The organism is Alteromonas sp. IB21 (genome assembly GCF_016405965.1).
Taxonomy (GTDB): Bacteria; Pseudomonadota; Gammaproteobacteria; order Enterobacterales; family Alteromonadaceae; genus Alteromonas.
Genome location: NZ_JAEFCD010000001.1, coordinates 1 through 45,714 on the forward strand (window position 1 = coordinate 1; position 45,714 = coordinate 45,714).

General features: G+C 43.9%; 35 protein-coding genes and 1 tRNA gene. 20 read left to right on the plus strand and 16 right to left on the minus strand.

Annotated features, from left to right (window positions below):
• The first annotated feature begins 67 nt into the window (after nucleotides 1-67).
• On the plus strand, nucleotides 68-355 hold the full coding sequence (locus tag JC525_RS00005) for a DUF2937 family protein (RefSeq protein WP_233094786.1): 288 nt from the start codon (nucleotides 68-70) through the stop codon (nucleotides 353-355).
• Between the two features lie 225 nt (nucleotides 356-580).
• The gene (locus JC525_RS00010; protein WP_198812736.1) at nucleotides 581-862 is read left to right on the plus strand and encodes a hypothetical protein; all 282 of its coding nucleotides are present in this window, start codon (nucleotides 581-583) and stop codon (nucleotides 860-862) included.
• A gap of 60 nt (nucleotides 863-922) precedes the next feature.
• Here JC525_RS00010 and JC525_RS00015 read toward each other — a convergent pair whose 3' ends face one another.
• A complete protein-coding gene (locus tag JC525_RS00015; RefSeq protein WP_198812738.1) occupies nucleotides 923-2,254 on the minus strand; it encodes a GNAT family N-acetyltransferase/peptidase C39 family protein in 1,332 nt (443 codons plus the stop codon).
• The gene (locus tag JC525_RS00020) at nucleotides 2,251-3,738 is read right to left on the minus strand and encodes a RimK family protein (RefSeq protein ID WP_198812740.1); all 1,488 of its coding nucleotides are present in this window, start codon (nucleotides 3,736-3,738) and stop codon (nucleotides 2,251-2,253) included. The genes JC525_RS00015 and JC525_RS00020 overlap by 4 nt, the downstream gene beginning before the upstream one ends.
• A 251-nt stretch (nucleotides 3,739-3,989) precedes the next feature.
• Here JC525_RS00020 and JC525_RS00025 point away from each other — a divergent pair, with 251 nt between their 5' ends.
• Nucleotides 3,990-4,958 (plus strand): calcium/sodium antiporter, encoded by a 969-nt coding sequence (locus JC525_RS00025; RefSeq protein ID WP_198812748.1) that lies wholly within the window; start codon nucleotides 3,990-3,992, stop codon nucleotides 4,956-4,958.
• A gap of 112 nt (nucleotides 4,959-5,070) precedes the next feature.
• On the opposite strand, the gene JC525_RS00030 is transcribed toward JC525_RS00025, so the two are convergent.
• Nucleotides 5,071-5,559: a hypothetical protein gene (locus JC525_RS00030; protein WP_198812750.1), complete on the minus strand. Its 489-nt coding sequence runs from the start codon at nucleotides 5,557-5,559 to the stop codon at nucleotides 5,071-5,073.
• A 388-nt stretch (nucleotides 5,560-5,947) separates the two neighbouring features.
• Between JC525_RS00030 and asnS the strand changes: the two genes are divergently transcribed.
• Nucleotides 5,948-7,345 (plus strand): asparagine--tRNA ligase, encoded by a 1,398-nt coding sequence (asnS, locus tag JC525_RS00035; protein WP_198812758.1) that lies wholly within the window; start codon nucleotides 5,948-5,950, stop codon nucleotides 7,343-7,345.
• 111 nt (nucleotides 7,346-7,456) lie between these two features.
• Here asnS and JC525_RS00040 read toward each other — a convergent pair whose 3' ends face one another.
• On the minus strand, nucleotides 7,457-8,413 hold the full coding sequence (locus JC525_RS00040; RefSeq protein WP_233094787.1) for a phage scaffolding protein: 957 nt from the start codon (nucleotides 8,411-8,413) through the stop codon (nucleotides 7,457-7,459).
• A 220-nt stretch (nucleotides 8,414-8,633) separates the two neighbouring features.
• Between JC525_RS00040 and JC525_RS00045 the strand changes: the two genes are divergently transcribed.
• From JC525_RS00045 to JC525_RS00075, 7 genes are all read left to right on the plus strand, one after another.
• Entirely contained in the window at nucleotides 8,634-9,776 is a 1,143-nt protein-coding gene (locus JC525_RS00045; RefSeq protein WP_198813856.1) for a paraquat-inducible protein A, read from the plus strand.
• A complete protein-coding gene (gene pqiB / locus JC525_RS00050; protein WP_198812762.1) occupies nucleotides 9,773-11,425 on the plus strand; it encodes an intermembrane transport protein PqiB in 1,653 nt (550 codons plus the stop codon). Before JC525_RS00045 ends, pqiB begins: the two co-directional genes overlap by 4 nt.
• Before the next feature lie 195 nt (nucleotides 11,426-11,620).
• Nucleotides 11,621-12,220, plus strand: a complete 600-nt coding sequence (locus JC525_RS00055) for a PqiC family protein (protein WP_198812764.1) — start codon at nucleotides 11,621-11,623, stop codon at nucleotides 12,218-12,220.
• Between the two features lie 26 nt (nucleotides 12,221-12,246).
• A complete protein-coding gene (locus JC525_RS00060) occupies nucleotides 12,247-13,374 on the plus strand; it encodes a GGDEF domain-containing protein (protein ID WP_198812766.1) in 1,128 nt (375 codons plus the stop codon).
• Between the two features lie 121 nt (nucleotides 13,375-13,495).
• Complete coding sequence (locus JC525_RS00065) at nucleotides 13,496-14,644, plus strand: efflux RND transporter periplasmic adaptor subunit (protein ID WP_198812768.1); 1,149 nt, start codon at nucleotides 13,496-13,498, stop codon at nucleotides 14,642-14,644.
• 9 nt (nucleotides 14,645-14,653) lie between these two features.
• On the plus strand, nucleotides 14,654-17,824 hold the full coding sequence (locus tag JC525_RS00070; RefSeq protein WP_198812770.1) for an efflux RND transporter permease subunit: 3,171 nt from the start codon (nucleotides 14,654-14,656) through the stop codon (nucleotides 17,822-17,824).
• A gap of 89 nt (nucleotides 17,825-17,913) precedes the next feature.
• Nucleotides 17,914-18,402 carry a GNAT family N-acetyltransferase gene (locus JC525_RS00075; RefSeq protein ID WP_198812772.1) on the plus strand — a complete coding sequence of 163 codons (489 nt, stop codon included), beginning with the start codon at nucleotides 17,914-17,916 and terminating at the stop codon, nucleotides 18,400-18,402.
• Between the two features lie 187 nt (nucleotides 18,403-18,589).
• Here the strand turns inward: JC525_RS00075 and JC525_RS00080 are convergent, their stop codons facing one another.
• Together JC525_RS00080 and JC525_RS00085 are read right to left on the minus strand one after the other, a co-directional pair.
• Entirely contained in the window at nucleotides 18,590-20,689 is a 2,100-nt protein-coding gene (locus JC525_RS00080) for a TonB-dependent receptor (RefSeq protein WP_198812774.1), read from the minus strand.
• Between the two features lie 499 nt (nucleotides 20,690-21,188).
• Nucleotides 21,189-21,803, minus strand: a complete 615-nt coding sequence (locus JC525_RS00085) for a TetR/AcrR family transcriptional regulator (RefSeq protein ID WP_198812776.1) — start codon at nucleotides 21,801-21,803, stop codon at nucleotides 21,189-21,191.
• A gap of 138 nt (nucleotides 21,804-21,941) precedes the next feature.
• Between JC525_RS00085 and JC525_RS00090 the strand changes: the two genes are divergently transcribed.
• Nucleotides 21,942-23,081: an efflux RND transporter periplasmic adaptor subunit gene (locus tag JC525_RS00090; protein WP_233094788.1), complete on the plus strand. Its 1,140-nt coding sequence runs from the start codon at nucleotides 21,942-21,944 to the stop codon at nucleotides 23,079-23,081.
• A gap of 3 nt (nucleotides 23,082-23,084) precedes the next feature.
• The gene (locus JC525_RS00095) at nucleotides 23,085-26,126 is read left to right on the plus strand and encodes an efflux RND transporter permease subunit (RefSeq protein WP_198812778.1); all 3,042 of its coding nucleotides are present in this window, start codon (nucleotides 23,085-23,087) and stop codon (nucleotides 26,124-26,126) included.
• A 103-nt stretch (nucleotides 26,127-26,229) separates the two neighbouring features.
• Here the strand turns inward: JC525_RS00095 and JC525_RS00100 are convergent, their stop codons facing one another.
• Together JC525_RS00100 and JC525_RS00105 are read right to left on the minus strand one after the other, a co-directional pair.
• Complete coding sequence (locus JC525_RS00100; protein WP_198812780.1) at nucleotides 26,230-26,649, minus strand: CBS domain-containing protein; 420 nt, start codon at nucleotides 26,647-26,649, stop codon at nucleotides 26,230-26,232.
• A gap of 113 nt (nucleotides 26,650-26,762) precedes the next feature.
• On the minus strand, nucleotides 26,763-27,260 hold the full coding sequence (locus tag JC525_RS00105; RefSeq protein WP_198812782.1) for a M48 metallopeptidase family protein: 498 nt from the start codon (nucleotides 27,258-27,260) through the stop codon (nucleotides 26,763-26,765).
• A gap of 203 nt (nucleotides 27,261-27,463) precedes the next feature.
• Between JC525_RS00105 and JC525_RS00110 the strand changes: the two genes are divergently transcribed.
• The 3 genes from JC525_RS00110 to JC525_RS00120 are packed head-to-tail and all read left to right on the plus strand — an operon-like array spanning nucleotide 27,464 to nucleotide 30,756.
• Entirely contained in the window at nucleotides 27,464-28,708 is a 1,245-nt protein-coding gene (locus JC525_RS00110) for a hypothetical protein (RefSeq protein WP_198812784.1), read from the plus strand.
• Between the two features lie 10 nt (nucleotides 28,709-28,718).
• Entirely contained in the window at nucleotides 28,719-29,162 is a 444-nt protein-coding gene (locus JC525_RS00115) for a hypothetical protein (RefSeq protein ID WP_198812786.1), read from the plus strand.
• Complete coding sequence (locus JC525_RS00120; protein WP_198812794.1) at nucleotides 29,155-30,756, plus strand: sensor domain-containing diguanylate cyclase; 1,602 nt, start codon at nucleotides 29,155-29,157, stop codon at nucleotides 30,754-30,756. Before JC525_RS00115 ends, JC525_RS00120 begins: the two co-directional genes overlap by 8 nt.
• Before the next feature lie 17 nt (nucleotides 30,757-30,773).
• On the opposite strand, the gene JC525_RS00125 is transcribed toward JC525_RS00120, so the two are convergent.
• Nucleotides 30,774-31,346, minus strand: coding sequence for a cytochrome b (locus tag JC525_RS00125; protein ID WP_198812796.1), 573 nt, complete (start codon nucleotides 31,344-31,346; stop codon nucleotides 30,774-30,776).
• A gap of 486 nt (nucleotides 31,347-31,832) precedes the next feature.
• Between JC525_RS00125 and asd the strand changes: the two genes are divergently transcribed.
• Entirely contained in the window at nucleotides 31,833-32,957 is a 1,125-nt protein-coding gene (gene asd / locus JC525_RS00130) for an aspartate-semialdehyde dehydrogenase (protein WP_198812798.1), read from the plus strand.
• A gap of 128 nt (nucleotides 32,958-33,085) precedes the next feature.
• On the opposite strand, the gene JC525_RS00135 is transcribed toward asd, so the two are convergent.
• A complete protein-coding gene (locus tag JC525_RS00135) occupies nucleotides 33,086-33,442 on the minus strand; it encodes a VOC family protein (protein ID WP_198812800.1) in 357 nt (118 codons plus the stop codon).
• Between the two features lie 135 nt (nucleotides 33,443-33,577).
• On the opposite strand from JC525_RS00135, the gene JC525_RS00140 reads away from it, so the two are divergent.
• Nucleotides 33,578-36,088, plus strand: coding sequence for a response regulator (locus JC525_RS00140; protein ID WP_233094789.1), 2,511 nt, complete (start codon nucleotides 33,578-33,580; stop codon nucleotides 36,086-36,088).
• Nucleotides 36,089-36,097: 9 nt separating this feature from the next.
• Here JC525_RS00140 and JC525_RS00145 read toward each other — a convergent pair whose 3' ends face one another.
• The gene (locus JC525_RS00145) at nucleotides 36,098-37,318 is read right to left on the minus strand and encodes an OprO/OprP family phosphate-selective porin (RefSeq protein ID WP_233094790.1); all 1,221 of its coding nucleotides are present in this window, start codon (nucleotides 37,316-37,318) and stop codon (nucleotides 36,098-36,100) included.
• Nucleotides 37,319-37,413: 95 nt separating this feature from the next.
• Entirely contained in the window at nucleotides 37,414-38,448 is a 1,035-nt protein-coding gene (locus JC525_RS00150) for a 2-dehydropantoate 2-reductase (RefSeq protein WP_198812807.1), read from the minus strand.
• A 218-nt stretch (nucleotides 38,449-38,666) separates the two neighbouring features.
• On the opposite strand from JC525_RS00150, the gene JC525_RS00155 reads away from it, so the two are divergent.
• On the plus strand, nucleotides 38,667-39,716 hold the full coding sequence (locus tag JC525_RS00155; protein ID WP_233094792.1) for a patatin-like phospholipase family protein: 1,050 nt from the start codon (nucleotides 38,667-38,669) through the stop codon (nucleotides 39,714-39,716).
• Nucleotides 39,717-39,821: 105 nt separating this feature from the next.
• Here JC525_RS00155 and JC525_RS00160 read toward each other — a convergent pair whose 3' ends face one another.
• The gene (locus JC525_RS00160) at nucleotides 39,822-42,335 is read right to left on the minus strand and encodes a TonB-dependent receptor (protein WP_198812809.1); all 2,514 of its coding nucleotides are present in this window, start codon (nucleotides 42,333-42,335) and stop codon (nucleotides 39,822-39,824) included.
• A 453-nt stretch (nucleotides 42,336-42,788) separates the two neighbouring features.
• On the opposite strand from JC525_RS00160, the gene JC525_RS00165 reads away from it, so the two are divergent.
• Entirely contained in the window at nucleotides 42,789-43,223 is a 435-nt protein-coding gene (locus tag JC525_RS00165) for a hypothetical protein (RefSeq protein WP_198812814.1), read from the plus strand.
• A gap of 308 nt (nucleotides 43,224-43,531) precedes the next feature.
• Here the strand turns inward: JC525_RS00165 and JC525_RS00170 are convergent, their stop codons facing one another.
• The 3 genes from JC525_RS00170 to nadA all read right to left on the minus strand — a co-directional run bounded on the left by JC525_RS00170 (nucleotide 43,532) and on the right by nadA (nucleotide 45,415).
• Nucleotides 43,532-43,981: a hypothetical protein gene (locus JC525_RS00170; RefSeq protein WP_198812816.1), complete on the minus strand. Its 450-nt coding sequence runs from the start codon at nucleotides 43,979-43,981 to the stop codon at nucleotides 43,532-43,534.
• A gap of 167 nt (nucleotides 43,982-44,148) precedes the next feature.
• Nucleotides 44,149-44,238, minus strand: a tRNA-Ser gene (locus JC525_RS00175).
• A 121-nt stretch (nucleotides 44,239-44,359) separates the two neighbouring features.
• Nucleotides 44,360-45,415, minus strand: coding sequence for a quinolinate synthase NadA (gene nadA, locus JC525_RS00180; RefSeq protein WP_198812817.1), 1,056 nt, complete (start codon nucleotides 45,413-45,415; stop codon nucleotides 44,360-44,362).
• Nucleotides 45,416-45,714 lie beyond the last annotated feature (299 nt).

A 45,714-nucleotide genomic window follows, 5' to 3' on the forward strand; every position in this document is an offset into this window, starting at 1 on the left:
GCGGACTTAGAAAAAGCTGCTTAACTGGGTTGTGTGAATTTGCTTGACCACGTCAGAAAACGCCTCAATGAAAGCGTCTCGCTTCGCGCAGATCACTACCCTTGAACAAGGTATGAGAAAGTTAGAGCACGGACACTATTTTGAACAGCTCGTGTTTATGGCTTCTCCCTCTCAGTATGGAACACTTAATCGCGTTTTAGACAACTTCAGACCATCAGTACCATTAACCCCATCATCTATTGTATTTAGCTTAGTTACCGCTATTTTTATAAATTTACTGATTTGGACACCGCATTTTTGCTATTGCCAAGTTAGGAAAGTAAGAAACAAGCCGAAACGCTATTCTTATAAATAGTATGCACTGTTAATTCCCTAACGCTCCCCGCACAAAGACTTTCGTTTAACACCAAGGCGAATCCTACGCTTCAAAGTTTTTATTGAACATGGCATCAATAATGCAAACTTCCATATAAGAGCAAGAAGTGAAGATTTGCATAGTTGTTTTATTTAAAGCAGCGAACTAAAACTTCATTTATATATCAGTAACTTGCTTGAAAAAATGGTAAAAGGAGAAGTGATTATGCCAACAGATGCTCAATTGTTAATCGGAAAAGTGTTGCAAATTAAAGACAAAATTACAGCCAAACGTCATTGTATTCCAAGCGACTTAAAAGCGGAATGGAATACGTTGGACGCACAAACCGCATGTTTTGAAAGTGGGGCGCTTTATAGAAGTGCAGTGAAAGGTCAGGAGATGAATAAGCACATCGACTATTCAGGTTCAGTAAAAGAACTTTCTCAACTCGTGAATAAGCTTAAAACGCTAAACAACAAGGTAAATGTTACGCAGGTTCACCACTAAGGCCTCTTGACACCTTTGCTATCTTAAGACCTTAGCTAAAACGTAACTTTCGTAATAGGTTTATTTCTTCAATTTAAGGAGGACCAATGTTCTTACTTTACGCGTGCCATAACTGGCAAGTCTTAAAAAATCATCGCGAGCAACCGGAATGTGCTGATACTCAACGGGCTGACCTTCGCTTGCGTCAGGATCATGAAGGTAGTAGCAGTGAGCGTCACAGCTCGTAACTGCTACCCAATGGGGCACTTTCTTTTTATCGAAAGCATATGTGCTAATAAGGCACAAAACAGCACCACCAGATTTTAAAGTTTGGTCAATGATACCGATGCGCCAGTCTGAAATGTCTACAGAGATCCCTTTCACAGCAGCGTCTGCCATAAATTGGGCCTCAACATTTTCTACAATCGCCTTTTTATTAGTATCACGCACGCCGTCTACGAAAAGCGGCACATTTTGATTGATAACAACGTCTGCCCTGTACCCTTCGTTCACTGCCGCAAGTGCCAATCCAACTGGATGGCATCCACCGTGTCCCGACATCATGAAAATTGTTGTCGCCGTTCGCCATAACGACAGTTCTTTTTCCTGTGTCATTTCAAAGTTATTGTCGAGCGCGCACATTGCCATCATTAGTGCTGATGGGCCACAGGTAAAATCCGTAGTTTGCTGATACCAAGGATAAACCTCAGGTTTAACCGATTTACTTGGAACCAATACCTTTTGCATGCGTAATGCGTCAGTGTGATCATCGTAATAATCGGTATACATACCAAATTGGCTAAACCCCAGCTTTTTGTAGAGCGCAATAGCACCAGCGTTACCAACCGCCACTTCCAGGCGCATAAATCGCTTTCCCCGCAAAAGCGCCCGCTCCCCCAAGCTGTTTATTAATTTCTCAGCGATACCCAGTCCTCTCGCCTCTGGAAGCACTGCAATAGAATATAAACGGGTAAGTTGCGTACCACGGCGAAGCAAAAGTAATCCATAGCCGACGATGCTCTGCTCACGACTATCGCTTCCGTGCAGACCTTCTATTGTATTGTGAGTAGTTTGCCCACGTTTTCCGTACTTACTTTCGTCCAGGCCGCTCACCGTAGAAGGACAATCGCGTACGGCTACAATAAGCTCGGCATGTGTTGCCTCTATATAAAATTTAAATCGGCTTTTACTGAGCCTGTCAGTAGTGAAACAGGTTTTCTCAATATGCTGAAGAGAAGGAAGATCTTGCAAGGTGGCAACCCGTAGCTCAATACTTGGCTGTGTTGAGGGCGAGTACGAAATTTCTTGCCCAGCGGTCGATTCATCTTTAGGCAAATTTTCCATCGTCGGATTTTCGCTATTCATTTTATGCACACTGCTCGTTTTACTCACTGCTTCAGCCGATGGAATCATCGCCCTCTTTGCTCCAATCTGTCGGCAAACTCCTGCATAATTAATTCGTACAGCTCTTTGCCTAGATATTTATCTTCAACCCCAGAGTCAATACTTGGGTTGTCGTTCACTTCAATAACATAAACGGCGTTGCCGGTTTGTTTTATGTCTACACCGTACAGACCATCGCCTACTGCCTTTGCTGCTTTAATTGCGGCCTGTAAGACCGGCTTAGGCACTTCAAACGTAGGCATGGTGGCGAACCCACCCGATGAGAATCGATCACCCTGATGGTTATAAATTTGCCAGTGATTACGTACCATAAAATACTGACATGCATAAATCGGTTTGCCGCCTAGCACGCCAATACGCCAATCGAATTCAGTAAAAATATACTCTTGAACCAGCACTAAGGCCGATTCAGCCAACATTTGTTCTAAACGAGTTTTTAACGCTTCTTTATTTTCAGCTTTGTGAACGCCACGCGAAAACGAGCTTTCCGGCAGCTTTAATACCAGCGGTAATCCAAAGTCAGTAATTAATTTATCGCACACTTCATCCGTGGCGCTTGATACGAAGGTCGCTTTTGGCGCTGGTACTTTTTGATAAGCAAACGCATCCTGCAAGTACACCTTATTACAGCAGCGCAAAATTGACTGCGTGTCGTCCATTACCACAATTCCTTCACGCTCGGCGGCTCGAGCCAATCGGTATGTGTGGTGGTCAATCGCTGTGGTTTCACGAATGAACAGTGCGTCGTATTGCCCTAATTCTTCTTGCGACAAGCGGCTTACCACATCTGCGCGAAAGCCCACTTTTTCAGCCGCTTTAACGAAATTTTTAATAGCACGTTCATCACTGGGCGGCGTGCTTTCTTCTGGGTTAACCAAAATCGCCATGTCCCAGCGAGTTCGCTTGCTGGTTTTACCCGCTTTCCATTGAATTTTCGTATGTGCTTCTAGCTGTTCAATAAAACGAGCCTGTTGCTTTGCATCGAGATCTTTAAACGCTTTTGCCTGTACGCTAGCAAACCCTTCTATCTGAACTTTCCCATTGTTTTTAGGGGACATTTTGGTATTAGTTACGGTTGGGCTTAAAACCAAAACGGGGTACGGATATTTTTCAAACGCTTGCCGCGCTAAACGCTTAAAGCGCTGATCTTTCACTTCGCCGAATAGTACTAATAAAGGCTCGTCAGCAATTTCGGTATTTTCTTGCACGACAGAAAGCGAAAAGACAATACGGTCAATACTTTTCTCTTCTGCCATACGTAAATCGTTAATCGTGTTTACAGCGGGCAAAACAGAGTGATTACGAGCTTGAGCTAAAAGCGAACAGTAGTACCCTTCGCTTAAATAGCGCGTGGTATCGCATATGTTGATCACCCGTGTCTTGGGCTCGTTCAGTTTAGGGAATTCAGCAAGGTAATCCTGAAAAGTAAGCACGGTTAAAGCTGTGTTACGAAAAGGAGTAACATCATCAGTAACAATCAAGGTATTGTGCATGTATATCGCTTCTAAAAAGTGTGTGGTTAGTTACAATTAGCTTAGTGTTTGCTTAAATTACAAACACGGTGAAAGTGGCGCTGAGTTTACGCTCAACTTATTTTTTTCAAAGCACAATTAGCACGGCTTTTTTTCATCGTTAAGACAACAAAAACTTATGTGCTAATAAATCTATCGAAACAGCTTTTATTTATTAATTTTGCCTATACATAGAAGTGGGCAAAAAGACACAAATGGTTTAAGGAGTACATATGCTATTAGCCAGCTTGGCTATTTTAATCGGGTTACCGGTTTTACTGTGGAGCGCAGGGAAGTTCGTAGGTGGAGCAGCATCTGTCGCTAACCATTTTGGTTTATCTCCTCTTCTTATTGGTATGTTAATTATTGGATTCGGCACATCGGCTCCGGAAATCATTGTGTCAATCTTTGCCGCCATCCAAGGTAACTCTGGCATTGCGTTAGGTAACGCCTACGGCTCCAACACTGCAAATATTTTGTTGATTCTAGGTTTGACCGCACTCATCAGCCCAATTGCAGTAAAGTCTGAAATCATCAAGAAAGAACTGCCTGTGTTGTTAGGCATTACTTTCTTTGCAGTTTGGCAAATATGGGATCTTAACGTCTCTAAAGACGATGCGTTTTCACTGCTAGGTTTGTTCGTCTTGCTGATTTCATGGAGTATCTACCACGGTATGAAGGGAGATAAAGACGCCCTTGCCGATGAATATGATGAAGAAATTAACAGTAACGAAGGCACGGTTAAAACTCACATAATGTGGTTAATTGCAGGTTTGCTTTTACTTGTGGCAAGTTCTCGTATGCTGGTTTGGGGAGCAGTAGAAGTCGCCACCTTCTTTGGTGTAAGCGACACTATCATAGGTTTGACCGTTATCGCTATCGGTACCTCTTTACCTGAATTGGCTTCATCCTTGATGGCGGTTAAAAAGGGTGAGCACGACCTCGCCATAGGTAACGTGATTGGCTCAAACATGTTTAATACATTAGCGGTGGTTGGTATTGCAGGGACAATTCAGCCCATGGCGGTAGCATCAGACTTCTTGTATCGCGACGCCATGGTGATGTTTGCTTCTTCCGTAGCGCTATTTATTTTCTGTATTGGCATTAAAGGCCAAGGACGCTTAAACCGCTTAGAAGGTGGCGCATTTGTGCTGGCTTATGCAGCCTATACGTATTGGCTTATACAGGCTGCGTTTATTTAACCGTGTTGCATGATTAGGCAATTGGTAAGCGTTTGATAATAGACGACGGCTTGGCCCTTTGGGTCAGGCCGTTTCTGTTTTTATCATTCGATGGACGAAAGTATGTCAGTCTTTACAGCCCTAACGTTGTAGCAAGCGTAATTAAGCTGATAGCGGCGATGCCAAACAAGATAAAAAGATTAACCCCAAAGCTGTCTGAGCGGCGACGGTTTCTTCTTGCGCGCATAATGATGCTTATCAAGGTAACGACCAAACATATCTGCAGCATAATGGTCATGGCTGAAAGGTGAGTTTCAGACCAGGTTGTATCGCCCTCTATTCCCCAATATTGCTGCACGCCACTGATGAAATCAGGTCGGGCATAGTGGAACAGCACCAGCACGACAACCATGCCTACCCAACCAACTATGTTCAGCGTTAGCATCACCTTGTAAAATGGTGTTTGGGAACGAGGTGTAGAACGACGCTCGGCAAGCTCTTCGTAAGTCATCTTACTTTTTTCATTTTCAATATCATTGGAACGATTAGCATCGCGTTGAGAACCGCTTGGTTCTTGTACTCGCTGGGGCACTGACGTGTTTGAATCATTTTTATTTCCCATTTGTCACTCTGTTCTCTGGCATCCCGCTTTTTGTTGGGTATACTAGCGTGCTATTGGATTGTAATTCATTGCTTATTTATCTATCACCATAGCATATTGCGGTCGATATAAAGCATGTCGCGATTGGTAAGCTATTCAACTTTCGACAGGTATTTCGCGAAAGTATTTTGCATCGCTGAAGACTGTTCAAAATTCGCGAGCGTTTTTTTGGCAGATTAGCAGCGCTACAGATTATAAGTTTTTATCGGCATCACAATCCAAAACATTGACTAATAAACCAATTTATATGCATTTCATCATTTAAGCGTAAATGAGTGAATGCACAAGGTTGTTGGGCACGGCTCAATAGCAAGAAACTGCATAAAATCAGTAAGACGGAGAAATTAACATGACGCATGCGCCCGTAGTTGACGTACTTAAAGGTAAGTACGCCGTTGGCGAATCGGTAACCGTAAAGGGTTGGGTAAGAACACGCCGTGACTCTAAAGCGGGGTTATCTTTTATTGCACTACACGACGGTAGTTGCTTTGATCCTGTTCAAGTTATTGCGCTTAATTCTCTGTCAAATTACGCCGATATACAGCGCCTAACAGCAGGTTGCTCTTTGTCGGTAACCGGCACAGTGAAAGAGTCGCAAGGTCAAGGCCAGGCACTAGAAATTGATGCTACCGAGGTGGAAATTGTCGGTTTGGTGGAAAACCCTGACACCTACCCAATGGCAGCAAAACGCCACAGCATTGAGTATCTTCGTGAGTATGCTCATCTTCGCCCCCGCACTAACGTGATTGGTGCGGTAACGCGCGTTCGCAACTGTTTATCTCAGGCTATTCACCGCTTTTTCCACGAGAGAGGCTACTTTTGGATCTCTACGCCAATTTTAACGGCTAGCGACACAGAAGGTGCGGGTGAAATGTTCCGCGTATCGACTCTTGATATGATGAACCTTCCGCTAGATGACAAAGGTAACGTTGATTATTCAGAAGATTTCTTCGGTAAAGAAACCTACCTAACGGTATCAGGTCAGCTTAACGTTGAAACATACTGTACTGCTATGTCTAAGGTATACACCTTCGGACCTACATTCCGCGCTGAAAACTCAAATACCTCTCGTCACCTCGCTGAGTTCTGGATGATTGAGCCTGAAGTGGCATTTGCTGAACTAAAAGATGTCGCGCAGCTTGCTGAAGACATGCTGAAATATGTGTGTAAAGCGGTGCTAGAAGAGCTGCCTGATGACATGGCGTTCTTTGCGCAGCGCATTAAGAAAGATGCCATTGAGCGTTTAGAGAAGTTGGTAAGCTCTGACTTTGTTCGCATGGACTACACTGACGCTATCGAAATTCTGCAAAACTGTGGTAAAGAATTCGAATTCCCTGTTGAATGGGGCATCGATTTATCTTCTGAACATGAGCGTTACCTTGCCGAAGAGCATGTTGGCGCACCAATCATCATGCAGAACTATCCGAAGGATATTAAAGCCTTCTACATGCGCATTAACGATGACGGTAAAACCGTTGCAGCAATGGACGTGCTAGCGCCAGGCATCGGTGAAATCATTGGTGGTTCACAGCGTGAAGAGCGCCTAGACGTTTTCGATGCACGCCTTGACGAAATGGGCCTATCGAAAGAAGACTACGCTTGGTATCGCGACCTTCGCCGCTACGGCACTGTACCTCACTCTGGTTTCGGCCTTGGTTTTGAACGCCTTGTGGCATACGTAACCGGCATGCAAAACGTACGTGACGTTATTCCATTCCCACGTACACCGGGCAACGCTAGCTTCTAAGTCAGTCTAAAACGTTAAGCTAATACGATCTCGTGAATATAAAAGCCTGCTCACACGCACAGTTAGCAGGCTTTTTTAATGCTAAAACAGCATAAAAATAGAATTTTTGTGTTACGGAGTAATAGTTACTCCAACAGCAGCCGAACGACATGGCTCTACCGAATAAATGTAACCGTCCTCTGCCTCAGTAGATTGTACTATTTGCAAAATCTCATAGTCATTGAGTTCAATCACCCGAGTTCCTTCAGGATGAGCGCACCGTGAACGAGAATCAGCCTCAAATTCATAGATAAAACTGGCCAGCGCTTGGCGCTGTGTTTTTTTGTAGTTAATACTTTTTTCTTTTGCATCATTTAACAGCGTCGTTAAGTCTTTTTCTAATTCAGAGACTTCTTCTGTCTGTTTTTCTATTAACTGTGTTTCATTACTTTCAAGCTGCTGTTTAGTCGTATCCTCAACGGTAATGAGAGGGTTGGCGCTTTCACTATTGAATTCAGAGAGTAATCCCACCTGCCCTGCTACAACGCCAAGTTGCAGTGCCACGCCTAGCGTCCAAACAAAGCGCGCTACGGCGGTAGATAAAACAAAACGATAGCCGGGTTTGTGCCATAGCCTTTGTACACCAAAAGGTTTTAGCAGCAATAAGAAAAACAAGTAAACAAAAATTAACAGCATGCCGCCAACGAGCGCCATCAACGTGGTAACAAAGAACCAACTGGGCACCATTAGTATAAGGGCGAAATTGTGGCTATAGGGTAATGCGCTTGCAGAAACGCCGGTTATGCTGTTAACCAGACCGCTAGCGGAGGCGAGCGCAAAGTTCCCGATGATTGCATAAATGAACAAGATCAGCGCTTTTCCAGGTAAGCTGTTCCAAAGCACCATGAACCTTGGCCACGTCTCGCTAACAATACCTGCAAGGGCAAAACCAAACATAATGGCTTCAAACAGCCTACTTTCGATACTCAAAAGCAGTTGCAACACAAGCATGCTGGTTGCCAGAAAATAGCAACGCTGGGCGAAAGTGATGCTCAACCAAAAGCGCGTAAAGCCAATACGCCTTTTCAAAAACAGACGCCTTCCTCGATTTTTTACTTTTTCATACACACTGCGGATTTCGTGTTTTATTTCCATGATTTAATTGTCAATAATTATTGTGATCTTCCAAAAACGACTGGCTTTACTTCCCGACGTGCTCGCAATGCGCTATCCTGTTGATTCTAAAAAATCAACAGGTTATATCTATTGGCCGCTTTTTAGCAAACTAAAAGTAGCGCGCGAAAACCTTATGGCTGAATCTAATACGTTATCTATAGTTTGTGAGCAATGCCATACCCAAGTGCACATACCTGCCCTAGCACACAGGCAACGGGCCGTGTGCCCCGTATGCAATCACACGTTGTTATCTCACCGTAATGGCGCTAGCGAAAACTTGCTAGCCTATACCACCAGCGCCCTTATTTTTTTACTGCTCTCACTGCCGTTTAACTTTCTCACGTTTAAAGCAAGTGGGCAAAAACACAGTATTGACTTACCGACCGGCATTACCGTACTTATTGAACACGATTACTTATCGCTTGCCATTATCACTAGTTTAGCGACACTTCTTTTACCGGGTATGGTGTTAGCAGGAATGCTGCTACTATCTCTCGCTCACGTTCAAAATCGCCGGCCGTTTTATTTACCTAGGTTGCTACAGTTAGTGAAAGCCCTATTGCCTTGGAGTATGGCTGAAATTTTTCTTGTCGGAACATTAGTTAGCCTCATCAAAATTACTGAGCTTGCAGATGTCTCTATAGGACTGTCATTTTATGCATTCATCGGTTTTTCAGCTTTCACAGCACTATGCATATCTCAGTTTGATGCCACCCGCTATGCAATGTGGCTTTCACAAGGCGTGCCACCACAGCCTAAGCCCTTATGTGAAGCACAGGCCAAGGTGAGCATTCAGCGCACGTGGGCTCTATTGCTTACTGCCTGCATTTTATATATCCCTGCCAACCTGCTTCCAATTATGTATACTGAATTTTTTGGACAGGAAACACCTAATACGATCATCGGTGGGGTCATCTCGCTGTGGGAGTCCGGCTCATACCCCGTTGCCATTATTATTCTAATAGCCAGTGTCATCGTACCTGTGGCAAAGATTATTATTCTTGCTTGGCTTAACTTTTCCGTTCAGCGAGAGAAAACCACATCGAAACAATTACGTATACGTTATTACCGCATCACCGAAGCTATAGGTCGCTGGTCGATGATAGACGTTTTTGTTGTGGCAGTGCTGGTGTCTCTTATTCAAATGGGTAACACCATGTCTATTTATCCCGGCCAAGCGGCACTCGCCTTTTGTGCCGTAGTATTTGTAACAATGATAGCCGCGATGACGTTTGACTCTAGGCTAATTTGGCAGCAATGGAAGCAATTATCATGACCGCTAACGATCCGAATATAAACGAAGCAAAGGTGAAACCAACCTCGTCAGTCTCTCGCATTTGGATTATTCCTATTTTGGTTATCATTATTGGCGGCTGGATGGTGTATTACCAGTGGAAGAATCAAGGCCCGCTTATAACGATTGAACTGCAATCTGCTACGGGAATTGAAATAAATAAAACGCCGATAAAAGTGCGTGATTTGGATATTGGTCAGGTAAAAAAGATAACGCTGAAACCTGACTTAAACGGTGTACTTGTGACGGCCAGAATTGATGCCAGTGCGGCTCATCTTCTCAACGAAAATGCGAAATTCTGGGTTGTTGCTCCACGTATTAGTTTTTCAGAAGTATCAGGGCTTAACACCCTATTATCTGGCAGTTACATTGCCATGTCGGCAAACGACAAAGGCAAAGAACAGCTAAAATTTACTGCGCTTGAGCGGCCGCCCGTAACCCCGCCAGGCACGCCTGGCCTTCACGTCATGCTAAAAAGTGACGACGAGTTTGCCTATAAACCCGGCGACCCCATCATTTATAAAGGCTTTAAGGTCGGCGAGTTTGAAGACGCGACCTTCAACATTGAAGAGCGTGTTGTGTATTACGATGCCTTTATTGAAGCGCCTTATCATAAGCTAATTACCAACACGACCCGCTTTTGGGACGTCAGTGGCGTAAAGCTGCTACTTGAATCTAACGGAGTGAGTGTAGAAACAGGAAGCTTAGAAACACTGCTTGCAAACGGGATTACATTTGGCATTCCAGAAGGCGTACCTACAGGCGAGCAGGTGTTGGATAACGCGTTCTTTACCATTTATGGAGACAGCGCCTCTGCCTCAGACGCCCGTTATAAGGTGGCGGCCGAGTACTTGTTACTTATCGACGAAAGTGTTCGCGGTCTTACCGTAGGCGCACCTGTTGAATACCGTGGCATTGAAATTGGTAACGTCACAGCAATAAATTCTTTTCCAGCAGTTGAAGGAAACATTCTTGAGCGCGATTACCCCATTCCTGTTCTCATCAATATTTATCCCGGAAAAGCACGACAGCCCGATACGGAAGAAGGCCTCAGCGCCATTAAGCAAACCATTAGAAATTGGCTTAACAGAGATCTTCGGGCTTCCTTACGCATGGGTAACATACTCACAGGTGGCTTGTATGTGGATTTACAACACGTTCCTGATGCGGGTAGCAGTGGCAAAATTGACGTAATCAATGGCTATGAAGTGATTCCAACCGTGAGCAATGAATTCACACAGCTAACGCAAAAAGCCGACGCAATACTCGACAAAATTAACCAGCTTCCACTCAAAGAAATGGTCGAAAACGTCCAGCTAGCGGTTGAAGACATGCGCCTTGCTGCTGAGTCTGTAGAGACGGCAAGTGATGATTTTGATGTTCTTATCGCTGATATTGATGCAAAAGCGCTAAACAGTAACCTTAACCAAGTACTTGTTAGCCTTGATGGACTACTCAAAAACTACAGTGAAGGTGGCTTCAACCAATCAGAGATTAAAGAGACGGTGGATACGCTCCAAGAAACGATGAGAACTATGCAGCCACTACTATTGAAACTTAATCAATCGCCTAGTAGCTTAATTTTCTCACAGGATAGCGAAGCAGATGTTCAGCCTAAAGCTAAAAATTAGAGATGGGCGTTTTAGCAATTTTGAAACTTTCTACAACTTACTGGGCACGAAAAGTGTTTGAAAATCATACACAGTTACTGATTTTCGCGATACGCGCATATTTTATTTGCGCTATAGTCTAATGTAAAAGCGTGTGAATACAGTGTAAATTATTACAATTACATCCGCCCATCAAGGATGAAGGATTCAAATCGAATGATAGAGCAGTTTATAACGGGCCTGGCAATTTTAAGAAACAAAGCTTTACAAATCAGCGCCTTAATAGTTTTATTTCTATTAATGCAGGCATGCACTTCGGCGCCTACTTCACTTAACTATTATTTACTCCATTCAACCGATAGCATGCCCTTGACGCAAAGTGGTGCTAACCGGACCATTGTTTTAGATAAAATTACCCTTCCTGATTATTTAAAGCATAGAGGGTTAGTGCATCAAACGAGTGACACTAATTTGCACATTTCAACTCGTCATTTGTGGGCTGAGCCAGTGGAAGAAGGGCTGACAAAAGTGCTTGCAAGCGCATTAGCCGATAATCAAATTTCACTCTATCGCGGGGACCAGTATCCCAATGAAGAGTCAATGCACATCACTTTACATATCAGCGATTTTATTAGTACCTACGAGGGCGAGGTTGTATTCTCTGGTCAATATACGATTAGTAGCGCAGCAGAAGACGGTTCTATTCATTCCTTTAAATTTAGCGCGTCGCTAGAAAATGACGGATTTCCATCCAGTATTAAAGCCATGAGAAATACCATAATGCAATTGGCTCAACACGTTGAACAGAATTTTTAGATCCCTACATTTTAGACCCTACAGTTATGTTTAGTGCTTTAAAGCAATATGTATTTAGCGGCGTAAGTCGTCACTACAAAGACGAAACCAATAGACGGATCATGGTTGTCAACTTGTTCGCAGCTGTGGGAATGTCTATTACTTTTCTGCTTGGTTGTCGCGCTTTCTTTGCGGCGGAATATCCGCTTTCAACCACCCTGTTCACTGCCAGCGTTGTATTCGCCATATCCCAGCGATTACAGGTACGTGTTGCGACGGCACGTGCGCGCACTGCGTCCATAACCTTGTTAATTATCTGCCTAATGGTGCTCACGTTACTGTTACTCATAACGGGTGGCAAAGATAATACCGGGCCTTTATGGATATACCTGGTACCTCCTGTCACTATGTTTTTCGCAGGGTTCATCCGTGGATTACTTTCACTTATCGCATTTACGCTAGTGAGCGCGCTACTCTTGTTCGGCTTTGACGAAGCAATACTGTTCACGCAATATACCTATGCGTTTAAAACGCGTTTGCTCTATTCGTTTATGACGGTCTCCTTTTTATCTGCTTTTTACGAATACAGCCGTCAAAAAAGCTACGATACTGCGCTATATTTAAGCGAGCAGTTTGAGCGCCAGGCAAAGCACGATCACCTTACTCAGTTATTAAACAGACGCGGTGCACAGCAGTGTCTCGAACGCGAGTATGCCAGAATTGTGCGTAACAAAAGTAAGTTTTCAATCGCCATCGCCGATATTGACCGTTTTAAAAGTATTAATGACTCGTTGGGTCACGAACAGGGCGATGAGGTACTGGTGCAGATATCCAACGTGTTCACCTCTCGCCTTCGCGCGCAAGACATTATTGCTCGGTGGGGCGGTGAAGAATTTATGTTTATCTTTAATGATACTGATGAGACGGGTGCGGTCGAGGCGCTTGACCAAATTAGAGAAACATTAAATCAAGCGCCCCTCAATATTAACGGTCATGAATTTTATGTAACAAGTAGCTTTGGCGTAAGTGAAGTGACGCCGGATATCGATATATCCTATGCTATTAGACGTGCTGACAAAGCGCTATACCATGCAAAGGATAATGGTAGAGACCAGGTTTGTGCCATTTCGACTATTAGCCCACCTCCCCATTCTGAGCATCGGACTTCGTCTTAACGCTTCACCTCATTTAATCTTTACACTAACTTGACTTACGTTTCGTTACATTTGCGCTGTATTCATGAAACACTTTAGCGATACACTATAAGAAGTATTCGCTTTAAAAGTAGACTTAGCTATGAAATGGATGAAAGTTGCATTGCCTATTGGTGTTTTATTAGTTGGCTATATGGGTATGAAAGGCATCGAAGCCTCAGCGACTGACTCTGCTATCACAGAGGAGGTAGACACCCGCCCCACTGTAACCATTGAGACTTTATCGCCAGAAAATGTGCATGTTCAGTTAACATCCTATGGTGAGATAACGCCGCTTGAAACCACCAACCTTGCAGCTCAAGTATCAGGTGAAGTTCAGCGATGGAACCCCAAGTTCGTGAGCGGCGGATTGGTGAGACGCGGCGAAACACTTTTTGAAATAGAAGCAGATGCCTATGAAGCTGCGCTTTTGATGGCCGAAGCCAATCTTGCTAGCGCGCAGGCCCAGTTAATTCAAGAGCAAGCGCAAGCCGACGTAGCAGCGAAGGAAGCGAAAACGATGCCCAATGCGCGGGTTACTGATCTTTACCTTCGCAAACCTCAAGTAATGAGCGCAAAGGCAGCGCTTAAATCCGCAGAAGCGCAACTTAAAATCGCTAAGCGCGACCTTGAAAATTGTAAGGTGAAAGCGCCGTATGATGCGTTAGTGGTAAGTAGAAATATCAGTACCGGCGACTACGTAACGCAGGGTACACCCGTCGCGGTTATCAACAATATTGAGTACGCAGAAGTCACCTTCCCAATAGCTGGCTTCGACCGCGTTTTCTTAGCTGATAATACCGTAGGCAGCGAAATCGTTATTGAAGTAGACGATATTCAAGGAGCTACTGTTAAGGGCACAATTCACAGAGATACGGGTGTGGTAGACAGTACGACCCGTATGAGTTATTTCGTGGCTCGTATTGAGGATCCATACGCAATTAACTCATCAAAACCCATCATAAAGTTTGGCTCATACAGCACGATTGCATTCGAAGGCAAGACGCTTAGTGATGTATACCGTGTACCTCAAGAGCTCATAACAAATCGCTTACTTTGGACGCTTGATGATGAAGACAGACTTAAATCACAAAAAGTAAAGGTTGTTCGGGAAGAGAACGGTGACTTTCTTATTCAGGGTGATTTTAACGCGAGTAAAGTCGTCATGAGTCTCCCCGAGTACCCACAGAACGGAATGCCGGTGAAGGTGATCGAGACCACTGACGAACTTGTGACGGCTAAGGCAAACTAAGGAGCTGTCATGGAAAATCACAATAACACACAAAGCGGGATCATAGCCTGGTTTGCGAGAAACTCCGTCGCCGCCAACTTACTCATGTTCTTCATCATAGTAATGGGTATTGCCAGCTACTTTACTATTCAGCGTCAGATGTTTCCCAACATCGAAATTAACTACATTACCGTTGAAGCAAACTATCCTGGCGCCTCTCCTCAAGAGATTGAAGAAAGTATTTTCATTAAAGTCGAGGAAGCAGTTAAAGATATCACCGAGATCAAACGAACCGTATCAAGAGCATTTCGCGGTGGCGGTGCGGTTACCTTGGAAATAGATACCAAAGCTGAACTTACCGATGTACTGGATAAGGTAAAACTGCGCGTGGACAGTATTGCCACCTTCCCTGCTGGGATGGAGCCTGTGAATGTGTCGCAAGTAGAGTTTCAACAGCAAGTTATTGAAATGCCTCTTGTAGGTGATTTACCGCTGTCTGAACTGAAGGTGCTGGCAAAAGAAGTCGAAGATGAACTGTTACAGCTAGGTTCTATTTCCTTGGTTGAAGCCAATACACCGGATGATGAAATTGCCATAGAAATTAAACCGGATACGCTCAGAAAATATGGGCTAACAATTAGCGATGTCACTCAGGCGATTAACAGCTACTCAGCGAACATTTCTGCGGGTCAACTCAGAACTAATGCCGGCATCGTATCGGTGCGTGTTGAAAACCAATATTACAGCGGCGACGAGTTTAAACAAATCCCCATAAAGATTGGCGCAGGCGGTGCGAAGGTCACGCTCGGTGATGTTGCTTATATCAACGACGGTTTTGTTGAGGGAGAACGCTACTTCAAATACAACGGCATGAACGCCATTTACATTGCGGTAAAGGCAACGAAAACACAAAATACTATTCCCGTTGCAGAAACCGTTAAAACCTACATTAAACAAAAAAACGAAAACCTTCCTCAGGGTGTCAGTTTAGAAGTTTTGGTAGATATGACCTATTACCTTAACCAGCGTTTGGACATGATGCTGTCAAACCTCGTTCAAGGCTCTATTCTCGTAGCGCTTATGCTTACCCTTTTCCTTCGCTTTAGGTTGGCTGTGTGGGTGATGGTAGGGCTGCCAGTGTGCTTTCTTGGCGCAATGATGTTAATGCCTATCTTCGGTGTAAGTATTAATATTCTGTCGCTATTTGCTTTCATTATGGTGCTGGGTATTGTCGTTGATGATGCCATTGTTATTGGGGAAAGTGCCTACACTGAAATTGAGAGTAAAGGTGGTGGTATCGACAATGTTGTTCGGGGCGCGAAACGCGTGGCAACGCCCGCTACCTTCGGTGTTTTAACAACAATTGCTGTATTTGCTCCGTTTACATTAAGCAGTGGTCCAGAAGGCGCATTTTTCTATAACATTGCCGTCGTTGTTATTCTTTGTCTGGCGTTCAGCTTAATAGAATCTAAGCTAATTTTGCCCGCCCACCTTGCCCATACAAAGTTTTCGCCAGTTAAACAGGATAGTTGGCGAGCCCGCTTCAATAAAGGTTTCTTTGCATTTGTAAATGGCCCTTACAAGCGCACCGTTATCAAAGCCATTGAGTGGCGCTGGGCAGTATTAATGATGTTTATCGCAATGTTAATGCTAAGCATGGGGCTGATTGCTGCTAATTACGTTCGCATGGTTCCAAACCCCAAAGTACCTCACGACTTTCCTAGCGTAAAAATAGAAATGAATGAGAACGTATCTGACTTGGCAACCATCAATGCACTTAAAATTGTAGAGCAAACTATACTGGATGTTGAAGAGCGAATTATTGATGAGTTTGGTCAAGGCATGATCAGAGATAGACTCGCCTTTAACGAAGATAGAACCGAAGGTCGAATTTTAGCGCCTCTGGTAAACGAAGAAGATCGTCCCATCGATACTTTCGAGCTTGCCCGTCGCTGGCGCGAAGCTATTCCTGAAATTAGCGGGATGAAGTCTTTTACCGTCGTTGACGATGTAAACGGTGACGGCGATGACGGAGAGTTTGGTTATTTGCTGTTTGGCCCTGATATCGACACATTAAATGCTGCAGGTCTCAAGTTCATCGAAATGCTGCAACAGCAAGATGGGTTGTTTGATGTAAGTTCTACTATCGACCCACCAAGTAAAGAAGTGCAGATGACGCTACTTCCTGTTGCTTATGATTTAGGCCTCACCCTTTCTAATATTGCATCACAAGTCGGTGCTGGGTTCTATGGCGGTGAAGCACAGCGCGTTATTCGAAACGGCGAAGAAGTAAGAGTCATGGTTCGCTATCCAGAATTAACCCGCGAACGTTTCGCTGATTTGAAGTACTCATTGATCACAACGCCAGGCGGACAAGAGGTTATGCTGGGCGACGTGGTAGCGTTAGAGGAAAAACCTGGGATCAGCTACATTCGCCGCGAGGGCGGATACCGCAGCGTTTATATTTGGGGCAACATCGATGAAGAAAAAGTTGAGCCTAATGAAATAGTTGAAGAAATTAAGGACAAACTTCTTCCTCAGCTTAAAGAGTTATTTCCATCGGTAATGACAGAACTTGGTGGTGATATTGAAGAGCAGCAAGCGCAGCAAAATGAGCAGATACTGTTTTTCTTAGCCGCTATGATCATGGTGTATATATTATTAGCGGTGCCTTTAAAAAGTTATGGCCAGCCGCTCATTATCATGTCGGTAATACCCTTTAGCTTTACTGGTGCAGTTTTTGGTCACTTTGTTTTGGGCTTAGACCTATCTATGATGTCTAACTTCGGCCTGATTGCCGCAGCAGGGGTTGTAATCAATGACTCGCTAGTAATGACTGACTTTGTGAATCAGCGCCGCGCGCAAGGCTATAGCGTAAGAGAAGCGGTTACAGAGGCAGGTACCGCCCGTTTTAGAGCGATTACACTTACCTCTATCACCACGTTCGTTGGGGTATTGCCAATCATGTTTGAGACCAGCTTGCAGGCCGCGTTTGTTGTTCCTATGGCTGCGGCATTGGGTTTTGCCGTTCTGTATGCCACGTTGGTTACGCTAATTTTGGTGCCTTGCTTATACCTGATTCTGCTAGATTTACATGTTCCATATACGTTTATTAAAAGCAAAATTGTGCGCAAGAGGAAGTCTGATGGCAGCGACAATACTGTCTCCCCCCCGCCTCAGCCAAGTAGTTCAATTGACTAGCCTTTTTGGCTGATGATATAAACGAGTACTGTTACGTAAAAATGAGCCTTTGAAGGCTCATTTTTTTCATGTATTGAAAGGAAAATACAATGAGCAATTCCATTTCTATAAGACCTGCAACGCCCAACGACATATCGCAAATTCGCCAATTTATTCTAGAACTCGCTATTTATGAAAAAGCCGAACACGAAGTAGAAGCCTCGGAAGAAGCACTGCTAAAAACATTATTCGGTGAAGGTGCCACCGCTCACTGTGTAATTTGTGAAAACAACGATGCCCCTATTGGCTTCGCCGTATATTTCTTTAACTACTCTACATGGCAAGGGCGAAACGGGCTTTATCTTGAAGACTTGTACGTATCGCCTACCTCTCGAGGCCTCGGCGCGGGAAAATTACTGCTTCAGCATTTGGCTAAAATAGCAGTGGAAAACGATTGCGGTCGATTTGAGTGGAGCGTTTTAGATTGGAACAAGCCTGCAATCGATTTCTATGAGTCGCTTGGCGCGAAACCCAAAAGTGAGTGGCTAGGCTATCGCATGGATGGACAGACACTTATCGACTTTGCCAAACAAGGTTAACATTGCCAATACAATAATTAACTTGCTGACTTGCTGACTTGCTGACTTGCATAGCGTGAAGGACAATCAACAATTGCTGCACGTTTTTTAAGCTCGTTATCGATACTTATTACAATACCCTAAAATAAGAAAGCCATTCGCATACAGGAATGGCTTTCTATAAATACATCAATTGTTGGTGCTTTATTTAGAAAGAACCAATCAACGACAAGCGAGCATTAATTGGCGCACCAACCGTTGCCTGGTGCGTAGAGTGCGCATTAGGGAAGTAGAGCGTATCGGTTAAGTTTTCCACGTTTAACTGAAGACGCGTCTTGTCGCTAAGCGTGTAATATGCTGATGCATCAACGCGAGTATAGCTAGGTAGTACAGGTGAGTCTTCGCCTGTTACAACAAAACTTTCGTCTTGATATGTTGCACCAATACCAAAGCCAAATACGTCATTGACTTCATAAGTTGTCCATACCGACACCGTATTTTCAGGAAGCTCTCGAAGCGCAACACCACTGGCATTTTCGCCATCAAGGTTGCTGTAGTTCGCAGTAATATGCCACTTGTCAGTGATATATCCCTGTAGTTGGATTTCAAAACCTGAAATATCTGAATCCACTTCTATAAAGCGTTCGACGTCGTTCGGGTCGTTGTCGAGTGACGTCTGTTCGTTTTCAAAGATAGCCGCGGTAAAGCTCATGCTGTCATTGAAGTCCCACTTGATACCAATTTCTTGGTTAGTGAACGTGTCTGGGTCAAGCGCATTTGCATCGCCATTAATATTTGCATACTGTTCGCCACTGCGCGGCAGGAATGACTCACTGTAGCTCGCATAAATTGAGATATTTTCTTGAGGCTTGTACACAATACCTGCACGTGGAGACACCTGTTCGTCTTTCCTACTCCGCGTCTCAAGTACGTCAGGGTCCGCGTTAAAGACCTCAATATCAAAACTGTCGAAACGCGCGCCTACCACAAGATCAAGGTTCTTTGATAACGCAATTTCGTCTTGTACATAGAATGAGTACACATCTAAATCTACGCGCGTATCGTCATTGATGTCGCTAAAAGTCGCCGTAGTCGTAACGCCAGCACTTGTAGTTCCTGTCAGGCCACGAAAATCGAGAGGACGAGAAATATCGAACACCTCTTGGTCATTTCTTAAACTGCTATTTCCCGCACGCGTATCAAACACAGGGTTAAAACGGTCTTGGTCTGATTTAGTATTAATCACCTCACCACCAAAAATAACCGTGTGCTCAATGCTACCCGTTGAAAACTCACCGACTAAGTTAGAGGATAAAATAAGGTTTTCACGTTGGGTATTGTCTACATAGCCATCCAATGTGACTTGGTTAGCATCAGCGTCGTAGCCTGCTGCATAAAAGTTTGCATAAACTTTGTCGTAATCACCGTAAAACGCGTTGAAATTACCTTTCAGATTGTCAGAGAAGGTATGTTCAACGTTAGCACGGAACACGTCTGCACCTAAGGTTTGATAATTGTTTTCAGGATCACCAAATACAATGTCTTCAAACGCTTCAACTGGCTCTCCGTTGGCAGTCGGGACACCCCGGTCAATAAAACGCTCGTGATCGATGTATTCATAAGACAGGTCTACGATGGTGTCGTCGCTCACTTCAAAGCGCGCAGTTGGGTTGAAACCGTAGCGATCGCCATAGAAAAAGTCGCGATGGTTATCTAGGCTCTCGTACATGGCGTTAATGCGAAGCGCTGACTTGTCGCCTGTATCAACGTTGGTATCTAACTGAAGGTTATACGCACCAAACGTGTTCGCAGATACATTGTAGTTAACGAATTGCTCACCGGTTTTAGCCTTTTTAGATACGCGGTTTAAAATACCACCTGTACCGCCACGCCCGAATAATAGCGCATTTGGCCCGCGAAGAATTTCAACTTGTTCTATGTTGTAGAGCGCACGGTAATACTGCACATCGTCGCGGTTACCGTCTAAGTAGAAGTCGGCCGTTGAACGCACACCACGAAATACCACAGAATCGCGGTGACCTTCACCTTGAGAGGTATTAACACCTGGCGTGTAATCGATAATTTGACCAACGCTAGTAATACCACGAGCTGTAATTTCTTCAGCCGTCATTATCGACAAGCTTTGCGGCACATCTATGATTGGCGTTGGGCTTTTAATTGAATTTGACTGATTTACTGAAAGGTATTTACCTTCAACCGTTAGTCTCTCAATATCTTCCATATCAGCAGCAAACGCAGCAGGGCTCAAAACTATCGCAGTAGCAATACTCGTAAGTCTAAATTTCACAATTGCTCTCCAAGTGTTCTTCAAAGTGTTGTGTGTTCTTTTTACAACTATGTAAATCTTATTATTTGCTGAGCATTTGTTGCGCTTCCAATTGCGCCTGCAATTGCAAATAATAATAGTTGTCATTTGTGATGAGGATAATATAGAAAATTTTGTGAGATGACGAGCCCCAAACAAGTAAAATTTAAAAACTCTTTATAAATTTTCTTAATTTAGACCGTGGAGCGGAGTGTAGGAGATTACAATTTAAACAAAGACGGTGCCTATATGTCTGTTTCACCGTTTTTGAAGTGTATTCTGAAGTGAAAGTGACAATGAGTAGCCAGTAAGTCTATTCACGCACCTGAAAAATAAAGAAATGAGCCGATTGAAGACGTGTAATAACAGAACACAACACGTAGAAGTCGGCAAATATTGAAAACAACAAATCTACAATGTTACTTATGTGATAAAGGGTACGATAACGTATCTGGTGACAAGGGCCATTACATTAAATTAGTTACAGTCTCGCATAACGGCTAATAATTAAGTCAACAGTACATTTAGCAACGTTTCGCTTTTGCGAGATACTCAAGGAATCTTCTATTTTGAACAGCTGTGGCCAAAAGCACTGGCCCTTCACTAGGCTGTCAATTTCATCAACGACACGGCTTAAGTCATCAAAGTCAATCTTGTTATCTGCTTTCGCTGCTTTTAACCAGCGATGCAACGCCGTCTCTTGCGCTTTTAACTGCGCCACTTCGTCTTTAAGTTTTTCGGGCTCGTAGAAAAAATGCCCAATAGCAACCCGCGCAATATCAAGGTGTTCTTCGGTAACGGTAAATTCAATTTCTTGAAAAATTAGCTCACACAACTGTTCGGATAAATCACGGGCTGGGTCGTACACTACCGTTACGCTTAGCTTGGCGTCCTCAAATTGCTTAGTCACCAAATGCATTACCAAGTCTTCTTTCGTAGCAAAATGATTGTATACCGTGCGCTTAGACACGTTAGCCAATTCAGCTAACTTATCCATGCTGGTTCCGTTGACCCCATACTCTTGAAACGCCTGAGTTGCAGCCTGAATAATCGCTTCGCGCTTTGCATCACTTCGCGTACGTGTGTTGCCCGTCATAACATTGTTCTCATATTAATATGCTTCCATTCTACACCGTACAGTTTACTTTTCAATGAAACCGCACTAAAATGCACTCATCAGTTTACTTTAAGTTGAATTCGTCTACGTCTGCTTTTATGACGTAACGAAGACTTAATGTACACACGTCTATACATTATTTACCCTGACTTTGGATTACACGCACTTATGCCTATAATGCGATTTACTCACCTATTATTTTTAAGCATATTGTCGGTTTCTGCCCTTACGGCTTGTTCTTCTGAAGAGCCAGTAAAGGAGCAATCACAGGCCTCTCCTCGCTATGTTAAGTTAGCCACGGTCAGTAATATTCCTGACTACGATGAATTTACCTTTCCCGCTGTGGTATCGGCGGTAAAAACCGTCGATCTGAGCTTTGAAGTGTCAGGCAGGCTTATACAAACCGACCTTGTGACAGGCAGTGATATCAGGAAAGGAAAGCTGCTGGCGACAATAGACCGAAAGCCTTTTGAACGCCGTGTAGATGAATCAAAGACGCGACTGGATCAAGCCAAACGTGAGCTCGACCGAATTGAAAAAATGTTCGCGCAAAAATTGGTGGCACAAAGTTCGTTAGACTCGGCAAGGACGTCCTATGAACTTGCCGTTATCGACTTTAAAAATGCTGAGCAAGATTTAAGCTACACGCAACTTTACGCGCCTTTCGACGCCAAAGTGTCACAACGACTGGTCGAAAATAATAGTTTTGTCGCAGCAGGTACGCCCATTGCTCGCCTACAAGACGTGTCAAAGATTTACTTCAATATCAATGTGCCTGAGCGATTGTTAACCGCAAACATTGGTCGTGGCATTAAACAAGCTAGCGCTACACTGGCGACCAACCGCAATCGTTGGTACCCCGTTTCCTATGTAGAGCACTCCACGCAACCCGACCCGGTTTCACAAACCTATGAAGTGGTATTCGCCATGGAGCCTCGTGAAGAACTTCCCCTCACACCGGGTGCCCGCGCAGTGGTTAAAGTTAGCTTACAGGGCAGTTTGTATCCCGAGGGCTTAGTAGTGCCTGTACAATCTTTAGTTGGTAATGAGGACTCAGGTTTCGCAGTTTGGGTATATAACGACGAAACAAGTTCTGTTGTTAAGCAAGCCGTCTCGGTTAAACATATAGAAAACGAATTAGCCGTTATTGAAGGCAAAAACGAAGGCAATATCGCGCTGGGCCAACAAGTAGTCGCCGCCGGTGCCACACAAATGCGTGCAGATATGAAAGTGCTTCCTTATCAAGGAGAGAAGTAGTTTATGGATATCGCACGCTATTCAATAGACAAACCGGTAAACATTTGGTTGATGGTCTTCATACTCTTATTAGGCGGCGTACTGGCTATGAGCAAGATTGGCCGCCTAGAAGATCCTGCCTTTACCATTAAACAAGTAAAGGTATACACCAATTACCCGGGGGCAAGTGCTGAAAAAGTAGAGCGTGAAGTGACCGAGCGCTTAGAGATTGCTATTCAGCAAATGCCTCAGCTAAAGGAGGTGACTTCTGTTTCTTCACCTGGTTTGTCTGAAATTACGGTTGAAGTGAAAAGCACGTACGATAGTAACCTGCTGCCACAAATTTGGGATGAATTAAGAAAACGTCTTCGAGACACCGCCAGCTCACTGCCCGCCGGTGCACAAGACCCCATAGTGTTCGACGATTTTGGCGATGTATATGGCCTTTATTACGCGCTAAGTGCGCCGGATTTTGACACGCGAGAACTTCGCGAGTTTGCCCGCATTATACGCCGTGACCTGCTTACTACAGAGGGCGTAGCAAAGGTTAATGTGACAGGCGTTCAAAAAGAACAAATTGTCGCGTACATCAACCCCTACCAACTCGCTGGCTTAGGCATTTCTTTTCCTGATCTTGCCGCTCTTTTCGAGGATAACTTACGACCCTTTAACGGCGGTCGTATTAAGGTAGACGAGAAAAACGTGCGGCTAATTGTAGAGCGCGCCCCTGACAGACTTGAGGAAATATCGAATTTATCTGTGGTTGTTCCGGGCACAAACCGTTCGCTGCGCGTTGCAGACATCGCGACACTAAAACTTGAGCCCGCCGACATTCAACCGGTTCACGTGCGCTATAACGGTGAAGAGGCACTGACTTTATCCGTGTCCGCACTTACCGATGTAAACATTGTTGATGTAGGCGAGCGCGTAAACGCAAAAGTAGAAAAGCTGCTGCAAGAGTTACCTGTCGGTATTACGCTTACCCCTATCTACGACCAAGCGTCTGTTGTTGACGATTCGGTTACAGGTTTTATTAATAACCTGGTTATGTCTGTGGCGGTTGTTACCCTTACCTTGTGTTTATTTATGGGCTGGCGCTCTGGCGTTGTAGTGGGTGCCGTGCTGCTGGTTACCGTACTTGGCACTATTCTCATCATGTGGCTAATGAATATTCAGCTACAACGCATATCCCTTGGCGCTATGGTTATTGCTATGGGGATGTTAGTAGACAACGCTATTGTAGTAGCCGAAGGCATGATGCTTCGCATGGCCACAGGCTCTACAGCTAAAGAATCTGCTAGCTTTATTGTCAAGCGAACCCAATGGCCACTTCTTGGCGCAACTGTTATCGGTATTGCCGCGTTTTCGGGCATTGGTCTTTCCAACGATGCTACCGGTGAATTCCTGTATTCCTTGTTCGCCGTGGTACTGGTATCCCTAATGATTAGTTGGGTACTTGCGGTGACGTTAGTGCCTGTACTTGGTTCATACTTCTACCGTAAAGGCATCAATCAGACTAACAACAATGAACCCTCGGCCATGCAAAAATGGTTCAAAGGTACTTTGCTAAGTGCACTGCGGCTACGTTGGATAACCATTGGTGCGTTGTTTGTTATTACTATTGTGGCCTATGGAAGCTTTGGCATGGTTAAGCAAGGTTTCTTCCCGCCGTCTAATGCTCCACTCTTTTTTGTGCATTATTGGGGCCCTCAAGACCGTGATATTCGCGCCACTGAAGTCATAGCCAAAGAAGCAGAAAAACGTATTTTGGAAATGGAAAATGTGACGGCTGTCACCACCTTTATTGGCCAAGGTGCAGATCGATTTACTCTGACGTATGCCCCTAAAAGCGCTAATGAAAACTATGCGTTTTTTATGGTTCGCGCTAATGAACTGAAAAATATTCCGGCTATTCAAGAGAAACTTAAAAACAAACTAACCGACTTAGATTTCGATGCTAACTTCTACATGGAGCGTATGCAATTTGGTCCGGGCTCAGGGGCAAAGCTGGAAGCAAGGTTTTCTGGCCCTGATTCTGAAGTACTTCGCAAGCTTGCTGATGAAGCAAAAGAGGTGCTTTTCGCTGACGGGCTAATTAAAGACGTACGTCACACCTGGCGCGAAAAAGGCTTCGCTATTAATACCCAGTACGACAACTACAACGCGGGTATCGCGGGCGTATCCCATAATGACTTTAGCCAAACGATCCAATATGCAAGTAGTGGTGTTCAGCTAGGCACAGTACAAGACGGTGACTATGCCTACAGTATTGTTGCAAAAATGGGTAAAGCCGAAGACACCGAGCTTCAGTCAATACGCGAGTCGCAAGTGTGGTCTACACAACAGCGACAGTACGTGCCTTTTACACAGGTTTCTAGGGGTTTAGAGCTTGTCGCTGAAGAAATGCGCATTCATCGCCGCAACCGTGTGCGAACGATTACGGTAGAGGCTGAGCCTGGTGAAAGCGAAACCGCCGCCAAAGCGCTGGCGCGAATTCGTCCGCTGATTGAAGATATTGAACTGCCTGCGGGTTACGCTTTGGAATGGGGCGGTGAGTTTGAAAGCTCTGGCGACGCACAAAAAGCATTAGGCGCTGGCTTACCTGCAGGCTTCTTAGTGATGTTTATTATCTCGGTGTTGCTATTTGGCCATGCCCGTCAACCGCTTATTATTTGGCTTGTGGTACCTATGGCCGTGGTAGGCGTAGTAACAGGCTTGTTAGCCACCGACATGCCTTTTGGTTTTATGTCGCTATTGGGCTTTTTAAGCTTGTTTGGCATGTTGATTAAAAATGCCATCGTTCTTATTGAAGAGATTGACCTTCAGATTGAGGAAGGGTTGGCTATTCGACAAGCTATTGTTGATGCGACCATAAGCCGTGTACGCCCGGTTTCATTAGCGGCGGTTACTACTATTTTAGGGATGGCGCCGCTACTATTTGACGCCTTCTTCGCTGATATGGCGGTGACGATTATGGGCGGTTTGGCGTTTGCCACGGTACTTACCCTTATTGCTGTACCTGTTCTCTACAGCCTGCTGTTTAAGGTTAGCTACCGCAAAAGCTAACGCTTGAATAGAACGGGCCTCTCTGCTGGAATTTCCATAAACTCTGGCAGAGAGGCTGCTACCGTTACAGGGCGTTCTCCATATTTGATTGGCGTGTAGTTACCTAGCGTTTTGCCTCTACCCTACTTTGCATAAACCTCATCACATCACGCCACGATACCATGCCAACCGGGTGTCTCTTGCCATCAATGATTGGAATACAAGAAATTTTGTGAGTGTTGAATAGCTCGATAGCGGAAAATACAGAGTCTGTTGGGTTTAACGTAATGACTTCGCGAGTCATAATTTGATGTGCGCGTTTATCCAATGTCGCCCGATCTAGCATACGCTCGCTAATTGTGTCGACAAAAGGACTGACGGATTTCATTAAGTCTCTATCTGATATAATGCCCTGCAGCTTATTGTCGTGAACCACCACAAGGTGATGAAAACCTGTCGCAGCAAAGAGTTCACGTAGTGACTGTAAACTGTCATCCATGTGCACGCTAACCACCCGTGTAGACATAATTTTCGCAATGCTCATCAACGCTCCTTTTTCACGTAAAACCCATATCTTGGTATTAAACTATCACCATTATTCTAAGCGGCAACTGCGGCATAACGCATTTCAAGCGACGTACTGTCTGTGCGGTTACGCTAAACGTATGGGTTTTCTCCCATAGCGACAGCTACGCAGAATAACCGCAAGTCTAACTCAAGTTGATGGTAATCGGGCTCCATATAGCAACAAAGTTTGTAGAATGCTTTATTGTGGTCTTTTTCTTTAAAGTGCGCCAACTCGTGCACTACGAGCGCTTTCAACAAGGGTTCTGGCGCAGAAAGTAAGTCGTTATTAATGGCCAAGTCGTGTTTGCGAGTTTTACCCTGCATACGGTAAGTATGCGTACCTAGTGCGTTAGTTATCATATCCCCTTGCTTTTTAAACGCAGCCCGCCCAAACGGTGGAGCATTTTTCAAATACCGCTTTTTTAAGTCAGTTGCATACTGATAAAGCAGTTTATCGGTGGTTATATCATGGGCATCAGGGTATTTTTTTAACAGATAAGTATTAAGCCGATTGTTCGAAATGAGCTGTAGCGCTTGCTCCACAATTGCTGAGGGGTAGCCATTAAAATACCGAGCATATTCGTTCACGTTTTATTTCTCCTTTGTACAGAGAAGTATAAAGCATTTAAACGTTGTAGATAAGACGGCCTTTTTAGCAAGGTTGTTTAAAACAAAAACTTCAAATTTTTCAGTGAACTCTTCGTTTCTTTACTAAGCTTGTACTAAAGTAAAATTGTCATGACGACATGTTTTCGGCAACAATGTATATCGATTTCGGATAAGGTTAAAACATGATGAAAAAGCCGTACATGTTCTTCACGGCAATGGTAAGTCTGCTGTTGGCTAACGGCACATCAGCTGAACAAAATAGACTAAACATAAGCGGCTTTGGCACGTTAGCATCGGCCACCGCCGACACCCGCACTTATCAATTTCGTACCGACCGTTCACAAGCTGAATTTGCCAAAAAGGACGGTTTTGCGTTTAAACCTTTAAGTCTAATCGGCGTTCAGCTCGATTACAGCCTGTCGAACGATCTCGACTTTGTAGGGCAATTTGTTTATCGCGAGCAAGACGAACAAAATATCAACTCGATAACTCAAATGGCCTTTCTGAGGTACGACGTTACGCCATCGTGGCAAGTAAGAGCGGGCAGACTCGCCGCTGATATTTTTCACTTCAGTGATACAAGAGACGTTTCTATCGCCTATCCATGGGTAAAAGTGCCCACGGAGGTTTACGGTATTGTACCTGCTCGAAGTTTCGATGGTGCCGACATTAGTTATACTACGCGCTTTCGCGATTTTAATTTATCAGTCAAAGGCTTCTGGGGAAGTGGCGAAAGCGACTTTACTAGTGCCGATTATAGCCCCATTACGTTTAACGACTTACGCTCCATAGGCGTTGAGTTTGTCGCTTTTGATTGGAGCATCGCGTTAAAACACACGCAGACAGAGGCTAAAAATGACAATGCAGACTCAGCCTTTGTCTCCTCTAGGGTGGCCCAATTACAACCGTTTTGGAGTGGCGCTACCGCATTTGCCAATTCACTAAGCTTGCGCGGTGCAAACATTCAATACACCTCAGTTTACTTTAATCGTTTCTTAGGTGATTGGGAGCTATCTGGAGAGCTATCACATATTAATTCAGATTCAATTGCGCTAAGACATTCTCTTAATGGTTTTATCAATTTAAGCTATCTTTATGGTGCCCACACCTTCTACGCACTGTATTCTTTTGCCGAAACTGATGACTACTTCCTCAACGAAGAAAGGCCGGATTTTCCCATTAACGCCAATACCGCCGAATTAGCTATTTTTGTGGAAGAAGTGGCAAGCACGCTGGCACATCGCCAACGGTCATTATCAGTTGGTTGGCGTTGGGACCTTAAAGAAAATCTGGCGTTTAAAGCACAAATTGAACGGACTGACGTTAAAGCAAGAGGTACTGGCCTTCGAGCACGCGATGGCTTGGTCGTTGACGATGAAGACGGCGTAGCGCACACCCTATTCCTCGCATTAAGCTTTAGTTTTTAAGAGGGTGAGCATGACATTGTTTAAACGCTTGCCCTTAATAATCACGTTAGGATTGCTAATACACGGCTTTACTTTTGTGGCATATGCGCAAGAGAAAATTGTCGTTGTAACGAATCGCAACAATGATGTGCAGTTAATTGACAAAAAAGGGTTGATCGACCTTTTTATGGGTAAATATTCAGCGTTCCCCAACGGAAAAGAAGCGACCCCTATCGATGTAGAGTCAGAAACTGAGCTCAAAAGTCAGTTTTATCAATCTTTGGTTGGACTTCCTCTTGCTAGGGTAAATGCCTATTGGTCGCGACTTAAGTTCTCAGGCCGCGTTAAGCCTCCCGCTATAGAACAAACCATCGATGATATTAAGCTGCGTCTTGAAGAAGATGAGTCAGCGCTAGCTTATGTGTATGAGTCTTATGTGACCGATAACATGAAGGTAGTATATCGTTTTGATTAACGTTCAAGGTCTGGGTTTTCGTTTCTCTTTGTTTCTAGTCGTAGCAGCCATGTTAGTGGTGCTTACCACCGCTGAATTTTTTTATAGAGCTACCTATGAAAACGAAATAAACGAAGCAAACAATGATATTGAAGAGCTTTATCAAACCGTTGGGGCAACAGCATCGATTGCGGCATTTTTAGAAGATGAAGATTTAGCCAAAGAAGCTATTAACGGCTTGGTCAAAACTAAAAAGATTCTTGCTGCCTCTATAAAAAGTGAAGCTCTCTACTATCAAGCGAATGTTACAGAAGCAATCAACAAAAACACCGAACCTCGAATATTTGTGGTCAGGCACCCCTTCATGCCGGAAGAGTCACTTGCTGAGGTGAAGGTATACCCAAACTTCGAATACATCACTCGACAAGCGAATAAAATCAGTACTGACAATAGTTACTCACTCTATGTTGAGGCACTCGTGGTCGGCATCGTTGCTCTATTTATCACTTACTACATTATTATTTCCCCGATGCTACGTGTAGGGCGTTCACTGAATAAAATAACGCCAGGAACAAAAGAGCGAATTGATATTCCCGACTACCATGCACAAAGTGAAATCGGCGCATTAGTGCAAGACACCAACGAGCTATTAAACAAAGTTGAAGAACAGTTTACTCAAGAGCGCCAGCTTAGAGAAGAAATACAGTTCCTAGAAAAACGCTTCAGAATGCTGTTTGAAAATGCCAAAACAGCCACGGTGTTAATGGCAGAAAACGGCATTATTGAACTTAGAAATAACGCCTTTAATGACCTAGTGGAAAAAATTGGCCTAGGGGTAAAACAGGGCTACGGTGAACTGTTAGACGAACTATTTGAAACGCCCGACGCAATGAAATCAGCGCTCAAGGAAGCATTTGCACGCAACGAGTTCGCGACAGGGGAATATAAGTTAAAGAGTAGTGGACATGATAGTGCCAATTGGGTTCAGCTTATAGCCAGCCCATTGTTAACAGAAGACGGTGAGCGTTATTATCAACTCGCACTAAATGACATTTCAAGTCGTAGGCAAGAACTGCAGAAGCTTGCACTGCAAGCAGATTTCGACGCGTTAACGGGCATCTATAATCGAAACGGCGGTGAAAAGCTAATTACTAAACTGATGAAAAAAGATCATCAGTTCGCGTTAACGCTTATCGACCTTAACGGCTTTAAGGCAGTCAATGATATATACGGGCATGATGCTGGTGATGAGGTGCTCATTTTTGTTGCAGAACAGCTAAAAGAAAAAATACGTAAGAATGATGTTGCTATTCGCTGGGGCGGTGATGAATTTGTACTACTACTTCAAGCTGATGACGAAGAATCCGTTAAAAGAGTTATCGAAAAAGTAAACCAAGGCGTTAAACAGCCTTTTTATTTTAATAACGACACCAAGCCCACTGTGGTTTCAATGAGCGTAGGTGTGGCATTTTACCCGCAAACAAGCCGTAATTTGCATGCGCTGATAAAATCAGCGGATATTGCTATGTACAAAGCAAAGCAGAACAAGATAGCCGCACCTGACGACTACCTTTTTTTCGCTGCGCCCGAAGTCATTGATGCCGAAAGAAACTAGTAATGCTTACTCGATTCTCAACCCTGCTCGCTGATCGACTTACCCAGCATACGCTTTAATGTACCATCTTTATCAATAATATGATGCTTAAGTGCGCCAGCAATATGTAGCACTAAAGCGACGATAACCGTATATCCGAGATAAAAATGGATAGCACTGCCCGCTTTTGACAGCTCGTAATTTAGAGGCAGCGTTTTCTCGGGATCATCAATACTATAGTTAGGTGAAAAAACCTCTAATCCAAAAACAGATAAACCGTGGCCACCAAGCACCGATGACATTAATCCAGAAATAGGCATTAACAGCGTTGCAGTGATCAACACCCAATGTACAACTGACGCCAGCTTGTGCTCTATGGGTTTGTAGTGAGCTGCAGCGCTTGGCCACCCGTTCTTTAGACGCCAAATTACGCGCGCTAGCGCTACAAATAGGACAAGAAAACCAATGGCTTTGTGCCAAGGATACAGTGCATACACACCGTTTTCCGACATGTAAATACCCGTGGCAAGTAACCCAATAATGGTTAACCCAACCAACCAATGTAAGAATACCGTAGTGGTAGCAAATTTGTTATGACTATCGTACTGCATATTTTCCTCATTTTATTAATTCATGCTAAGAACTACGTTTTCCCTTAAGCGTATCTCAACATTTTACAACGTCACTCACATCGTGAGAAAGCATGGTAAAAATGATTAAGCAAATTTGAGACCGTTTTTATGAAACTAATACAGTTTCGTTAGAATTAACGTTGCAAGTTAGGGAAAAACGCCAGTGTTATGACTAAATGCACTCAAACGATCTGTTTTCGTTTCCATCGTGTTCAAAATGCTTATATCTGCGATAGATAATTTATAAAAACCATCTAGCCAGCGCGCTAAATAACACTTAGACTGCCGGTACAAAAATAAAAACGACAGGTATTGCGCCGACACATATATAAACGGCGCTCGACATCACTTTTATGTTTTTTCCAATACACGCGCCAAATAACGAAAGGGTCTGCATATTGAGTAATAGCGATAAGCATAAGTGATAACGTACTTTTCATTTTAGTAACAAGGGTTCTCAATTTAATGTCACAACAAAAAGTAGGTTTAGTGGGCTGGCGCGGTATGGTTGGCTCAGTATTAATGCAGCGCATGCAAGAAGAGCAAGATTTCGCGCACATTGAGCCCACCTTTTTCACTACCTCTCAAAAAGGGAGTGCAGCGCCAGATTTTGCTGGTAAAGATGCTGGTGTTCTAGAAGATGCACACGACATCGAAGCACTATCTAAACAAGATATCATTATTACCTGTCAGGGCGGCGACTACACAAAAGCAGTGTACAACGATTTAAGAGCCGCTGGCTGGAACGGCTATTGGATTGACGCCGCGTCGGCGCTTCGCATGAAAGACGACGCCGTCATTATACTTGACCCTGTTAACCGCAGAGAAATTGATAGTGGTATTGAAAAAGGCATTCGCACCTATGTAGGTGGAAACTGCACGGTTTCACTTATGCTGCTTGCTTTAGGTGGCCTGTTTGAGAAAGACCTTGTTGAATGGGCTTCACCCATGACGTATCAAGCTGCTTCAGGTTCAGGTGCAAAGCACATGCGCGAGCTTATTAGCCAAATGGGCGCAATTCACAGCAACGTAAAAGATAAGGTTGAAGACCCTGCTACTGCGATTTTAGAGATTGATCAGCAAGTATCTGAGTTTATCAGAAGCGCAGACTACCCGAGCGAACAGTTCGGTGTTCCACTGGCGGGTAGTTTGATTCCTTATATCGACTCACAACTACCTTCAGGCCAGAGCCGTGAAGAGTGGAAAGCCCAAGCGGAAGCCAATAAAATTCTAGGTATCAAAGGCGGTGAAGTACCTATTGACGGTATCTGCGTGCGTGTTGGCGCCATGCGCTGTCACAGCCAGGCGATTACACTTAAACTTAAGAAAGATTTACCGCTGGCTGAAATTGAAGACATTCTTACTAAGCACAACGATTGGGTAAAAGTCATCCCTAACGATCGCGATGCCACCATGCAAGAACTTACGCCAGCAAAAGTGACAGGTACGCTGTCTATTCCAGTAGGCCGTATCCGCAAGCTCAACATGGGCCCGGAATATATTTCGGCGTTCACCGTGGGTGACCAGCTATTGTGGGGCGCTGCAGAGCCGCTTCGCAGAATGCTGCGCATCGTGCTTGAGCAGAACTAACGGCTAGCTTTAAGCTGACTAAATAGAAATGAAAAACGCCTTGTTGTGATAACACCTGCAAGGCGTTTTTTGCGTATGGCACTATTAAAAGCCATAGCGTCTAGTCGTTGAATTATGCTAAGGCGGTACTACGCCGACTCAGACCAAACAGCAAGCTCATTGCCGCCGGGCTCGACGAAGTGAAAGCGACAACCACCAGGGAAATCAAACAACGGCTTAGTAATTGTAGCGCCCGCATTTTCAATATTATGCTGAGCGTCAGAAATGTTAGGAGTATACAGCACAAGCAAAGGCGCCCCGCTTTCTGCTCGCGTCACTTGCTCAGCAGCAAAAATGCCACCATCCAAACCGGCATTGCTGAACGCGCTGTATTCATTACCATAATCGGTAAAGCTCCAACCGAACGCGGACGTAAAAAACGTTTTAGAAGCGTCTAAATTTAATGAAGCAAATTCTACGTAGTTAAGTTTAGTGCTCTTATGCATTTACTCTTCTCCTTGAAATGATTTCTTACTTTCAAATAGTTTAGACTTATTGATTAAGTTATAAACTATCTTAATCGTTTAGTATTGATAATCTACTGCCATGGGGGGCGCCTAGCTTTGATCCGTTTTTTTCATATGACATTTTTATGCGTCTTCGCACTAGGTTTTGGTGCGTTTCATGTTCACGCATCAATAGCTGACCGGGTCAACGAAATCAGGCTGCAAGTAGAAACAGCCTCGCCCATGCCGATAGGCGCAGCAATTGATGAATTAGAAACGCTTTTATTATCTGATAGGTTAAAAGTAGACGAGAAAAGAGCGGTCGCCGCTTTATATGTTCGCTATCAACTATTAATACATCAGCGACCGGACGAGAACGTTTTACACGAACTACAAGGTTTAGAAAATAACTCCAGAGACGGATTCATTATCGCGGTAGGAATAGCGAGAATGTATGGCATAAGTGCAAACTATACTGAAGCTTACAACCGTTTTGACGCTATAATTTCTGCCCCATCCATACCCGCAGACGTTAAAGCCTACGCCCTTATTTATCAAATTCTTACTTACAGTGAAGGGCAGGTCTTCGCTCCCAATGCAGAGCTTATTAATGCCGTCAATGATTTGCTTATCACCCACGATCTTTCTCGCCTAAGACCCCTCTACGATTCTATCGTGGCGGATTACTATCAGTCGGTAAGCGCATACGATCTTGCCCTGCGCTTTTATGAAAAATCCCTTGAAGGCGCGCAAGCAGCCAATCAGCGTATTTTGGAAAGTGACAATCTTTATGCGATTGGTATTTTATACAGAAATTTAGGTAACTACGACAAAGCGATCATCTACTTTGAGCGCGCTGTTGAACATGATAAACAAATAGATATTAATTATTCAGAATTTCTAGCCATCTATGGGATAGCAACGACTTATTATCGTGCTGGAGATTTAAAAGCTGCAATAGCACTTTCTGAAAAAGTACTTACCCATCCCCTTTCTTCATCTTTTTACAATAGTGAAATCTATCGCTTAAAAGCCGAGGCCCACCTCACTTTAGGTGAGTTAGATGAGGCCTATCAATCGCTAGAACTTGCACGCCAGCTTTACGATGAAAATAGGGAAGATGAACAAACTACATGGCGCGCGCAGTTGGAAAAAACCGCGGCTTATATCACCGCAGCGAGGGGCAACTACAAACTCGCGTTCGAACAGTTTGAGGTATTTCACGAAGCATATTTAAAAGCAAAGAAGTACGAGGATTTAGAACTTATTGAAAGCGCTAACCTGGTTCAACAAATTACCCAAGAGAAAGAAAGAGCGAACTTACTTGAGAGCGAAAACAAAGCTTTCGAAGAAGCGTTACAGTTAAAAAACGAAGCCCAACAGACACAAGAATTGTTCTCAATGTTACTTTCTGTGTTGGTCGTATTGACGATGGTTACCATCGTAATCATTTTAATACTGCTAAGAAAATCAAAACAAGCGAATGCACTTTACTCAACCGCAAAAGACAAAGCTGAACTGCACAGCCGTATTAAGTCAGAATTCATATCAAATATTAGTCACGAGATCCGCACGCCCTTGAACGCGATAATTGGCTTCGGGCAAACGGTAGCTAAACGCTCATCTGATCTAGAAACAAAAAATCTAACGAAGAAAATAGTCACTGCATCAGAAATGCTTCTACAGCTCATCAATGATCTATTGGACTTTTCGAAAATAGAGGCCGGCAAGCTGACGTTAGCGATCGGGCCGCATCACGTAAAGTCGAGCATGAGTACATTGATTGATATTTTTTCAGACCAAGCGCAACGTAAAGATTTACATTTAGAGCTGAATGTCGATGGAAACCTTACCGATGAACTGATGTTCGATGAACTCAGATTTAAGCAGATAATGGCTAATTTGATCAGTAACGCCATCAAGTTTTCTAGAGAAGGTACTGTTGAAATAGGCATTCGCGTTATTGAGGCTTGCGATAGTCATTACGCCCTACATTGCTGGGTCAAAGACAACGGTATTGGTATCTCTAAAGAAAACCAAGCAAAGCTATTTACTCCCTTTACGCAGGCGGAAAGTTCTATCGCACGAAAATACGGAGGTACAGGATTAGGGCTCAATATTACCAACAACCTGCTTAAATTAATGGGCTCTTCATTAACCGTTGAAAGCGAAGTTGGCAAGGGAGCCACATTTTCATTTGATGTGACCTTTGCTATTGCTACTGACGCGAACAGTATGCCCCCTGCCACTGATGAAGTGGAACCACACTGTTTACTGGCTGGAAAACGGGTTTTACTCGCCGAGGACAATGATATTAACGTAGAGGTAATGAAGGCGTTATTGGAAGAGTTTAAGTTGGATTTGCATCATGCATCGAATGGTCAAGAAGCTATTGATGCACTTGCAAATCAAGAATTTGACTTGGTTTTAATGGATGTCCAAATGCCGCATGTTGACGGAATAAACGCGACAAAACACATCCGTCAAATCCTTAAGAAAAATACGCCGATCATAGCGCTGACTGCCAATGCAATGCAGCAAGATATTGACGAGTGCTTAGCTGCAGGCATGAATGCTCACGTTGGTAAACCGGTTGATAAAGCCTTCTTGGTAAGCACCTTACGACGATATCTCACAGCGGGCTAATACTCGGGGCTAAAAGCTCACGTCCCACTGTAATGAATAAATAGTGCTATCGCCAACTTCACTTCCAAACTGTTCAAGCGAGACGCGACTTGCCTGTGCGGTTAATTTGTTTTTATGGCCGTTAAAAAACCAATTCAACGCTACGGTTTTTTCATAGAAACTTTGGTCTTCTTCGCTGGTATCAGGCGAATAGGTAGCAAAGCGCGCTGCAATTTCTAAAGGCTTTGGCCACGCGCTTATTGACGCATTTAGAAAGTATCCGGCTTGAATATAGTATCCACGCAACGTTGTTTCGATATTATCATTAGCCACATTAACAATGTTTTTCTCGTGGTATTCTGCTTGAGCGTTAAAGCCCTTGTAAAAGTAAGCCCCATCAATCACGAATTGCTGAACATCATACTGGCCTTCAATTTCACCTTCATCAAAGTTGGTTAAATTGCCGCCACCCGATGAAGAAAAACGGGTGAACTGACTTTTGAATTTTGCCCCCGCGATGGCTATAGCAGCTTTAGGCGTAGAAGAACGTTTAATATCGCTGTTATCAAAACCAACCTCCTCACCTAAGAAGTTCCACTGTAAGCGACCTGAGTACATGGCCTCACCATCATGATTACTATAGTCACCACGACCTGAACCATTAAACATACCTGCCCAGTAATTGAAATTAGCAGCACCGCCGTTATCGATATGACCGTAAATAGAAGCGCCCATTTGTCTGTCTAGCGTGAATATCCTATTGATTATCGAGCGGTCCATCATTTGTTGACCTCCGCTACTTACGCTTCGCTCTCTTGAGTATTCGACTTTCCACTGACCAAGCTTTGCGCTTATCGAGTTATACTTTTCAAACGCTATTGTGGCATTAAATGTTCTTTGATCGGCAGCGTCATACTCGATATCGTAAGTGATCCAAGGTTCGCCGATATGGCCATCGACCTTGATACGCGCTCGATTAACACCGAATTGATTTCCACCAACGTGGTCGAAATCGCTGGGCTGCGTAGGTTGACCAGCCCCTGGATTGGCATAGCGAAACTGGATACGCCCGCGAACGCGCAAAGAAAACTGCTGGTTGTCACTTTTATAGCTAAGGCCATTGCCTGTATACGCCGAAGGTACAACATCTGATGTTGCTACCTCTTCACAAGCTACACCTTTAATCGATAGAGACGACGCGAAGAAAAGCCCTAAAAAAAGAGATAATGAAAATTGAGATTTGAAGCGCAAAACACACTGAGAATACGGAAATTTAAGTGCAGGATATAGACTTTAGTATAAGATTCAAGAGCACTGACACAAAAATGACATAAAAATGTAATATTTCACGTTGAACCGCTAGTTTCTTGGCCTAAAAGCGCATTAGCCGGTAAGTGGGGGCTTCCCAATTGTGCGTGCTCTGACTGTTTTACCAAAGATACGATATGGCGATTAACAGGAGTAAGCATCTTATTTTTCTCCCCTAACCTCACAATTTCACCATTGAGATAATCCACTTCCGTTCGTCTTCCTAGCAATAAATCCTCATACATTGATGAGCGAGCTTCGGGGTCTATTTTGAGCGTCGATGCCGCCACAATATTGAACAGAAAATTGGGCAGTTTCATGATTGTCGGCATTAATTGAGGGATGACTTTCCCTGTTCTAGCGGGTGTGATCCCGTCGGCTTTAAGCACAGACAATGCCTCGGATAGCACCTTTGCCATTACCAGTCTGTATTGCCTGTCGCCCAGCTGCGATTTTAGCGGCATACCCGATAATGCATTAACGGCATTGTTTAGGTTCATAACAAGTTTGCCATACTGGACGGCAGCCATATCGTTGTATACCGTTACAGGGAGCGACGCGTTTTCAAGCGCCTCAATAAGGTCTTTGCATCTATTATCAGGGTCTTCTAAGGCGATATTGCCTTCAGTACCACAGTGGAAGTGTCCGTGGCCCTTATAAAGAACATTGAAAGGCACCATACCAGCAATAACAGTCTGGTTCAGCTTTTGGCGAAGCACCTGCGCGTTACTTACGCCGTTCTGAAGACTTATGACAACGGCAGAGGGTTTGGCCCACAACTTGATAATATCTGACGCCTGCTCGGTGTCTTGGCTTTTTACGCATAACAAAATGAAATCTGCAATGGCTAAGCTATCGTTATTCAATGAAAAATTGACGTGTTCAGCATCGGTAACTTGATTGCGGCCTTGCCAGTCGGTCACTTTCAAGCCATTTGCCACAATGTCGTCGTATAATCGCTGTCGCCCAATAAGCTTAAGCGTATTCGAACTGTTGAATGCAGGGCCGGACTCAAACAAGCAACCTGCTATATAACAACCAATACTACCCGCGCCTAACACCACGATATTCATTGATGTTTTTCCTATCATGACTAACTTTCTGCTATTTAGTTAGACTGCTTCTTAATAAACAAAATGTAAACATAAAAATCACACAGAAATAACAAAAAACGTTTTGTATCAGTTATTTCCTATTAGTTTGATTCAATCTTTCAATTTTCCCGTGCTACGTGATCTCCCTACAATTAGACCAAGTAGTCAATTTAGATATGGTCAAATGGAAGGTAATCATGTTCGGTCAACAATGTGCGTCAACCTACACCCGCAACACTGAAGGTACTGCCAATAACAAAGTTGCTCTAGTCGCAGAAGGTGGCGGTCAGCGCGGTATCTTTACAGCTGGTGTACTTGATACATGGTTAGACGCCGGATACGACCCGTTCGACATTCTCATTGGTACATCAGCAGGTTCACAAAACTTAACGAGCTTTGTGGCGCGTCAAAAAGGCTATGCAAAACGCTTAATCCGCGGCTTAACAAGACACAAACGTTTCTTTCAAATGGGACGAGGCTTAATGGGTAAACACATTGTCGATTTGGACTGGTACTTTGATAAAACCCAAGAAGCGAACCGTTTGCTTGATCTCGACACTGCGGAGGCTAACGTGGCGAACAGAGAAATTTTGTTTACCGCCACAAATGTTAGAGATAGAAAGGCTTATTTTTTAAACCCAATGAAAAGCCAAAATAACTGGGTTGAATTGATAAAGGCATCCAGCGCACTCCCCTTACTATACAAACAAGGCGTACCGCTTCACACTGAAGTAGAGGCTCAAAAGGCTGCCAATAATGATTTTTACCTAGATGGTGGATTAGCCGCGCCTTTGCCAGTAACTGAAGCTTACAAACGGGGCGCGACCAAAATCGTGGTTATTAGAACGGTAGACCAAGGTTTTCAGGCACAGTCACCTTGGCTGAAAAAGCTAAGCGCAGTGATGTGCGCAACAGGTACTTGCCCAAAGACTATCGACTACCTACTGCAACACGAGCACGGTTATCAAAAAGAATTGGCATTTATTGAAAACCCGCCTGATGGTGTGGAAATTGTTCAAATATTTGCATCAGATAAGCTGCAAAGTAAGCTACTTGGTAGCACCGACGCGCAGCTTCGCCATGATTATAAACTAGGAACAATGGCAGGGGCATCGTTTCTGAAATCGATTGAACTGCCTTTAAGCACTATTGGCAGAAACAAGCGCTACATATCGCCAGAAGCTCAACATCCTGATCAACTTACGCTAGCTAGACCAGATGCAACTTCACTAGGCCTCAGTGCTTAAAAAACGGTTACAAAGATTTTCTACACGATTGAAACAGTAAAATGATAATAAAAAGCCAGCTATTTTCTGAGCATAGCTGGCTTTTCGCTGCGAAATTACGAGTTACTAGTCAAACATGTAAGATATCGTTGCGCCGAACGTTCTGGGCTGACTTGGGTAAGCATTAAAACTACCAGCCTGTATGGGTGGTGGAAATGCTGACAGATAGTATTCATCATTGTTTAAATTCCTCACCCATAGTTGAACACTAATTCCGTTTGTAAAAATTAATCCTGCACTGGCATTTAGCATATTAACTTCACGAGTGAGTTCAGGTGGAACATTCTCTACAAGTTGTGTTTCACTCTCATGTAAATAATCACTTCGAATAAAGCCAGTAGTACCATTTTCGAATTCTAGGTGATAAGTCAAGCCTGCAACGAAGCTTCGCTCATGTATCCCTGCGGGCTGCGTACCTGATAGATCGATTGGTCCATTCACACCATTTGCACCAACAAAAGAGTCGTAAACCGGATCTAGTATTGTTGCGGCAAAGCTAAATACTAAATTCTCTGTTACATCTAGGGTTGAATCAAATTCGAGCCCCTGAGTTGACTGTTTCCCGGCATTCGCCAGCACGTATCCCGTGCCTACAAATGTACTCGATTGAAAGCCTTCGATTGTTTGGTCAAATAGAGTGACGTTAAATGCTCCATGTTTGAACCTTGCTTTTAACCCCAATTCATAAACGGTTGATTCTTCGGGCCCCGCATAGCGGGTTCCATAAGTCTGATTAACACGTGCTAAATTTCCAGATTCTAGTGCCGATTGATCAGAAGCAAACGGCCGAGTGTCACGTGAAAGGTTCCATGAAGAGGCTTTGAAGCCTGTTGCAGCAGTAGCGAATACGTTAACGTTTTGATTAATCTCGTATGCGATACGCGCACTCCATGTCACTTTATCATCGTTAGTGTTACCGTCTTCCACAGTATTAGGAAAAACGAGTTGCGGAGGCAAAAACTGAACGCCTTGGAGCGTGGGAATAAAACCAGCTAAAGCCGGCACTGCTGTAGATAAAGGCACACCGAAAACCGTCTGGCCATTTATGATGTCGATAGACGACAGTACTTCGTTGTTAATTTGTTCTACCGATACGTCTTTCTCATCTTCTGTGTAACTGACCCCAACTGTTGTAGTGAGCCTATCTGAAATATGATAATCAAGATTAAAGAACACAGATAATGCATCATTTTTTTGTAAAAACTCGCTATTCACGAACTGGTTTTCATTAAAAAAAGTACCCGGAGCTTGACCATACAAAGGTTCAAAAGCGCCAAGAAATCCATCGGGGAAAACCGCGTCAAATGGCAACGGTGTGGGTAACGAAGCGAGAGCTTGTGCTACCCCCGAATTCAACAGTACATCAAAATAAGGCCGGATGTTTTGACCGTAGAATAAGGTATCACCTGTGTCTACCTCTTCTGAGAAGTAGAACATACCGAACATCCAATCCACTGTATTATCACCAACGGAAGTAAGTCGGAGTTCCTGAGTGAAGGTATCTATCTCTGTGTGCCCTTCCTCTGTCAAAATATCGAGCGATGTATAATCTACATCCGCGAAATAGTCAGATTTATTGTTTCTGTAAGCGGTAATAGAGGTTAACGCGAACGTATCAAAATCTACGTCGATTTGCAGAGAGACCCCGCCATCTTCTACCGTATTACTAGGATTAAAATTCAGCGCAGATTTAAAAGCAAAGGGATCATCGGTTTCTAGCACCGTTCCCCCTAACGCGCGTACGACAGCGGTGGTAGGCCCGTTAATAACGTCTGCCACTGTACAACAGCGCTCATCTATTTCACTGTAATCTGCAATAAATCTAAACTTAACATCTGTGCTAGGTTCGTATAGAGCTTGACCTCTGATATTCCACCTATCACGATTGTTTAACTTATCTACACCTTCAACAACGCTTTCAGTATAACCATCACGTTTGTTCACTCCACCAGATAAACTAAATGCAACTTCTTCGGTTATGCCATTTGTATAGTATCCCTTTAATAATCGCTGATTATAATTGCCCACCCCTAGCGTCAATTTACCCTCCTCGGTGAACGATGGGCCTTGGGTTCGTATACTTATTACCCCAGCCGATGCGTTTTTTCCAAAGAGTGTACTTTGCGGGCCGCTTAATACTTCAACCTGCTGAACACGGGGTAAGTCGCCAATTTGCGAGGCAGCTCTTGAGCGGTATACACCGTCAATAAAAACCCCAACGGAAGGCTCAATTCCCGTGTTGTTCGCACCATTACCAAAGCCGCGAATTGAGAAATTTGTATTTGCTGAACGTTGTAAGGGGTTTACTCTTAAGGTTGGCACCAACGCCTGTAAATCCTGAATATCTAGCACTTGAGTTTGCTCAATCGCTTCGCCGCTCGTAACAGACACTGCGATAGGCGTTTCCTGGAGTCCCGTACTTCGCTTTGACGCAGTAATCAGTATTTGTTCATACAGCTCGTCTTCGGCTTGCTCGTTAGTTTCCTGCGACATAGCTGCTTGGCAATGCAAGCCTAAGCATAACGCAACTAACGTGGCAGTGCGGTTTGGGTTAAAGCGGGCGGGTAAGCGTTTACTCATCTTTTACGATTCTCTTGCTAATTATTGTTTTAAAGAGCCTCTGCTTACACGGCAAATTCAACATGGCTCAAAATTTAGTCGTATTTACAATAACTACGCTGCCATCAAGATGTAAACAAAATGTATATTAGTTGATGACAAGAATGGTAGCGGGTAAAACGATTACAATGCTACCTAAAGCAGGAAAATAGAGGGATGTATAGAAGCCTGACAGGGTTTATAGGGAGATATTTAATATTTTAATATATGCGAATCATTGAAATCGATTAAGTAGAATAAAGTTCGTCATTAGAGAGCAAATATCCTTAGCGTTTATTGTTAGTTTTAATGCGTTGCGCATGGAAGCAACAAAAACCATAAGCCCTTGATTAAATAGAACTTTAAATTATCAAACTTGACAGAGGGTACTAAAAAAATTATAAAACGCGTTTTTAGCACAAAGCGAAGTAAACCATGTCAGAACTATCAACACCCGTAAAACAGACCGAAGCGCACAAACTTATTGAAGGCCTATTGAAATCTAGCGAGCCAGCTGCTGAACTAGATAAAATTTCTGAAGAGTACAATATCGCTAACTGGGGCCAATCTAACGCGGTTTCAGCCAATCTGTATGACGCTGTACGCGATTTGCTTGGCAAAGGCGTAGTGACAGGCAACGACCTTGTTGCAGGCAAAGATACAATGGACCCTATCGTACATAAGGTCCAGGCAGAGACAGAAAAGCTTATCGCTAACCCAAGTGAAGCAGACCCTGACCGTGTTCAAACGTTTGTTCTTGGCTTCCTACGCACCTTCGTTAGTCAATTACTCCATCCAGGTACAAAGAAAGCGATTTACGCGAAAAAGCTTCCTGATTTAATCAAGCTACATCAGCAAATTGCGAAGTGATTGATTTACAGCACTAATATAACCGAGAGAAACTCACTGCACGTGAGTTTCTTTTTTGAAAGGAACGCTTTGCGTTTTTATTAAATACCTTTGGTGTTGCCTAAGCTGATCATTACTTAAATCGACTACGTTTTAATAATCGACATTATTACCTTCCCAACGACTTGCGGTTACGCGCATTGAGGCTGAGTTTCTCTAAACTTTTTTATATAGTTATTGGTGTGGGAAATAAATCTCAACGCATAAACGTGTCGCCAAAAAAGGAGCGTAAACAGGCTCAACTACGATTTCTCAGCGACAGATCAGTTCTACTTTCTAAATATCAGTTCTTGCATCAACTGTTCACTCATAATACGGCGTATAGCGACACGGTCTCCGCTTTGCTCTTCCATTTTATCCAGGCTTTTCTTCGACCATTCTATCCACGCTGCGTAACGCTCATCGTTCTCAGATTCAGATGGCCAATTAGTAAACATAGTCAGTAAATAAAGCGTTGCTTCACCCTCTCGTGGGTAGAGGTTGCCAATCACTTTATAGCCGTTAATCCATCCCTTCGATTTTGCAAACTCCATGGAAGAACGCCACTCATTTGCTAAGTGGTTCCCGTAATCTAGCCAGTGGCCATCTTTCACTTCGATGGCTGTCACTTCCCAGTAGTCTCCCCCTTTGAATACCCTTTCATCCGCCATAGTATTAAATGACGATACAGCGATAAAGTAAGCTACGACCACGATAAATAATTTAAACGTGCGTTTCATAACATATTTCCTTCCGCTTTAACGTAGTTTTACCCTGCCAACATGACAAAGTATTTTTGTACAACAAGATTAAAGTAGCACATGTACAATTTTTAACCACACAAAGTGTATTCAAGGCGCTTTATTACAGGCACAAAAAAACCGGCGTAAAGCCGGTTCTTTGTATTTGGCGGAGAGAGAGGGATTCGAACCCTCGTTAGGTTTAACCCTAAACACACTTTCCAGGCGTGCGCCTTCAGCCACTCAGCCACCTCTCCAAATTTTTTATCAAGAAGATTTCGACGACGAAAATCCTTGAGCGCGCGTATAGTAGGTAAAGCCGCGCGCTTAATCAAGAACTTGCTGGAAAATATTCAACAAGTGCTTATAAAACGTGCGCTAAAGGCCGCCTTTCGCTTTTAATTCTGCCGAGAAGTTAAGCATGCGATCAAGCGGAATTAATGCACCTTTACGCAATGCATCATCAACGAAGATTTCATGGCCATCACTTTCGCCCGTCAAAGAGGCCTTAATCGCTTCTAAGCCGTTCATTGCCATCCAAGGGCAGTGAGCACAGCTTTTGCACGTAGCGCCGTTACCGCCCGTTGGAGCCTCTATAAACGTCTTTTCTGGCGTAAGTTGTTGCATCTTGTAAAAGATGCCTTTATCGGTAGCTACGATAAAGGTGTCGTTGTCCATGGTTTGCGATGCTTTGATAAGCTGGCTAGTTGAGCCAACTGCATCGGCCATGTCTACCACGCTTGCGGGTGATTCAGGGTGAACCAGAACCGCGGCATTTGGATACAAGGCTTTCATGTCTGCAAGCTTCTGCGCAGAGAACTCGTCATGAACGATACACTCGCCCTGCCACATCAGCATGTCAGCGCCCGTTTGCTTGGCAATGTACGACCCCAGATGTCTGTCAGGACCCCAGATAATTTTTTTGCCTTGGCTATCTAGGTGCTCGACGATTTCAAGAGCGATACTCGATGTCACTACCCAATCCGCACGCGCTTTGACCGCTGCCGATGTGTTGGCGTAAACCACTACAGTGTAATCAGGGTGCTGGTCACAAAACTCACTAAATTCTTTTACCGGGCAACCAATATCAAGTGAACACGTCGCTTCAAGTGTTGGCATTAGCACTGTTTTTTCAGGGCTAAGAATTTTTGCCGTTTCGCCCATAAAGCGAACGCCAGCAACGATTAATGTCTGCTCTTCTGCATCTCTACCAAAACGGGCCATTTCCAACGAGTCAGCGACACAACCGCCGGTCTCTTCAGCGAGTGCCTGAATTTCATGGTCGGTGTAATAGTGTGCGACAAGCACAGCGTTACGGGCCTTTAGCAAGGCTTTGATTTCTGCCTTTAACTCAGCTTTACGTGCTTCTGATAATGGCTGTGGTTTTGCAGGGAACGGGTACTCTACCTGATCCACTCGAAATGCTACTGACATTAACCTACATCTCTGTTGCGACAAGGGTGCGGATTATACCCAACTGTCATAAAAATTACACACTACCTAATCAATATTAGTGTAATTAAATAGTCATATTTGTGCTTACCTGTTCTACTACATGGGGTTGCGTAAACCAGATCAAAGTACCAATGAGATGAATTGCAGTGCTTGATTAAAAAGCTCTAGAGATATAAAAGAAACTGATAAGTGATGTATTTTGAGTGCTTGTTTGAAACTTGATGGTGGGTCGTGCTGGATTCGAACCAGCGACCAATTGATTAAAAGTCAACTGCTCT

Coding starts and splice junctions, on each gene's coding strand:
- JC525_RS00005 (WP_233094786.1), top strand. CDS start 68: ATGAAAGCGTCTCGCTTCGCGCAGATCACTACCCTTGAACAAGGTATG.
- JC525_RS00010 (WP_198812736.1), top strand. CDS start 581: ATGCCAACAGATGCTCAATTGTTAATCGGAAAAGTGTTGCAAATTAAA.
- JC525_RS00015 (WP_198812738.1), bottom strand. CDS start 2,254: ATGATTCCATCGGCTGAAGCAGTGAGTAAAACGAGCAGTGTGCATAAA.
- JC525_RS00020 (WP_198812740.1), bottom strand. CDS start 3,738: ATGCACAATACCTTGATTGTTACTGATGATGTTACTCCTTTTCGTAAC.
- JC525_RS00025 (WP_198812748.1), top strand. CDS start 3,990: ATGCTATTAGCCAGCTTGGCTATTTTAATCGGGTTACCGGTTTTACTG.
- JC525_RS00030 (WP_198812750.1), bottom strand. CDS start 5,559: ATGGGAAATAAAAATGATTCAAACACGTCAGTGCCCCAGCGAGTACAA.
- asnS (WP_198812758.1), top strand. CDS start 5,948: ATGACGCATGCGCCCGTAGTTGACGTACTTAAAGGTAAGTACGCCGTT.
- JC525_RS00045 (WP_198813856.1), top strand. CDS start 8,634: ATGGCTGAATCTAATACGTTATCTATAGTTTGTGAGCAATGCCATACC.
- pqiB (WP_198812762.1), top strand. CDS start 9,773: ATGACCGCTAACGATCCGAATATAAACGAAGCAAAGGTGAAACCAACC.
- JC525_RS00055 (WP_198812764.1), top strand. CDS start 11,621: ATGATAGAGCAGTTTATAACGGGCCTGGCAATTTTAAGAAACAAAGCT.
- JC525_RS00060 (WP_198812766.1), top strand. CDS start 12,247: ATGTTTAGTGCTTTAAAGCAATATGTATTTAGCGGCGTAAGTCGTCAC.
- JC525_RS00065 (WP_198812768.1), top strand. CDS start 13,496: ATGAAATGGATGAAAGTTGCATTGCCTATTGGTGTTTTATTAGTTGGC.
- JC525_RS00070 (WP_198812770.1), top strand. CDS start 14,654: ATGGAAAATCACAATAACACACAAAGCGGGATCATAGCCTGGTTTGCG.
- JC525_RS00075 (WP_198812772.1), top strand. CDS start 17,914: ATGAGCAATTCCATTTCTATAAGACCTGCAACGCCCAACGACATATCG.
- JC525_RS00085 (WP_198812776.1), bottom strand. CDS start 21,803: ATGACGGGCAACACACGTACGCGAAGTGATGCAAAGCGCGAAGCGATT.
- JC525_RS00090 (WP_233094788.1), top strand. CDS start 21,942: ATGTACACACGTCTATACATTATTTACCCTGACTTTGGATTACACGCA.
- JC525_RS00095 (WP_198812778.1), top strand. CDS start 23,085: ATGGATATCGCACGCTATTCAATAGACAAACCGGTAAACATTTGGTTG.
- JC525_RS00100 (WP_198812780.1), bottom strand. CDS start 26,649: ATGAGCATTGCGAAAATTATGTCTACACGGGTGGTTAGCGTGCACATG.
- JC525_RS00110 (WP_198812784.1), top strand. CDS start 27,464: ATGATGAAAAAGCCGTACATGTTCTTCACGGCAATGGTAAGTCTGCTG.
- JC525_RS00115 (WP_198812786.1), top strand. CDS start 28,719: ATGACATTGTTTAAACGCTTGCCCTTAATAATCACGTTAGGATTGCTA.
- JC525_RS00125 (WP_198812796.1), bottom strand. CDS start 31,346: ATGCAGTACGATAGTCATAACAAATTTGCTACCACTACGGTATTCTTA.
- asd (WP_198812798.1), top strand. CDS start 31,833: ATGTCACAACAAAAAGTAGGTTTAGTGGGCTGGCGCGGTATGGTTGGC.
- JC525_RS00135 (WP_198812800.1), bottom strand. CDS start 33,442: ATGCATAAGAGCACTAAACTTAACTACGTAGAATTTGCTTCATTAAAT.
- JC525_RS00140 (WP_233094789.1), top strand. CDS start 33,578: ATGACATTTTTATGCGTCTTCGCACTAGGTTTTGGTGCGTTTCATGTT.
- JC525_RS00150 (WP_198812807.1), bottom strand. CDS start 38,448: ATGAATATCGTGGTGTTAGGCGCGGGTAGTATTGGTTGTTATATAGCA.
- JC525_RS00155 (WP_233094792.1), top strand. CDS start 38,667: ATGTTCGGTCAACAATGTGCGTCAACCTACACCCGCAACACTGAAGGT.
- JC525_RS00160 (WP_198812809.1), bottom strand. CDS start 42,335: ATGAGTAAACGCTTACCCGCCCGCTTTAACCCAAACCGCACTGCCACG.
- JC525_RS00165 (WP_198812814.1), top strand. CDS start 42,789: ATGTCAGAACTATCAACACCCGTAAAACAGACCGAAGCGCACAAACTT.
- JC525_RS00170 (WP_198812816.1), bottom strand. CDS start 43,981: ATGAAACGCACGTTTAAATTATTTATCGTGGTCGTAGCTTACTTTATC.
- nadA (WP_198812817.1), bottom strand. CDS start 45,415: ATGTCAGTAGCATTTCGAGTGGATCAGGTAGAGTACCCGTTCCCTGCA.